Source organism: Arthrobacter sp. 131MFCol6.1, assembly GCF_000374925.1.
Lineage (GTDB): Bacteria > Actinomycetota > Actinomycetes > Actinomycetales > Micrococcaceae > Arthrobacter.
Map to the genome: position 1 here is coordinate 229,283 of NZ_KB895541.1, position 57,671 is coordinate 286,953.

At 65.6% G+C, this 57,671-nt stretch carries 48 protein-coding genes, 1 tRNA gene, 4 pseudogenes and 1 riboswitch (2 of these 54 running past the window's edge); of the genes and pseudogenes, 34 read left to right on the forward strand and 19 right to left on the reverse strand.

The features are described from left to right. The 3 genes from gltB to pyk all read left to right on the forward strand — a co-directional run. Positions 1-4,581, forward strand: partial view of a glutamate synthase large subunit gene (gltB, locus tag C566_RS0101090; protein ID WP_018772475.1) — the 3' portion only. 36 nt of this gene lie to the left of the window's left edge; only the last 4,581 of its 4,617 coding nucleotides appear in the window; the start codon falls outside the window, past its left edge; it ends in the stop codon at positions 4,579-4,581. Next, the gene (locus tag C566_RS0101095; RefSeq protein WP_026266264.1) at positions 4,574-6,031 is read left to right on the forward strand and encodes a glutamate synthase subunit beta; all 1,458 of its coding nucleotides are present in this window, start codon (positions 4,574-4,576) and stop codon (positions 6,029-6,031) included. Before gltB ends, C566_RS0101095 begins: the two co-directional genes overlap by 8 nt. 69 nt (positions 6,032-6,100) lie before the next feature. Then, the gene (gene pyk / locus C566_RS0101100; protein WP_043465656.1) at positions 6,101-7,603 is read left to right on the forward strand and encodes a pyruvate kinase; all 1,503 of its coding nucleotides are present in this window, start codon (positions 6,101-6,103) and stop codon (positions 7,601-7,603) included. Positions 7,604-7,725: 122 nt separating this feature from the next. On the opposite strand, the gene C566_RS0101105 is transcribed toward pyk, so the two are convergent. Continuing rightward, positions 7,726-8,331 carry an ANTAR domain-containing response regulator gene (locus C566_RS0101105; protein ID WP_018772478.1) on the reverse strand — a complete coding sequence of 202 codons (606 nt, stop codon included), beginning with the start codon at positions 8,329-8,331 and terminating at the stop codon, positions 7,726-7,728. Positions 8,332-8,536: 205 nt separating this feature from the next. On the opposite strand from C566_RS0101105, the gene C566_RS0101110 reads away from it, so the two are divergent. Continuing rightward, positions 8,537-8,618: transfer RNA gene (locus C566_RS0101110), tRNA-Leu, on the forward strand. 414 nt (positions 8,619-9,032) lie between these two features. Here the strand turns inward: C566_RS0101110 and C566_RS0101120 are convergent. Continuing rightward, complete coding sequence (locus C566_RS0101120) at positions 9,033-10,172, reverse strand: aminopeptidase P family protein (RefSeq protein WP_018772480.1); 1,140 nt, start codon at positions 10,170-10,172, stop codon at positions 9,033-9,035. A 236-nt stretch (positions 10,173-10,408) separates the two neighbouring features. Between C566_RS0101120 and C566_RS23275 the strand changes: the two are divergent. From C566_RS23275 to C566_RS0101140, 5 genes and pseudogenes are all read left to right on the forward strand, one after another. After that, positions 10,409-10,543 (forward strand): annotated as a pseudogene (locus C566_RS23275) (TM2 domain-containing protein); the annotation flags it as partial. Between the two features lie 47 nt (positions 10,544-10,590). Beyond that, the gene (locus tag C566_RS22240; RefSeq protein WP_018772481.1) at positions 10,591-11,061 is read left to right on the forward strand and encodes a hypothetical protein; all 471 of its coding nucleotides are present in this window, start codon (positions 10,591-10,593) and stop codon (positions 11,059-11,061) included. A 229-nt stretch (positions 11,062-11,290) separates the two neighbouring features. Next, complete coding sequence (locus C566_RS0101130) at positions 11,291-11,737, forward strand: hypothetical protein (RefSeq protein WP_018772482.1); 447 nt, start codon at positions 11,291-11,293, stop codon at positions 11,735-11,737. A 96-nt stretch (positions 11,738-11,833) separates the two neighbouring features. Beyond that, entirely contained in the window at positions 11,834-12,220 is a 387-nt protein-coding gene (locus C566_RS0101135) for an SHOCT domain-containing protein (RefSeq protein ID WP_018772483.1), read from the forward strand. Positions 12,221-12,693: 473 nt separating this feature from the next. Continuing rightward, positions 12,694-13,248, forward strand: coding sequence for an SRPBCC domain-containing protein (locus C566_RS0101140; protein ID WP_196802315.1), 555 nt, complete (start codon positions 12,694-12,696; stop codon positions 13,246-13,248). Between the two features lie 511 nt (positions 13,249-13,759). Here the strand turns inward: C566_RS0101140 and C566_RS0101150 are convergent. Next, the gene (locus C566_RS0101150) at positions 13,760-14,935 is read right to left on the reverse strand and encodes a glutamate--cysteine ligase (RefSeq protein WP_018772486.1); all 1,176 of its coding nucleotides are present in this window, start codon (positions 14,933-14,935) and stop codon (positions 13,760-13,762) included. 229 nt (positions 14,936-15,164) lie between these two features. Here C566_RS0101150 and C566_RS22560 point away from each other — a divergent pair, with 229 nt between their 5' ends. From C566_RS22560 to cls, 5 genes are all read left to right on the forward strand, one after another. Further along, positions 15,165-15,326, forward strand: coding sequence for a hypothetical protein (locus tag C566_RS22560; RefSeq protein ID WP_155846698.1), 162 nt, complete (start codon positions 15,165-15,167; stop codon positions 15,324-15,326). Between the two features lie 174 nt (positions 15,327-15,500). Next, positions 15,501-16,937 carry an APC family permease gene (locus C566_RS20395; RefSeq protein ID WP_018772488.1) on the forward strand — a complete coding sequence of 479 codons (1,437 nt, stop codon included), beginning with the start codon at positions 15,501-15,503 and terminating at the stop codon, positions 16,935-16,937. Then, positions 16,934-17,380 carry a hypothetical protein gene (locus tag C566_RS0101165; protein WP_018772489.1) on the forward strand — a complete coding sequence of 149 codons (447 nt, stop codon included), beginning with the start codon at positions 16,934-16,936 and terminating at the stop codon, positions 17,378-17,380. The genes C566_RS20395 and C566_RS0101165 overlap by 4 nt, the downstream gene beginning before the upstream one ends. 3 nt (positions 17,381-17,383) lie before the next feature. Continuing rightward, complete coding sequence (locus C566_RS0101170) at positions 17,384-18,730, forward strand: dipeptidase (protein ID WP_018772490.1); 1,347 nt, start codon at positions 17,384-17,386, stop codon at positions 18,728-18,730. A 299-nt stretch (positions 18,731-19,029) separates the two neighbouring features. Further along, the gene (gene cls, locus C566_RS0101175; RefSeq protein ID WP_018772491.1) at positions 19,030-20,496 is read left to right on the forward strand and encodes a cardiolipin synthase; all 1,467 of its coding nucleotides are present in this window, start codon (positions 19,030-19,032) and stop codon (positions 20,494-20,496) included. A gap of 206 nt (positions 20,497-20,702) precedes the next feature. Here cls and C566_RS22850 read toward each other — a convergent pair whose 3' ends face one another. From C566_RS22850 to C566_RS0101190, 3 genes are all read right to left on the reverse strand, one after another. Then, positions 20,703-21,389, reverse strand: coding sequence for a TM2 domain-containing protein (locus C566_RS22850; RefSeq protein WP_231386224.1), 687 nt, complete (start codon positions 21,387-21,389; stop codon positions 20,703-20,705). A gap of 414 nt (positions 21,390-21,803) precedes the next feature. Continuing rightward, positions 21,804-22,223, reverse strand: a complete 420-nt coding sequence (locus C566_RS0101185; RefSeq protein ID WP_018772493.1) for an SRPBCC family protein — start codon at positions 22,221-22,223, stop codon at positions 21,804-21,806. Between the two features lie 181 nt (positions 22,224-22,404). Further along, positions 22,405-22,827 carry a hypothetical protein gene (locus C566_RS0101190; protein ID WP_018772494.1) on the reverse strand — a complete coding sequence of 141 codons (423 nt, stop codon included), beginning with the start codon at positions 22,825-22,827 and terminating at the stop codon, positions 22,405-22,407. A 500-nt stretch (positions 22,828-23,327) separates the two neighbouring features. Here C566_RS0101190 and C566_RS20405 point away from each other — a divergent pair, with 500 nt between their 5' ends. The 5 genes and pseudogenes from C566_RS20405 (at position 23,328) to C566_RS0101210 (ending at position 29,113) form a co-directional block, all read left to right on the forward strand. Beyond that, the gene (locus C566_RS20405; RefSeq protein WP_018772495.1) at positions 23,328-24,209 is read left to right on the forward strand and encodes a response regulator; all 882 of its coding nucleotides are present in this window, start codon (positions 23,328-23,330) and stop codon (positions 24,207-24,209) included. A gap of 40 nt (positions 24,210-24,249) precedes the next feature. After that, positions 24,250-24,627: pseudogene (locus tag C566_RS22245) on the forward strand (helix-turn-helix domain-containing protein); the annotation flags it as partial. A gap of 126 nt (positions 24,628-24,753) precedes the next feature. Then, the gene (locus tag C566_RS0101200; RefSeq protein ID WP_018772496.1) at positions 24,754-25,959 is read left to right on the forward strand and encodes an IS110 family transposase; all 1,206 of its coding nucleotides are present in this window, start codon (positions 24,754-24,756) and stop codon (positions 25,957-25,959) included. 355 nt (positions 25,960-26,314) lie between these two features. Continuing rightward, positions 26,315-26,932, forward strand: coding sequence for a hypothetical protein (locus tag C566_RS0101205; protein ID WP_018772497.1), 618 nt, complete (start codon positions 26,315-26,317; stop codon positions 26,930-26,932). Positions 26,933-27,643: 711 nt separating this feature from the next. Continuing rightward, positions 27,644-29,113 carry a PepSY-associated TM helix domain-containing protein gene (locus C566_RS0101210; protein WP_018772498.1) on the forward strand — a complete coding sequence of 490 codons (1,470 nt, stop codon included), beginning with the start codon at positions 27,644-27,646 and terminating at the stop codon, positions 29,111-29,113. A 139-nt stretch (positions 29,114-29,252) separates the two neighbouring features. On the opposite strand, the gene C566_RS0101215 is transcribed toward C566_RS0101210, so the two are convergent. The 3 genes from C566_RS0101215 to C566_RS0101225 all read right to left on the reverse strand — a co-directional run bounded on the left by C566_RS0101215 (position 29,253) and on the right by C566_RS0101225 (position 31,370). Further along, the gene (locus tag C566_RS0101215; protein ID WP_018772499.1) at positions 29,253-29,828 is read right to left on the reverse strand and encodes a copper resistance CopC family protein; all 576 of its coding nucleotides are present in this window, start codon (positions 29,826-29,828) and stop codon (positions 29,253-29,255) included. A 78-nt stretch (positions 29,829-29,906) separates the two neighbouring features. Then, positions 29,907-30,641, reverse strand: a complete 735-nt coding sequence (locus C566_RS0101220) for a YcnI family copper-binding membrane protein (protein ID WP_018772500.1) — start codon at positions 30,639-30,641, stop codon at positions 29,907-29,909. Positions 30,642-30,779: 138 nt separating this feature from the next. Then, on the reverse strand, positions 30,780-31,370 hold the full coding sequence (locus tag C566_RS0101225) for a hypothetical protein (RefSeq protein WP_018772501.1): 591 nt from the start codon (positions 31,368-31,370) through the stop codon (positions 30,780-30,782). Between the two features lie 339 nt (positions 31,371-31,709). Here C566_RS0101225 and C566_RS0101230 point away from each other — a divergent pair, with 339 nt between their 5' ends. From C566_RS0101230 to C566_RS0101250, 5 genes are all read left to right on the forward strand, one after another. Next, the gene (locus tag C566_RS0101230; protein ID WP_155846699.1) at positions 31,710-32,570 is read left to right on the forward strand and encodes a hypothetical protein; all 861 of its coding nucleotides are present in this window, start codon (positions 31,710-31,712) and stop codon (positions 32,568-32,570) included. Positions 32,571-32,612: 42 nt separating this feature from the next. Continuing rightward, positions 32,613-32,703, forward strand: a riboswitch (Fluoride riboswitch). A gap of 21 nt (positions 32,704-32,724) precedes the next feature. Next, on the forward strand, positions 32,725-33,450 hold the full coding sequence (locus C566_RS20410) for a 2,3-bisphosphoglycerate-dependent phosphoglycerate mutase (RefSeq protein WP_018772503.1): 726 nt from the start codon (positions 32,725-32,727) through the stop codon (positions 33,448-33,450). 4 nt (positions 33,451-33,454) lie between these two features. Continuing rightward, a complete protein-coding gene (locus tag C566_RS0101240; protein ID WP_018772504.1) occupies positions 33,455-33,727 on the forward strand; it encodes a hypothetical protein in 273 nt (90 codons plus the stop codon). A gap of 89 nt (positions 33,728-33,816) precedes the next feature. Next, positions 33,817-34,803, forward strand: coding sequence for a hypothetical protein (locus tag C566_RS21940; RefSeq protein ID WP_051082206.1), 987 nt, complete (start codon positions 33,817-33,819; stop codon positions 34,801-34,803). 98 nt (positions 34,804-34,901) lie between these two features. After that, the gene (locus tag C566_RS0101250) at positions 34,902-36,752 is read left to right on the forward strand and encodes a hypothetical protein (RefSeq protein WP_026266265.1); all 1,851 of its coding nucleotides are present in this window, start codon (positions 34,902-34,904) and stop codon (positions 36,750-36,752) included. 54 nt (positions 36,753-36,806) lie between these two features. On the opposite strand, the gene C566_RS22250 is transcribed toward C566_RS0101250, so the two are convergent. Then, on the reverse strand, positions 36,807-37,064 hold the full coding sequence (locus C566_RS22250) for a hypothetical protein (RefSeq protein ID WP_231386225.1): 258 nt from the start codon (positions 37,062-37,064) through the stop codon (positions 36,807-36,809). 376 nt (positions 37,065-37,440) lie between these two features. Here C566_RS22250 and C566_RS0101265 point away from each other — a divergent pair, with 376 nt between their 5' ends. From C566_RS0101265 to C566_RS20435, 6 genes and pseudogenes are all read left to right on the forward strand, one after another. Further along, entirely contained in the window at positions 37,441-38,214 is a 774-nt protein-coding gene (locus tag C566_RS0101265) for an alpha/beta fold hydrolase (protein ID WP_018772507.1), read from the forward strand. Positions 38,215-38,480: 266 nt separating this feature from the next. Further along, positions 38,481-38,954: a hypothetical protein gene (locus C566_RS20420; protein WP_155846700.1), complete on the forward strand. Its 474-nt coding sequence runs from the start codon at positions 38,481-38,483 to the stop codon at positions 38,952-38,954. Between the two features lie 610 nt (positions 38,955-39,564). Continuing rightward, complete coding sequence (locus C566_RS20425; RefSeq protein WP_018772508.1) at positions 39,565-40,188, forward strand: NAD(P)H-binding protein; 624 nt, start codon at positions 39,565-39,567, stop codon at positions 40,186-40,188. 785 nt (positions 40,189-40,973) lie between these two features. Further along, on the forward strand, positions 40,974-41,411 hold the full coding sequence (locus tag C566_RS22565; RefSeq protein WP_155846701.1) for a hypothetical protein: 438 nt from the start codon (positions 40,974-40,976) through the stop codon (positions 41,409-41,411). 329 nt (positions 41,412-41,740) lie between these two features. Continuing rightward, positions 41,741-41,968 (forward strand): annotated as a pseudogene (locus tag C566_RS20430) (helix-turn-helix domain-containing protein); the annotation flags it as partial. A 602-nt stretch (positions 41,969-42,570) separates the two neighbouring features. Beyond that, positions 42,571-43,627 (forward strand): annotated as a pseudogene (locus C566_RS20435) (IS110 family transposase); the annotation flags it as partial. Positions 43,628-43,702: 75 nt separating this feature from the next. On the opposite strand, the gene C566_RS0101295 reads toward C566_RS20435, so the two are convergent. From C566_RS0101295 to C566_RS0101335, 9 genes are all read right to left on the reverse strand, one after another. Further along, positions 43,703-43,984, reverse strand: coding sequence for a winged helix-turn-helix transcriptional regulator (locus C566_RS0101295; RefSeq protein WP_018772512.1), 282 nt, complete (start codon positions 43,982-43,984; stop codon positions 43,703-43,705). After that, positions 43,981-44,385, reverse strand: coding sequence for a VOC family protein (locus C566_RS0101300; RefSeq protein WP_018772513.1), 405 nt, complete (start codon positions 44,383-44,385; stop codon positions 43,981-43,983). Before C566_RS0101300 ends, C566_RS0101295 begins: the two co-directional genes overlap by 4 nt. A gap of 564 nt (positions 44,386-44,949) precedes the next feature. After that, positions 44,950-46,035 carry a PEP/pyruvate-binding domain-containing protein gene (locus C566_RS0101305; protein WP_018772514.1) on the reverse strand — a complete coding sequence of 362 codons (1,086 nt, stop codon included), beginning with the start codon at positions 46,033-46,035 and terminating at the stop codon, positions 44,950-44,952. Between the two features lie 10 nt (positions 46,036-46,045). Continuing rightward, entirely contained in the window at positions 46,046-47,935 is a 1,890-nt protein-coding gene (locus tag C566_RS0101310; protein ID WP_018772515.1) for a PEP-utilizing enzyme, read from the reverse strand. Then, complete coding sequence (locus C566_RS20440; RefSeq protein WP_018772516.1) at positions 47,932-48,789, reverse strand: HAD-IIA family hydrolase; 858 nt, start codon at positions 48,787-48,789, stop codon at positions 47,932-47,934. The genes C566_RS0101310 and C566_RS20440 overlap by 4 nt, the downstream gene beginning before the upstream one ends. After that, a complete protein-coding gene (locus C566_RS0101320) occupies positions 48,786-50,303 on the reverse strand; it encodes a hypothetical protein (protein WP_018772517.1) in 1,518 nt (505 codons plus the stop codon). Before C566_RS0101320 ends, C566_RS20440 begins: the two co-directional genes overlap by 4 nt. Next, positions 50,300-51,652, reverse strand: coding sequence for an acetyl-CoA carboxylase biotin carboxylase subunit (locus C566_RS0101325; RefSeq protein WP_018772518.1), 1,353 nt, complete (start codon positions 51,650-51,652; stop codon positions 50,300-50,302). Before C566_RS0101325 ends, C566_RS0101320 begins: the two co-directional genes overlap by 4 nt. Further along, on the reverse strand, positions 51,649-52,194 hold the full coding sequence (accB, locus tag C566_RS0101330) for an acetyl-CoA carboxylase biotin carboxyl carrier protein (protein ID WP_018772519.1): 546 nt from the start codon (positions 52,192-52,194) through the stop codon (positions 51,649-51,651). The genes C566_RS0101325 and accB overlap by 4 nt, the downstream gene beginning before the upstream one ends. A 131-nt stretch (positions 52,195-52,325) precedes the next feature. Then, a complete protein-coding gene (locus tag C566_RS0101335) occupies positions 52,326-53,105 on the reverse strand; it encodes an IclR family transcriptional regulator (protein WP_018772520.1) in 780 nt (259 codons plus the stop codon). Between the two features lie 208 nt (positions 53,106-53,313). On the opposite strand from C566_RS0101335, the gene C566_RS0101340 reads away from it, so the two are divergent. The 4 genes in view from C566_RS0101340 to C566_RS0101355 are tightly spaced (at most 43 nt apart) and all read left to right on the forward strand, a layout consistent with a single transcriptional unit that may run on beyond the window. Next, positions 53,314-54,666 carry an MFS transporter gene (locus tag C566_RS0101340; RefSeq protein ID WP_018772521.1) on the forward strand — a complete coding sequence of 451 codons (1,353 nt, stop codon included), beginning with the start codon at positions 53,314-53,316 and terminating at the stop codon, positions 54,664-54,666. A 43-nt stretch (positions 54,667-54,709) separates the two neighbouring features. Beyond that, positions 54,710-56,698: an acetoacetate--CoA ligase gene (locus tag C566_RS0101345; RefSeq protein ID WP_018772522.1), complete on the forward strand. Its 1,989-nt coding sequence runs from the start codon at positions 54,710-54,712 to the stop codon at positions 56,696-56,698. Continuing rightward, a complete protein-coding gene (locus C566_RS0101350) occupies positions 56,695-57,591 on the forward strand; it encodes an amidohydrolase family protein (protein ID WP_269320004.1) in 897 nt (298 codons plus the stop codon). The genes C566_RS0101345 and C566_RS0101350 overlap by 4 nt, the downstream gene beginning before the upstream one ends. Positions 57,592-57,622: 31 nt before the next feature. Continuing rightward, a protein-coding gene (locus C566_RS0101355; RefSeq protein WP_018772524.1) for an SDR family oxidoreductase crosses the window boundary here: on the forward strand, positions 57,623-57,671 show its beginning. The gene runs 713 nt beyond the window's last position; only the first 49 of its 762 coding nucleotides appear in the window; its start codon is at positions 57,623-57,625; the stop codon falls past the right edge of the window.

The window sequence follows — 57,671 nt, forward strand, 5'->3', positions numbered from 1 at the left end:
CCGGACCAGCCCTCGGCTGCCGCGTCACCCTTCAGCCGCTTCGCGGCGATTCCGGCCGCTGCCGGACTCTACAACCCGGAGAACGAGAAGGACGCCTGCGGCCTGGCCATCATCGCCACGCTCCGCGGTGAGCCTGGCTACGACATCGTCGACGCCGCCCTGACCGCGCTGCGCAACCTCGAGCACCGCGGTGCCGTGGGCGCCGATGAAGGTACCGGCGACGGCGCCGGCCTCCTGATGCAGGTGCCGGACGAATTCTTCCGCGCAGTCACCGACTTCGAGCTCCCGGCCCCCGGCCAGTACATCGTGGGAACCGCGTTCCTGCCCGCCGAGCAGCGCGAATCCGACGCCGCCCGGGCCGGCATCGAAGGCCTCGCCGCGGACGAGGGCCTGACCGTCCTGGGCTGGCGCGAAGTCCCGATCGTGGCCGACCTGGTCGGGGCCATGGCCCGGGCCTGCATGCCGTACTTCTCGCAGCCTTTCTTCGCCTCCAGCACCGGGGAAACCCTCGAGCGCAACGAGCTCGATTCCCGCGCCTGGCGGATCCGCAAGCGCGCCCAGAACAAGTTCGGCGTCTACTTCCCGTCGCTGTCCTCCCGGACCATCGTCTACAAGGGCATGCTCACCACCGCGCAGCTCGAGCCGTTCTACCCGGACCTGTCGGACAAGCGCTTCAAGACCAAGCTCGCGATCGTCCACTCGCGCTTCTCCACCAACACGTTCCCGTCCTGGCCGCTGGCCCAGCCGTTCCGCACCATCGCGCACAACGGCGAGATCAACACGGTCAAGGGCAACCGCAACTGGATGCGTGCCCGGCAGTCCCAGCTCTCCAGCCCGTTGCTGGGGGACTCACCCGAAGAGCTGTTCCCGATCTGCACCCCGGGCGCCTCGGACTCGGCCTCCTTCGACGAGGTCGCCGAGCTGCTCTGGCTCTCCGGCCGGCCCATCACGCACTCGATCATGATGATGATCCCGGAGGCCTGGGAAAACCACGCCACCATGGATCCGGCCCGCCGCGCCTTCTACGAATACCACTCGATGCTCATGGAGCCGTGGGACGGCCCGGCGGCCGTCTCCTTCACGGACGGCAACCTGGTCGGTGCCACGCTGGACCGCAACGGGCTGCGCCCGGGCCGGTACTGGATCACCGAGGACGGCCTGATCGTCTTCGCCTCCGAAGTCGGCGTGATCGACGTCGAACCCTCCAAGGTGGTCAAGAAGGGCCGCGTCTCGCCGGGCAAGATGTTCCTGGTGGACACGGAGGCGGGCCGGATCATCGACGACGCCGAGGTCAAGGCCGAGGTCGCCGCCGCGAACCCCTGGGCCGAATGGGTCAAGGACAACCTGATCGACCTCAAGAACCTGCCCGAACGCGAGCACGTGGTGCACACCGCCGCGTCGGTCAACATCCGCCAGCGCACCTTCGGCTACACCACCGAGGAACTGAAGATCCTGCTGGGCCCGATGGCCCGCACCGGCGCCGAACCGCTCGGTGCCATGGGATCCGACACCCCGGTTGCCGTGCTGTCCAAGCGCCCGCGGCTGCTCTTCGACTACTTTGTGCAGTCCTTCGCGCAGGTCACCAACCCGCCGCTGGACGCCATCCGCGAAGAGCTCGTCACGTCCCTGATGTGCGCAATCGGCCCGAACGGCAACCTGCTGGACACCAACCAGGTCCGGCAGCCGCAGGTCTCGCTGCCGTTCCCCGTGATCAACAACGACCAGCTCGCCAAGATCGCGAACATCGAGAGCGCCGACGGCGGCAAGGTCGCCATGAAGGTCCGCGGGCTCTACCGCCCTGAAGGCGGTGAGAACTCGCTCCGGGCCCGGCTCACCGAAATCTGCGAACAGGTCTCCGGCGCCATCAACCGCGGCGTCCAGTATGTCGTGCTCTCGGACCGCGACTCGAACGCCCAGTGGGCCCCGATCCCGTCCCTGCTGCTTGTCAGCGCCGTTCACCACCACCTGCTGCGCAGCGCCAACCGGACCAAGACCGCCCTCGTGGTGGAGGCCGGCGACGTCCGCGAGACCCACCACGTCGCGGTTCTCATCGGCTACGGCGCCTCCGCCGTGAACCCGTACCTGGCCATGGAATCCGTGGAGCAGCTCATCGCCTCCGGCGACGTCGTGGGGGTCACCCCGCAGGACGGCGTCTACAACCTGATCAAGGGCCTCGGCAAGGGCGTCCTGAAGATCATGTCCAAGATGGGCATCTCCACCGTCGCCTCCTACACCGGCGCCCAGACCTTCGAAGCGCTCGGCCTCGGCCAGGACCTCGTGGACGAGTACTTCTCCGGCACGCACTCCCAGCTCGGCGGCGTCGGCCTCGACGTCATTGCCGCCGAAGTCCTGGCACGGCACCGGATGGCCTACCCCGAGAACGGCATCGAACTGCCGCACCAGCCCCTGCTCGGCGGCGGCGAATACCAGTGGCGCCGTGACGGCGAACCCCACCTGTTCAACCCCGAGACCGTCTTCCGGCTCCAGCACGCCACGCGTGAACGCCGCTACGACATCTTCAAGGCCTACACCCGCGGCGTTGACGACCAGTCCGAGAACCTCATGACCCTGCGCGGGCTGCTGAAGTTCAAGGCCGGTTCGCGTCCCGCGGTGCCGCTCGAGGAAGTGGAACCGGTTTCCAGCATCGTCAAGCGGTTCTCCACCGGCGCCATGAGCTACGGCTCCATCTCCAAGGAAGCCCACGAGACCCTCGCGATCGCCATGAACCGGCTGGGCGGCAAGTCCAACACCGGTGAAGGCGGCGAGGACGTGGACCGGCTGCTCGATCCCACCCGCCGTTCCGCGGTCAAGCAGATCGCCTCCGGCCGCTTCGGCGTCACCAGCCTGTACCTGTCCAATGCGGACGACATCCAGATCAAAATGGCCCAGGGTGCCAAGCCCGGCGAAGGCGGCCAGCTGATGGCGCAGAAGGTCTACCCCTGGGTAGCCCGCACGCGGCACTCGACCCCCGGCGTCGGCCTCATTTCGCCGCCCCCGCACCACGACATCTACTCCATCGAGGACCTCGCGCAGCTGATCTACGACGCCAAGCGCGCCAACCCCTCGGCCCGCGTGCACGTCAAGCTCGTCTCCGAGGTTGGGATCGGCACCGTAGCGGCCGGCGTCACCAAGGCCAAGGCCGACGTCGTGCTCGTTTCCGGGCACGACGGCGGTACCGGCGCCTCGCCGCTGAACTCGCTCAAGCACGCCGGTGTCCCGTGGGAACTCGGCCTCGCCGAGACGCAGCAGACACTCATGCTCAACGGACTGCGCGACCGTGTGGTGGTGCAGGTCGATGGCCAGCTCAAGACCGGCCGCGACGTCGTGATCGCCGCGCTGCTCGGCGGCGAGGAGTTTGGTTTCGCCACCGCCCCGCTGGTGGTCTCCGGCTGCATCATGATGCGCGTTTGCCACCTGGACACCTGCCCGGTGGGCGTCGCTACCCAGAACCCCGAGCTGCGCTCCCGGTTCAACGGCAAGCCCGAGTTCGTGGTGAACTTCTTCGAATTCCTTGCCGAGGAAGTCCGCGAAATCCTCGCCGAGCTGGGTTTCCGCAGCATCGAGGAGGCGATCGGCCACGCCGAAATGCTCGACTCCCGCGACGCGATCAACCACTGGAAGGCCGAAGGGCTGGACCTGGATCCGATCCTGCACGGGCTCGAGTTCGACAACGACGCGCCGCTGCGCAACCTCACCGGCCAGAACCACGAACTCGACAAGCACTTCGACCAGCGCCTGATCGCCATGGCGGCCGAAGCGCTGAGCGATCGCACGCCGGTGAAGATCTCCGTGAACGTCATCAACACGGACCGCTCCGTCGGCACCATGCTCGGGCACGTCGTGACGAAGACCTTCAGCACCGACGTCCTGGCCACGGACACCATTGACATCACGCTCAATGGCACCGCCGGCCAGTCACTCGGGGCGTTCCTGCCGGCCGGCATCACGCTGCGCATGTTCGGCGACTCCAACGACTACGTCGGCAAGGGACTTTCCGGCGGCCGCATCATCGTCCGGCCGGACCGCACCAACGTGTTCCCGGCCGAGCGCAACGTGATCGCCGGCAACGTCATCGGCTACGGCGCCACAAGCGGTGAGCTGTTCCTCCGCGGCCAGGTGGGCGAACGCTTCCTGGTCCGCAACTCCGGCGCCACCGCGGTGGTCGAAGGCATCGGCGACCACGGCTGCGAGTACATGACCGGCGGCCAGACGCTCATCATCGGCCGCACCGGACGCAACTTCGGCGCCGGCATGTCCGGGGGCACGGCCTACGTGCTGGACCTGCAGACCGAGCGCGTCAACAAGCAGGCCCTCGAGTCAGGCGAGCTGCAGCTGCGCGAGCTCGACGCCGAGGACCGCGACATCGTCCACGGGCTGCTCGTCAAGCACCACGAGGAAACCGAGTCGCTGCTCGCGGCGCGGCTCCTCGAGAACTTCGATGACACCGCAGCCCGCATAACCAAGGTGCTGCCGCGCGACTACGCGGCCGTCCTGCAAACCCGTCTTGACGCCATCGAAGAGGGCTTGGACCCCGACGGCGAAGAAGTTTGGTCTCGAATCCTGGAGGTGACCGGTGGCTGATCCACGCGGATTTCTGAAAGTACGTCAGCGTGAAACCCAGCCGCGCCGTCCCGTTCCGGTCCGCATCATGGACTGGAAAGAGGTCTACGAGGCCCAGGAAAAGGGTGTCCTGAAGGCCCAGGCCGGCCGCTGCATGGACTGCGGCGTCCCGTTCTGCCACCAGGGCTGCCCGCTGGGCAACCTCATTCCGGAATGGAACGACCTCGTCTGGCGGGACAAGGGCGAGGAAGCGATGGAGCGGCTGCACGCCACCAACAACTTCCCCGAGTTCACCGGACGGCTGTGCCCCGCCCCCTGCGAGGCGTCCTGCGTGCTGGGCATCAACCAGCCCGCCGTGACCATCAAGCAGGTCGAGGTATCGATCGTGGACCAGGCCTTCGAGAACGGCTGGGTCAACCCGCTGCCGCCGGCACGCCTGACGGGCAAGACGGTCGCCGTCGTCGGTTCCGGCCCCGCCGGGCTCGCCGTCGCCCAGCAGCTGACCCGGGTGGGCCACACGGTGGCCGTGTACGAGCGCGACGACAAGATCGGCGGCCTCCTGCGCTACGGGATCCCCGACTTCAAGATGGAAAAAGAGCAGGTGGACCGCCGGCTGGAGCAGATGAAGGCCGAAGGCACCCGGTTCCGCACCGGGGTGGCCGTCGGCGCCGACGTGACGTGGGAGCAGCTGCGCCGCCGGTACGACGCCGTCGTCATCGCCACCGGGGCCACCGTCCCGCGTGACCTGCCGATCCCGGGCCGCGACCTCGACGGCGTCCACTACGCCATGGACTACCTCGTCCCGGCCAACCGGGTGGTGGCGGGGGAGACCGTGGAGAACCAGATCAACGCCGCGGGCAAGCACGTCGTCATCCTCGGCGGCGGCGATACCGGCGCCGACTGCCTCGGCACCGCGCACCGGCACCAGGCCGCGTCCGTGACCACCCTGGCGATCGGCAAGCAGCCGCCCATCGAGCGGGCCGGCCACCAGCCGTGGCCGACGTTCCCCACCCTGTTCGAGGTCGCCAGCGCGCACGAGGAAGGCGGCGAACGTACCTACCTCGCCTCCACCGTGGAGTTCGTCGGGGAAAACGGCAAACTCACCGGCGTCAAGGTTGCGGAGACGGAATTCGTCGACGGCAAGCGCCTGCCGAAGGCCGGCACCGAGCGGATCATTCCGGCGGACCTCGTCTTCCTGTCCCTGGGCTTCACCGGCGCCGAGCCGGCAGGGATCACGGACCAGGTCCAGGCCGACTTTGACGGGCGCGGCAACGTGGCACGCGACGGTTACTACATGACCAACACTGAAGGCATCTTCGTCGCGGGCGACGCCGGCCGCGGCCAGTCGCTCATCGTTTGGGCCATCGCCGAAGGGCGCGCCTGCGCGGCCGCGGTGGACAAGTTCCTGATGGGCAGCACCATTCTGCCGGCACCCGTGGCGCCGACCGACCGTGCGATGGCTGTTCTGTAGTCCCACAGGACCTCCGGGATTCATCCGCACTTCAACTTAATCCATGCAACACACCAGTAGGGTAGGTATATGAGACGCGCTAAAATCGTGGCCACTTTCGGACCGGCAATCGCAAGCTTTGACAACACGCTGGCCGTGCTGGAAGCCGGCGTTGACGTGGCACGCATGAACATGAGCCACGGCGATTACTCCGTGCACGACAACACCTACGAGAACGTCCGCAAGGCTGCGGGACAGCTCGGCAAGGCCGTGGCCATCATGGCCGACCTGCAGGGCCCGAAGATCCGCCTCGGCCGCTTCGTCGACGGTCCTCACCTCCTGGAGGTCGGCGACACGTTCACGATCACCACCGAGGACGTTCCCGGCACCAAGGACATTTGCTCCACGACCCTCAAGAGCCTGACCGAGGACGTCAACCCCGGTGATGCCCTGCTGATCGACGACGGCAAGGTCGCCCTCCGCGCGATCGACGTCGACGACGTCAAGGTGGTCGCCCAGGTGATTGTCGGCGGCTGGGTCTCCAACAACAAGGGCATCAACCTGCCCGGCGTTGCTGTCAACGTGCCGGCGCTGAGCGAAAAGGATGAGGACGATCTGCGCTGGGCCATGCGCCGCGGCGTGGACATGGTTGCGCTGTCCTTCGTGCGGGATGCCTCGGACATCGTCCGCGTGCACGAGATCATGGACGAGGAAGGCCGCCGCGTGCCGGTCATCGCCAAGATCGAGAAGCCGCAGGCCGTGGAGCAGCTCCCCGAGATCATCGACGCCTTCGACGCCATCATGGTGGCCCGTGGCGATCTCGGTGTGGAACTTCCGCTCGAGGAAGTGCCGATCGTGCAGAAGCGCGCCATCGAACTGGCACGCCGCTGGGCCAAGCCGGTCATCGTGGCCACCCAGGTCCTCGAATCGATGATCGACAACCCGCGCCCTACGCGCGCCGAGGCCTCCGACTGCGCCAACGCGGTGCTCGACGGCGCCGACGCGGTCATGCTCTCCGGCGAGACCAGCGTGGGCAAGTACCCGATCGAGACCGTCAAGGTCATGGCCCGGATCATCGAATCCACCGAGGTCCACGGCCTGGAGCGCGTCCCGCCGCTGGGCACCAAGCCCAAGACCCGCGGTGGCGCCATCACCCGCGCCGCCGTCGAGATCGCCGACCAGCTGGAGGCCAAGTACATCTGTACCTTCACCCAGTCCGGTGACTCGGCACGCCGCCTGTCGCGCTTGCGTCCCATCCGCCCGGTCTTCGCCTTCACCCCGGTGGAGCACGTCTGGAACCAGCTCGCACTGACGTGGGGCATCCAGCCGGTCCTGGTCCCGATGGTGGGCCACACCGATGAGATGACGGCCCAGGTTGACCGCAGCCTGCTGGAACTCGACGTCGTCGAGGACGGCGACCTGGTGGTCATCGCCGCCGGTTCCCCTCCCGGAAAGGCCGGTTCGACGAACCTTCTGAAGGTCCACAAGGTGGGCGACCTCGCCGACATCGGCAGCCAGGGCGAAGCGGCCGTGGCCAAGGACAAGCTCGGCCCGTGGCCGGAAAAGAAGAAGAAGAACCGGGTCCAGGCCTAGTTCTGAAAGCTTGAATGCAAAAGGGAGGATCCCCGCCGGCTGGCGGGGATCCTCCCTTTTTGGTGCTTTGGTGCTTCGCGTGCGCGGCTTCCAGCCGCGGGGGCGGCCGGCGCCGTCGGACGCTAGTTGACCTGGTTGATGATGGTTTCGGCGACCTCGCGCATGCTGAGGCGGCGGTCCATCGAGGTCTTCTGGATCCAGCGGAAGGCTTCCGGTTCCGTCAGGCCCATCTTGGTGGTCAGGAGGCTCTTGGCGCGCTCCACGAGCTTGCGGGTGGCGAACTGCTCCTGCAGGTCGGTGACCTCGCTCTCCAGGGCCTTGATTTCCTCGTGGCGGGACAGCGCGATCTCCAAGGCCGGGATGAGGTCCGCCGGGGTGAACGGCTTGACCACATACGCCATGGCACCGGCGTCGCGGGCGCGCTCCACGAGCTCTTTCTGGCTGAACGCGGTGAGCAGGACCACGGGGGCGATCCGGGCCTTGACGATCTTTTCAGCGGCTGAGATGCCGTCCATGACCGGCATCTTGACGTCCATCAGGACCAGGTCGGGCTTGAGCTCCTCGGCGAGCTGCACGGCCTTTTCGCCGTTGTCTGCCTCGCCGACGACGTCGTAGCCTTCGCCCCGCAGGATCTCGATGATGTCCAGGCGGATGAGGGTCTCATCCTCGGCGACAACGACGCGGCGCGCCGGCTGGGAAGTGGGGGTTGACTCCGTCTGTTCTGACACGGGAACTCCTTGGAAAGGTACGGCGGGAACTCAACCATCATAGGTTTTGTCCGCCAATGTACTTGGACCGGTTTGGTTCGATGCGGCGTCACTGGCGCGATTCTGGAATTCAGCCTATCTGCATGTAGAGTAATTTCGCGCACTGGAAGCGATCGCGTTGCTCACAGCACTGTGGCAGGCTGATTGTTACACCGGTGTACTCCGCGCCCGAGTGGCGGAATTGGCAGACGCGCCGCACTCAAAATGCGGTATCGAAAGGTGTGTGGGTTCGAGTCCCACCTCGGGCACGTGTTATCCCTGTTCAGGGGCTTGTGAGCCTCTGACGGTGTACAAATCTCCTTATGGGCCCTACGTGGCCCATTCTTGTTGGCGTCCGTTGCGGTCTGGCGGCTCCTTCGCTTGGCGTGGACGGCTGTGTTGCTGTGTAGTCCTTCATGGCCGGAAGCGCCTGGAACTGCATGACTTGCTGAGTCTTGGGGATCAAGTCCTCATGTTCATCCCGGTCGGCAGCCGGAACGCCTGGGAAACTCTCGTTATGTCCTCGATGATGTTGTTGAGCATTGGGTAGGGGCCGGGCGAACCGATTGGGCTTGGTGACGACCAGGGTGCCGCCGGCCCGGCCAGCCGCCAGGGCTTCGTAGAGTCCCGGCCGTTTCCGCTCCTTCGGGTCACTCCGTGTTCACCAGTGACCCGTCTGCTGACTAGTGGACGATTCTCATCTCGTGCGAGGTCTGATTGAGTCGCCGTCCGCCGTCGGGAACGACCGTCACAATGTCTTCGATCCGAACGCCGAACCTGCCCGGCAGGTAGATCCCGGGTTCGATCGAGAAGCACATGCCGGGGTGGAGGAGTTCGGTCTCGCCCTCGACCATGTACGGCGGCTCGTGAGTCGTCAGCCCGATTCCGTGCCCGACGCGGTGAATGAAGTAGTCGCCGTAGCCGGCTTCAGTGATCACCGCCCGGGACACGCGATCGATCTCCTGGCACTCGACGCCTGGCCGCACGGCCTCGAACCCGGCCTGCTGTGCGAGCCTGACGACGTCGTGAACCTCGCGCTCCTCGGCGGTGGGTTCGCCGACGTGCACGGTCCGCGTCGTGTCTGATCCGTAGCCGTGTTTGAGGCCGCCGAAGTCGAGCACCACCATGTCTCCGTCCTCAATGATCCGCGGGCCGATCTCGTGGTGAGGGTTGGCTCCGTTCGGGCCCGAACCGACAACGGTGAAGTCCACCTGCGAATGACCGAATTGGCGAAGTAGGTCGGCGAGATCAGAACCGACGTCGGTCTCGCTGCGCCCAGCGAACCGCACGGTGACGATCTCCTCGTACGCCTGGTCTGCGGCCGCGCCGGCCGCCGCCAGCCTCTCGATCTCGTCGTCATCCTTGATCGCCCGAAGCATCGGCAGGGCCGTCGTCATCGAGACGTAGGACGACTTGGGCAGCCGATCCTGCAGGCCGAGGAGGTGCATGGCCCAGGCCGAGTCGGAGACGGCATAACGTCCGGTGCCGGCCATCAGCGTCGCAGATTCCGTGTAGGGGTCGCTCCCGTCGGTCCAGTCGGTAATCCGCAGATTCGAGGCGCCGCCGGCGGCTTCCGCGTCGGGCCGCTCGAGCCTCGGAACGATCATGGCGGGCTCCGCGTCGACGGGGATCACGAGCATGGTGATGCGTTCAGTGATGGCCACGGGTGCATACCCGGTGAGGTACAGCAGGTCCGGTCCGGGAGTGACCAGGATGCCGTCGAGCCCGGCATCCTGGGCGGCGCGGGCTGCTCGCCGCAACCGCCCGGCGAAGTCATCGGCAGTGAACGGAGCCGGCTCGGAAAGGCTGCGATGATCACTCATGATTCGCATTCTCGTGCGCGGGGCATTACTGGTCAACCCATCGTCCGGACAGCCGCTCCAGCTCTGGAATCACCAGTCGCGGGTGAGACGGTGGTCTGTCGCTGCGGACACGCAGCGTGACGAGACGCGCCAGCGGCGCCCCACTCGTGCCGGACATCCTCACGTGGCTGTTCAAGAATCGGAATGTGCCTCCGACCGAGCAGTACTGGCTTTTCTTCGAAGGTGAGCTGCTGCCGATGCGCTCCCTGCGAACCGCCTGGCTGCTGGCATTGTTCCTGGCCTTCACCGGCGCGGACCGGTTCTACCTCCGCCGGCCTGGCACGGGCACCCTGAAGGTGCTGACGCTCGGCGGGTTCGGAATCTGGTGGCTCTTTGACCTGTTCCGGATCACCAAGAATATGCCGCCGACTGTGCGTCCATGCCGTTGGCCGTCACCGACTCCCTGCGCCGCGGCCTGCGTATGGCCTCGAACGTCGTGGCCGTCGCCCTCGGCGGGTGTTCTGTCATCGGGGCTCCCGACACCGGGACCCTCACAGCCACCGTCACTGCCATGGATGCACTGCTGAACCAGGCGCCGCCGACACCGATGAAAGGGTGGATCACCGTCGCGGAGGCCTCCGGCACCAAACCCGCGGGCCCCGTCGAGACCGTCACCGGCAAGCTCCACATCGAGTACGCCTTCACTGGGCCCACCGTCGTCTACCTCCAACCTGCGAAAGGGCCTGGCCCTGCCCTGATCAACGCCGGTGCTGGGGCGACCGGCGTCACCCTGAACCCGGGGACCTACCACGCTCACGGTCAGCACTACCGGCAAGGCCTGGCACCTCAAGGCAGAGCAGTACCGGATCTCCGGGTAGCTCCGGGCCCGCTGACCAGCACGGCGTCCTGATTGAAGGACCGTGAGTCCAGGATGGCCGGGATCTGCTGCCCAGCCCACCGCCGGTACGAGGCCCAGCGGCGGGCGCCTATTTCATAGCGGGGCGCCCTGGGATTCCGGCTGCTGCCACTTCGGATCATCTTCCCCGGATGAGGTCCGGACCCACGGTGCGGGCAGACAATGGTCGGACTTGCGTGTGGCAGGTCTCCCTGCCGCAATCCATTTCGGAAAGGAGCCATCCGTGTCCAGACCACACCCGATCCTTGCAGGATCGATCGCAGCCGCGGCAGCCATCGTACTCCTCACCGGCTGCGGCCCCTCTAGCCCCGGCACGGCCGTCAGCAGCGCCAGAGCGGAGAAGAACGTTTCGCAGGCCTGCGCTGCTGCCAGCGCCTTCGCCGGAGCCCTGACAAATTTCAAACAGACACTAAAACCGGGCGCCACGATAGAACAGATCAAATCGGCGCGAGAACAGGTCGCGAAGTCCTACGACGATCTGGTCAAGGCCAGTCAGGACGTAGCCAAAGACGAGATGGACGCCGTTAAAACGGCCGAAAACAAGTTCGACGCGGCCGTCAGAGCCGTCCCGGATGACGCCACCCTGACCCAGGCGGCCGCGTCCCTGCGGGACGACGCCGCCAACGTCCAGGCCGCGGTCAGTGACCTCCAGACGGCGACCAAATGCTGACCTTGAGGGTTCTCCGATAGGCAAGCAGCCAGCCTCAGTCCTGCCCCGGCTGCATTCCCGTACAACACCGCTCCGACCGAGAGCAGGGAAGTTGACATGACTTTCTGGGAAAACTTTTGGGATATTTTCTGGTGGTTCTTCCTCGTATACGCGTTCATCGCCTTCCTCTGGGCGTTGTTCGCCGTCATAGGCGACTTGTTCCGCGACGACGACCTGAGCGGCTGGTGGAAAGTCGTCTGGATCCTCTTCCTGGTCTTCGTGCCCTTGTTGGGTGTGCTGGTGTACGTGATTGCCCGCGGTAAGGGCATGACGGGGCGGTCCATGGAACGGGCGCGGGCGAACCGGGAGGCCTCGGATGCGTACATCCGCAGCGTCGCTGCAGCGAGTCCGAGCGACGAGATATCCAAAGCCACGGCTCTCCGCGACTCCGGAACTATCAGCGCTGATGAATTTGAAAGAATCAAGACCAAGGCCCTGGTCTGAGAGCGTCGTCGACCCGGTACCGCTTGGCAGCAAATGCAATGACCATGGACGCGGTGGTGCCCTACTCCTCGACTAGGGTGCGGTGTCCTTCTGCGCAACGCCAGGCTGACGCTCCATGCCTATTCGGCGGCCCGGTGGCCGGTTCCCCGCCGTCGAGGGCGTGCCCGCAGGCGGCTCGGACCGGCCGAGGATGCGAGGCATAAACCTGTCAATGGACTCTCTGGCTGCGCACAGGAAGCCGGGCTAATATCCGGCTATCACTCCGTTTTGAATAGGAATCCCTTGTCCGAAGAATCAGTAGGGAACGTCGTGCCCGTGATGCACGAACTGCCGGCCGCGGAGGGCTGCCGTGTCATGGCCGTCCAGAACGCGGCGCTGCCCTTTGCCGGCCCTATCGGCCATGGAGCCTGCCCATGCCTGGACTGTCGCGTCGGTGGTCCGATCTTGCGGCCGTTGCCTTGGGCTGCGGGCTGATGTCTACAGACCAGGTGCCCACAACCCGGCGCCCTCCCGGCCAGGGACAAGGTAAGTCCAGGCACTCCGTCGGTGCCGAGACACTGATCAACGCCCGATGCTCAACCGTCTGGGACGTCATCACCGATGCACAGAACTACACCGTGTGGGAATCCGGCATCACCCGCATCAGGGGCGAGCTGCGCAGCGGTGGCACCATCAGAATCCGCACGCACACCGGAGGGAACCGCAGCTTCCGGCTGCGCGTCCGGCAGATGCCCGGCGAGGAGATGACCTGGACGCAGGGCCTGCCGCTGGGCTTGCTCACCGGCGTGCGCACCTTCACGCTTGAACCCCTGGGCGGCATGACACTCCTGCGCGTAAATGAGGAGTTCACAGGGCCGCTTTGCGGGATCCTGCTCTGGGAGTTCGTGTCAGACACTCAGCAGACTTTCAACGATTACGTTGACGCCGTCAGGAAACGCGCCGAAATCCTCGGCCGACACCCTCACATCACGGGTCATGGGCACCAGCCAAGCGGCGCGCAGCGTCCAAGAGAGCCCGACGCCGCTTGAACGACCTCCGGGCCATGCTTCGCGACGGCCTGACGTTGCGATACCGGTTCTCAGTCGGGACACCGTCACGGCCGGTCGGGGAGTGTATCTGCTGGATGACCACGAGATCGTGAGGCGGGGCCTGTGCCAACGGCTGGGGTTTGATGGTCTGAGCCATTGCCGGGGAATCGGGTTCCGCGCGTGTGGCGGTCCGGCGGTGCAACCGCCAGATCAGCAAGGAGAAGATGCTGGCGGAGAAAAACTGTGAAGAATTTGGAGACGAACTGCGGGCAAGGGACGCCGGGCGGCTTGCCGACGCACTTACCTCGGCCGGGACCGGCCTGCGGGGACTCCGCCAGCTGCAAAGCCGGACCTAAGAATCCGGGATCCTCCAATGGCATTCCGGGCTCCGGCAAGCTGGTGATTTGCCATCTCCCGGGGAGAACCCAAGGAGGGGCACGCTCGCAGGGACCGCACCCGTTTGGGCGTCCGCTGGTGCGGCCGGCTGTGCCTTCCTGTCTTGTGGGGTCAGTCAGCTAGTTTGCAAGCGCCGGGACCGGCGATGAGGGGCCGGGGCGGTCCCGTGGGTGTGTCCGATGGCCTCGAGCACCACGGCGGGCAGGCTCTGGGTGCTCATCATGATCTCGCGCTGCCGGCGTGCACCTGTGCCGGAGGCCAGGATCCGGGCCGCTTCCGAGGTCACTTGCTCCTCGTCCCCGCTGTCGGCCAGGGCTGGCCGGATATGGGAGAGGAGGACCTGGACAGCTTCGGCGGCCGGGCATGGAATGTTCAGCAGGGGGTGCAGGAGGGTGTCGTCGACTCCTGATTGACTTGCCCTCCACGCCGCCAGACGCAGTTGCCCGGCGGACAGCCGGGGCGCTGAAATCCCGGCACGCCATTCCCGGGCGGCACGTTCAACGAGTGCCCGCACTATCGCGGCAATCGCGGCCGCGTGCGAGGCCTCCATGCAGACGTCGGCTATGCGTACCTCCACCGTCGGATGGTTCCGGGAGAGGCGCGCGTCGAAGTACATCATGCCTTCGTCGAGGAGTACGCCCGTTGTCAGCAGGGATTGCACGTACTTGTGATAAGCCCGTTCTGATCCGAACCTTTCGCTGGGCCCGGCGGTCGGCCAGCGGTTCCAAGCCTGGTAGCGGAAGCTTGCGTATCCGGTGTCGGCGCCCTGCCAGAAAGGGGAGTTCGCGCTCAGCGCCAGCAGCACGGGCAACCAGACCCGGATTCGGTCCAGGACTGCCACCCCTTCCTCACCGTCGGTGATTCCGACATGAATATGGAAGCCGCAGGTGAGTTGCTCCCGGAGCGTCAACCCGAACCGGTTTGCCATGTTCAGGAATCGGGGCTGCGGTACGAGGGTAGGAGTGGTCGGGACGGGACTGGTGGCCACGGCGACCGCTCGTGCACCCACCGAACGGGCCGCCTCGTCGGCAAGCCGCCGGCCCTCTCGGACGCCCGCAATCACTTCCTGAAGCGTGGAACAGACAGGGCCAACGGCCTCAAGCTGCTCTTGCTGGACCTCCAAAGCCAAGAATGGGCCGCCACTGGTTTCAGGGCGCTGCGGGGCCTTGGCCAAGCACGCTTCCGCGGTGGGAACGGGCTGCCCCGTCGTGGCATCGACGAGCAGGAATTCCTCCTCGACGCCGAAGGTCCTTTGAACTCCGCCGCCAGAACGGTTGGGTGGTCTCGTCATTGAAGAATTCAAGGCAGCTCCTAACAGGAAGGCTTCCAGCCCTGCTACTGCAGGGCGGCTGCCAATGAAGCTATACAGCCTCCTCCACGAGCCATGATCCCCGGCCCGCTCGCGCTGCTGATTTCCCCAGAATATCCCCGATAAAAGCACGCCGGAAGGAAAAGCCAATAAGACCGTCATTCAGAGGCTCGCGGGTACCGACGTGAGGTGAGGACCGTGTCATGGACCTTTGTCCAGCCCTTTGACCGTCAACACCCTGGTGCCCGCGCCGGCACGCGTCAATGAACTCGCCACCGTCGCCGCGCTGGTGGTCATTCTTGCCTTGGCCCTGACCATCGATCTGCTCTGGAAGCGCACCCAAGGCCGCCGAAGTAGCACCACTGACACCTGACGTAAAGAGGAGATGGGGCCTATTCCCGGCGAATTTGGAGGTTCATGCTGTAGGCACCGAGCGCATTTTGTGATAAGGGGGCAGCGGCATGTTCCAAGAGTCAACTAGCCCCAGGCGGATTAGTTCCGCCTGGCCCGTGGTCTCCACCACGGAGCATCACGGGATGTGGCTCCCGTGAGCGAACAGGCAGTGTCCCGGCCGAAGGCGCCACCGGCCGTGTGGATCTCCTGGGTGGCGCTGGCGCTGATGACCACGAGTTCGGTGGCCAGTTTGCGCGCGGCCCCGACCATGGCCGTCTACGGCCTCGCTTCAGTCTTCCTCTACGTGGTTCCGGCGATCGTCTTCCTGCTGCCCACGTCCCTCGTGTCCGCTGAACTGGCGTCCGGATGGAAGGGCGGCATCTACAACTGGGTATCGTCCGGAATCTCCAAACCGATGGGCTTTCTGGCCGTGTGGTGCCAGTTCGCGATGACGATCTTCTACTATCCGACCCTGTTGGGGTTCGTCGCAAGTACGCTCGCCTACGTCATCAACCCGGCGCTTGCCAGCAGCGGAGTGTGGACGGCATTGGTGATCGTGGTCGCCTACTGGTCCGGCGTATACGTTTCATCCCGCGGCACCAAGGGCGTAGCCGGCTTGGCCAGCGGTGGCCTGATCATTGGCACCCTGATCCCCGGCGCCCTCCTCGTGATCCTGGGCGCCGTCTACCTCGGCCAGGGAAATCCGTCCGCCGCACCGATGACCGCGGCGAACTTCTTCCCCGAATGGGCGGGCCTGGCCAGCCTCGTGCTGATCGTGAACAACTTCCTGTCCTACAGCGGCATGGAAATGAACGCGGTGCACGTGTCCTCCCTGAAGGACCCGGGCAAGGAGTACCCCAAGTCGATGTTCCTGGCCATGGGACTCGTACTGCTCATCTTCATCCTGCCGGCGCTGGCCATCAGCTGGATCGTCCCGGCCGATGAGCTCTCTCTCACCGCCGGTGTCATGCAGGCCTTCGACGCGGTGCTGGCTTCCTTCAACCTGCAGGCGCTGACGCCGATCCTCGGAATCATGCTGGTCGCAGCCGCCCTCGGCGGCATGCTGACCTGGCTGGCCGGTCCGTCCAAGGGCCTGCTGCTCATCTCACGGGAGGAGGGTTACCTCCCGCCCTTCCTGCAGAAGCTGAACAAGAACGGCGTTCAGCAGAACCTCCTGGTCGTCCAGGGGCTCATCACCACCGTGATCGCGCTCGGCTACGCGCTGATCCCGGATGTCTCCAGCGCGTACTGGATCTTCTCGGTGATCACCACGCAGGTCTACCTGATCATGTACCTGCTGATGTTCGTGGCCGCGGTCCGGCTCCGCCGCAACGACCCGGAACACGCGCGTGGCTTCCGGGCGCCAATGTTGGTCGGGCTGTGCGGCGTCGGATTTACCGCCTCCCTGGCCGCCCTGCTCGTCGGGTTCGTCCCGCCGTCGCAGTTTGGCAACGGCAATCCGGCCGTCTATTTCCTGATCGTCGCCGGCGGCGCACTGGGACTGGGCCTGCTCGTGCCATTTCTCTTTTACAAGTTCCGCAAGCCCTCGTGGAAGCTGCCCGCCCAAGAATCGGAGGAGCCTAAGTCATGAGCACGAATCAGGAGTCCTCGACCAAGCGCAGCCGCTCGGTCGTCTACATCGTTGCGATGGTCCTGCTCGTGGTGTTCGCCGTCGTCGCGCTGCTGTCGTTCAGGTCGGCGAGGGAAACCCAACAATCCCTGGCGAAGGCCGACCAGCTGATCGCCGAGATCAATGCGGCAGGGGGGACTGCACCCTCGCGCGAACAGATAGCCCGGGTGCTCGGTGACGATGGCGGCGCCGTCTGCGCGAACCCTAACAACGCCCTGAGCCGGGCCACCTTCCACAGCCAGCTGACAAACGGCGCAACCGGGCCCGGCAACAGGCCGGTGATCGCGAACGACCGCGTCGCCAAAGGCGAGCTCGCAATTATCAAGATCTACTGCCCGGATCAGCTGGCTGAATTCCAGCAGTTCATCGACAACCTGAAAACGTACAATCCGGGTGGTGGGTGAGCCGTGGATCTGCGCTCCCGCATTGCCGATCTGATGCGTCCGGCACAGGGCGAGCTCGCCGAATTCGTGGCTATCCGGTCGGTCGCGGACCCCCGGCAGTTCCCTGTCGAGGAGTGCGCCAAGGCTGCCCAGTGGGTGCTCGACAAATTCGCTGAGCTCGGATTTTCAGATGCCCACCTCGAGCGAACCCCGGACGGCTCGGACGCTGTGATCGGCTCCAGACCAGGACCCGATCCGGATGCGCCCACCGTGCTCCTCTACGCCCACTACGACGTCCAGCCACCCCTCAATGACGCCGCCTGGCGAACCCCGCCCTTCGAACTCACTGAAGCCGGCGGGCGCTGGTACGGGCGCGGCGCCGCCGACTGCAAGGGCAACATCCTCGCCCACCTCCTCGCCCTTAGAGCGCTCGGCAACGACATACCGGTAAACCTGAAGCTGGTAGTCGAGGGGTCGGAGGAACAGGGCACGGGCGGGCTGGAAGCGTTCGTCGCGAGCCACCCTGACCTGCTCCGTGCCGACACCATCCTGGTCTGCGACACCGGCAACGCCGCCGTGGGCCACCCCGCCGCGACCGTGACCCTCCGAGGGATGGTCAATGTGGTGGTGACCGTGGAGGCGTTGACATCAGAACTGCACTCCGGCATGTTCGGCGGTCCGGCCCCCGATGCCCTCGCCGCCCTGATCGCCATGCTGGCGTCACTGCGGGACGGGCAAGGCAACACGACGATCACGGGCTTGGGTAAGACCCAGACCTGGACCGGCGCGCCCTATCCGCCCGAGCAGTTCCGCACCGACGCCGGCGTCCTTGAGGGAGTCTCCTTGCTGGGGGCCGGCAGCGTGTCCGACATGCTCTGGGCGCGGCCAGCCGTCACCGTGCTCGGCATCGACTGCCCACCAGTGACGGGTTCAACGGCGGCGATCGTGCCGCGCGCGGCCGCCCGTCTGAACCTGCGTGTCCCGCCCGGCATGGCCGCCGCCGACGCCCACACGGCGCTGGTGAGCCACCTCAAAGCCAACGCACCCTGGGGAGTCCACGTCGAGATCGAACTCGAGGCCATCGGGTCACCTTTCCAGGCGGCAGTCGGCGGCCCGGCCTTTGAAGCCATGAGTGCCGCGATGTCGCAGGCCTACGGGCGGCCGATGACAACCCTGGGGCAAGGGGGATCGATCCCGCTGTGCAACGTGTTCGCTGACACCTACCCGGACGCGGAGATCATCCTGCTCGGCGTCGAGGAACCCCTCGCCCTCATCCATGCACCGAACGAGAGCGTCGATCCAAACGAGATCAGCGCCATGGCCGAATCCCTGGCACTGTTCCTCCGACGCTACGCCGCCCTGCAGGGCTAAGTTTGCCACGGGAACCCGCCGCGCAATCAGTTAGTTCCCTCGCTGCAACGGAGGTCGAGGTTTCAGGCATATCAGGGATTTCACCCGCAGCGGGTGAGGCCCCTGCCTGGCCTGATGCCAACAATGGTCATACCCGCCACAGGCAGGGCCGAGGGACAGGGCCGTCGCGGAAACGAGAACGCATCTTTGAGAGCAGGAAAAAAATGAGTTTCCGGGAGAACTATTGGGATATTTTGACGGAACCAAGAAACGGGTGCTGGTCTGACGGCGTTCGCGCCTTGAAGGACGGTTAGGCAGCAGTGCGCGGATTCTTCCAGGACGCTGAAACGTTTGCCTTGCTCCTGCTGGCGGCCCACATATTACTCGTGGCCGTCGCAGCTGTCCTGGTGTCGATGAATCGCCGTCCGTCCTCTGCTATTGCCTGGGTGCTGGCAATAATTTTCATACCGATCCTTGGTGCCGTCGCGTTTTTCTTTGTCGGGTACTCGAAACTGCCCAAGGCGCGGCGGGACAAACAGCGCGAAGTCAACGCTCTGGTCCTGGCGCGGACCGAAGGCAGCCCGCTCATTAGCCGCGGCCTTGACTGGCCGGAATGGCTGCATTCGGCGGTGGTGTTGAACAGCAACCTGGGGGCGCTTCCGATGGTCACGGGCAACAGTGCGACCCTGTTGGGCGACTACAACGGAGCTCTCGATGCCATGATCGCTGACATTGATTCGGCCACAAGTTATGTGCACGTAGAGTTTTACATCCTGGTGTTGGACGCAACCACGGAGCCGTATTTTCAGGCGCTGGCCCGGGCAAGACAACGCGGCGTTGACGTCCGGGTCCTGTCCGATCATCTGGCTGGCCTGAAGTTCCCCGGCCGGAAAGAGACCTTGGAGTTCCTCCAGGAGATAGGGGCGGAATATCGCCCCATGCTGCCGGTGCGGCCGTGGCGTGGCGAATGGCAGAGGCCGGACCTGCGCAATCACCGGAAGATCTGCGTTGTCGATGGCCGCGTGGGATTCACTGGGTCCCAGAACGTCATCGACGCGAGCTACGACACGAAGGGCAACCTGAAGCGCGGGCTCCAGTGGCACGAGCTGATGATGCGCGTAGAGGGCCCCGTGGTCCGGGAACTGGATGCGGTCTTCGCGACAGACTGGTACAGCGAAACGGGTGTGATACTGCCACTGGATTCAAGCCCCACCGGCGTCAGCCATCATTCTGCGCTCGTCGACGCACAGGTCCTGCCCAGCGGTCCCAGCTTCGACAACGACAACAATTTGAAGCTCTACGCGACACTCATCCACAAAGCCGAGCGTCGCGTCAGCATCACCAGCCCTTACTTTGTCCCGGACGAATCCATCCTGATGGCTATTGTCACGGCAGCCGCGCGGGGGCTAAGCGTCGAGCTCTTTGTTTCCGAGGTCGGAGACCAGAGCATGGTCTACCATGCGCAGCGTTCCTACTACGAGGCACTGCTCCGCGCCGGCGTCAAGATCTACCTCTACCGGGCGCCCAAGGTGCTGCACTCCAAGCACTTCACCATCGACGAGGAGGTTGCGGTGATCGGGTCCAGCAACATGGATGTCCGTTCTTTCAGCCTCAACATGGAGGTATCCGTACTTGTGCACGGCCGCGGTTTTGTGGACGCAATTCGCGGGATCGAAGACGGGTACCGCGTGGAAAGCCGTGAGCTGCAGCTCGAGGACTGGATCCGGCGGCCCATAGCCCAAAAAGTATTCGACAACCTGGCACGCCTGACCGCCTCCCTCCAATAGGGAACAGGTTCAGACCCGACGGCGCCGCACGCACCGCAGCCGTGGCGGGGGAAGCCATAGACGCGGTCAGGCTCAGTCGATGACAGTCGCTGACCATAGGGAGTCCGTTCCAGTATGGAATTGAACGCCGGATCGATGATGGCGGTCCGGTCCGGGTCCTTTCCCTTGACGGGGCCCGGTGGCGTATGGCGGCCCGTACCGTGCCGCTACCCGGGGAGCCGGTATTCCTCGGCCGTGAGGTGCCAGACGGTGCCGGTGGTGCTGACTATCAGTGTGTAGGTCCCCGGGGCCAGGGTGACGCCGATCGCCCCGGCACTGGCCTTGACCAGGGACAGCACGGTGAGCGCAGGTCCTTTCGAGGGTTGGAGGTAGGCGACGGCCGGCCCGGCGAAGGTGTATTCGATGTGCAGTCTGCCGGTGAGGGTCACGAGCGGCCCCGGGGGTTTCGTGCCGGAGGCCTCGGCCACGGTGATCCACTCTTTCACCGGGGGCGGCGGGGCCGGGTGGAGCAAGGCGTTTACTGCGGTGACGGTGGCGGTGACCGTCCCGGCGACGGGGGCGGCGCTGACGCAGACCACCGCACCGGCGAGGGCGACGACCAGGATAGTCGAGGTCAGGCGCAGGTCGCGGCGCAAGGAGTTGGTCCCGGCCAACGGCATGCATGCACCGTCGGCGGCGTATTCATTGGTGATCCGGAACAGGTCAATGAGCCACCAGATGCCGGCCCCGCCGAGCGTCAACAGCTTCAGGGTGCCGGTGACGGGCTTGTGGAGGTAGAACCGGTCGGCGCCGGTGAAGCCCAAAAGCAATGCCAGCAACCACGCGGTGCGCAGGGAACGCATCGGAGGGAGATCACCGTCGAAGACAAGCCCGTATTGCTCGGTCAGGGGCACATTCCGATTCTGGAGCAGCCACGCCCGGATGTCCACGGTCATCCGGTGCGCACTTGCGACGTGCCCCGGGCAACGCCGAGCCGACAGTCTGGCCATCTCCGCTCGCACATACCCGGGCACGGACGACCCCGAAAGCGCGTAAATCCCTACCTCCTGGGACAAAACACCACGCCACTGGGCGACAGAAGCATGCCGTAGAAGAAGCGCTCGTCGGCTCCAATCAGATTGACATTCTCAGAAGATGGCTCAAGCAGGGCGGAATGGCGTCCAAAAGGTGCCAGGCCTGGACGTGCGGTCACAACAAACGAGGTGCGTGGCGGTCTCTTGGCGCCGGTCGTTGACCGGGACGACGCCGAAGAACTTTACGACAGCTAGGTTCCCCGGACTGCCTGAGAGCAGGCGGCCATGTGCTGCCTAGCCGAGGAGCTCGGCGCGGTTCTTGACGGCGTTGACGAAATCGTTGAGGTCCTGTTCCGTGAAACTGAAGGGAGACCGGATGAGCCCGCGCAGCGGTCCTTTAGTCTCGTCCCAAACCCGCAGCCGTGTCATTCCGTCGTGACGCGACAGCGCAAAGGTCCGCACGATCTTCCCCAGCCCGAGTGACACGGCCCTTGTCCACGTCATGACCTCACCGGGGATCTGCTCCACGTGCACGCGAAAGCTTCGCCCGCCACCTGTCCGGGTGCGGAATCTGATGGTTGCTCCGGTCCGGACCGCACCGGAAACCGCTGTGATGCCGGAATCCCAGACTGTGAAATTCCGGGCATCGGTGATGATGTCCCGGACGGTGGGCCCGCACGCACTGATCAGATGCTGCGACTCGATGAGCGCCATAGGCCAAAGAGTACCCCGCCCCGGTGAACGGGCGGGTGCCCGGATACGCCTCCCGGGACCGGCAGCGATGAGGCTACGGCCGGAGATGTCGTTAGCCAAGGAAGGCGCAGGCGCTGACCCTCGCCACTCTCCTTACCGTTCCGTCATACCTTGGCCTCCGTGCGCCCTGTGCGGGAAGGATTCAGAGGTTGTGCGCCACCAATTCAAACCCGATTACCACGAGGCTCAAGACCACTTCGGCGAACATGATGGCCGTCTTGTACCGGAGCGGTATTTCAAGGCGCCGGATGGCTAGGAAACCGGCAATGCCGAGCGAAGCGACGAGGACGACAATCGCCCACGCGAGGGCCACTGCCGTCGTCCAGAGCCCGAGGCCAGCCCCGGCGAGTAGCAGCAGCGGAACCACCAGGACGCCCAGGCCGCTGGCGCTGACCGCTGTCATACGGCGGAGTTGTTCACGGGTGGGAAGCTGCGAATGAACAGTCAGGTGGCTCAGGAGATCGGCGACGAGAATTCCCAGCAGGGAACCGATGACGACGATGCTGAGAGTCGCAGCCGCGGCCCCGGGCGTTGTCTCGTCAGCGTGGCTCCGAAGCGCCAGCACGACAGCCAGACTCGTGAAGATGATGTAGATGCGCTCTTACAGGAGCGCCGCGCGCTGACGGGCCGAGGGCGAAGGAGCCACACCCGGTTCGATAGCGTTCATGAGAGGGGCCTTCCGGTCAGCGTTGCCAGGAGTCAATGAATTCGGGCCCCGCGGTATCTGGCCGGATCCATGCCATCCCATACTGCTCCTGAGGAACCCGTGGGGACCAGATCGCGGTGTCCGGACGCTGCTACCGGACTCCCAGTCACCCGCAGCGTCGGGGATCCCCGCACGCCCGCTATAGCCAGGACGGGACGCGTGGCCCGGGGGCGTTGGGGCCCTTTTGTTGGAACGCCATTGGGTCTAGCGTGAAGGGCATCAGGCCCGCGCCGGCCTAATGCGCGGGCAGGGAACGCCTGGCGGGGGCCTGGCGGGATTGTCTTCGCGGCGCGGAGGTGGCCTCAATAATCAAATACAGCGCCTTTTGGGGGTCTCACGGGCGTGGGAACGGAACAGCAATGATGACGGACGCGGACGTTCTTCCGCTGCACCCGTTGACCGGCCGGGGTGTGTATCTGCTGGACGACCACGAGGTCATCCGACGGGGCTTGCGCCAAGTGTTGGTATCCGAGGGGTTGAGCATTGCCGGGGAATCAGGGTCCGCCCGCGAAGCGATCCGGCGCGTCCCGGCCCTTCGCCCGGAACTGGTGATTTTGGACGATGAACTTCCCGACGGATCCGGCGCCGAGGTATGCCGGGCCCTCGCCGCGGCCGGATCGGACATCCGGTGCGTGCTGATGACGGGAGAGGCCGACGAAGCCGTCCTGATCGACTCGATTCTGGCCGGCGCCTGGGGGTGCCTGTCCAAGCAGGATGACAGCAGCGAACAGCTCCGACTCATCTCACGGGCCTTGGCCGGGCACACCGCATACAGCGGACGGTTCCGGCCGGCGCTCCTGGCTCCGGTCGCGGCGCCCGACCGCCAGGATGAGAAACTCCGGAAGCTCACCAGACAGGAAATGAATGTCGCCGTTCATCTGGGCAAGGGGCTGACGAACCGCCAGATCAGCCAGGAGATGGTGCTGGCCGAAAAAACGGTAAAGAACCTGGTTTCGTCCCTGCTGACAAAACTCGGTATGGCGGGCAGGACCCAGGTCGCGGTATTCATGTCCCGGGTGCTGAATTACCCGGAAGACCCCGGTCACGGCGACTACCGGTTGTGTCCGTTCCCGGATTTGGTCGCCGAGGTCAGGGCAGCACTGCTGAACTGCACCAGCGAGACCCGCGCCGTGCCGCTCTCGGAGGCCGAGCGGGCATCCGACGCACTGCGGCTTGCCGGCGCCCTTGCGGCGGCGCGCCCCGGCCTGACAAGACGACGCCCGGCGCTCACTCGGGTTTAGCCGCCCCGAACAGCGGCGGCCTGATGGGGGTAGGCCGCCAGGCGGCGGCCGGACCAAAATGACACCCACGAAGGCCGAGCAGGCGCGGACGATGTACGACGAGAAGGTCTACACCGTGGAGCAGATCGCAGAGGCGTTCGGACTTTCCCGCGGCACGATCTACCGCCATCTCGGCCGAAGACGCCGGACACGAGCGACCCCGGCCCTCCGTATCCTAGCTTCGCCCCGGCGGCGCCGGGGCAGGTTCCCGGACCTCGCTGCGCTCGGGCTGCATAAGCGTTTTTCTTGTCTTTTTTGCTGCTGTCCTTATGGTGTTGTCGGGTGGTTCCGTGGCCGTTGTAGGGTCGTGGCTACCCAGGGGAGACGGGTATGGCTTTGTTGCTGTGGCCGGACGACTCGTGTCGTGACGGCTCCGTAGGATTGGCCACCCGCCGCCCCGCGATGACCCGACCGCTGATTGAGAGACGCGACATGATCGCCGGATAAGGACACGACGGCGCGGTTATCTGCCGGGTTCCACCCATCCGACAGACTGGAGGCTGTTTTGGCGAAATTGTGGGCCGGTATCGACGCCGGCAAAGCCCATCATCACTGCGTCGTGATCGACACCGACGGAAACCGTCTGCTCTCACAGAAAATCCCCAACGACGAACCAGCACTGCTCGATCTCATCGCCACCGTCCTCAAACTCGCCGACGGGGATCCGGTCATCTGGGCAACGGACCTGAACCACGGCGGCCCCGCGCTGCTGATCGCCATCCTCGTCGGCCACGGCCAGAACATCCTCTACATTCCGGGCAGGATCGTCCACCACGCCTCCAGGCTCTACCGCGGGGAAGGCAAAACGGACGCGAAAGATGCTGCTGTGATAGCGGACCAGGCCAGGATGCGCCGGGATCTGCAGCCCCTGCGGGCGGGGGATGAGATCAGCACGGGGCTGCGGATCCTCACCGCCCGCCGGGCCGATAAGTCCGCGGACCGGGTCCGGGCGATCAACCGCCTGCAGGCCCAACTGCTCGAATACTTTCCCGCGCTGGAGCGGGCCTTCGACTACAGCCGCTCCAAAGCCGCCCTGCTGCTGCTCACTAAACACCGGACTCCCGACGGGATCCGCCGCACCGGACAGGCCAGGCTGCACGCCTGGTTGAAGAAACGCGGCACCCGCTCCTCCGCAGCGGTCGCCCAGGCCGCCGTGGACGCCGCGAAATCCCAGCACACCACCGTCCCGGCCCAGCACATGGGGGAGGGAATCGTCGCCGCCCTCGCCCGGGAAATCCTTGCCCTGAACGAGGAGCTGGCCGACCTCGATGCGCTGATCAGCGAGAAAGTCACCGAACACCGGGACACCCGGGTGCTGCTGAGCATGCCCGGCTTCGGACCCGTCCTCGCCGCGGAATTCCTTGGCGCCACCGGCGGAGACCTCACCGTCTTTCAAACCGCGGACCGGTTCGCCGGCGTCGCCGGCCTCGCTCCCGCACCCAGGGATTCCGGCCGGATCACCGGCAACCACCACCGTCCCCGGCGCTACGACCGGCGGCTCCTGCGCGTGTTTTACCTCTCCGGGCTTTCGGCCCTGAAAAGCTGCGCCGCCTCCCGGGCCTACTACGACCGCAAACGCGCCGAGGGCAAAACCCACATCCAGGCCATGCTCTCCCTGGCCCGCCGCCGCCTGAATGTTCTCTGGGCCATGCTCCGTGACGGGACCACCTACACTCCGGTCCCGGCCCGGGCGGCCAGAATGGCTGCCTGAGCTGTCGTGGCTGGGGAAGCCTCATCTGGGTCCCCGGGAAGCGGGCCCTGCGCTGCCGGAGGGTCTGTTTTTCTCCGCATCCGCCGTGCCGGCCGGGTCCGGTGGTCTGAGAGAGCACCGCTGGGGGAGTTCCCGCAGGGTGCCTCATTGCGTGGGCGGAAGGCTGCACGGCCCGTGGTGCGGGTACCTCGGGAGGGCCGGGTTGTGCCGGGGGGCGCGGGGGACGACGGTGACCGCGGGGCCGGCGTAATGTGCGTGAATTCCTGCCCTCAGGGGTTTCGACGCTGCGTAGGTTGGGGGATAATCGTCGCGGACCGGCACCACGCCGGCTTCCGGAGAGGGCGGGGAGGGACCGATGACGGCACGCGGGCTGCGCTTTGTGCGTGGCTGGGCCGCGGCCGTCGCGGCGACCTTCATCGCGGCCTTGTCCCATGTGCTTTCCGGCGGCCCTGCACCTGAAACCTCTGTCCTGGTGCTGTCTCTTGCGTTGTCGGGGCTCGTCTGCACTGCGCTGGCCGGCCGTGTGCTGTCATTGTGGCGGCTCTGCACCGCCGTCGTGGTGAGTCAGGGTCTGTTCCATGGACTGTTCAGCCTGGGCTCCGCTTCGTCTGCCGCCGGTACCGCTTTTCCCGCGCCGGGGCACGCCGGGCACACGGTGGCTTTCGCTTCCGGTTCCCGGCTGCCCGGGGCCATGGCGATGGATCAGGCCTCGCCGCTGATGTGGGCCGGGCATGCGCTGGCGGCCCTGGCCACGATCGTGGTGCTGCGGCACGGCGAAGTCACGGCGGTGCGTCTGATCAGGGCGCTTGGCCTGCGGGTGGTCGCTTTCCTCCCGTTCTTCCTGCCGCTGGCCGTTGAATCCGGTGCCCCCGTCATTCCCGCGGACTGGCCGGTCAGGCCGCTGCGCAATCTGGGCGCCCCATTGCTGGTCATGCGCCATCGTGGACCGCCGCGGCTTCCCGTCGTGTCTTAGGCGCACCGCGCCTTCACACCCATGAAGCCCACCGGGCCCTTTCGCGGGGCCGCGGGACGGGAAGCCGCCGAGGCACGGGTTTCCTTGCACTTCTCGTGAGGAACCCGGGACGAGGCGGATCTTCATTTCCCTCTGTCGTCCTGCTGTGCCTTGTTTGGGCGTGGCCGGCGCACCGGCAGCTTCCGCCCATGACCAGCCCGTTTTCGTCAACCCCTGCCACCGGCGAACGCCTGTGCGCGGCGCCGTCGAGCGGCGCACTGAAATTCAATGCGCCACTGCTGACACTCGGCCACGAAATCCGTGGTGTCGATGCGGCGCCGGGGAACGGGGCGCCAGGGCGATCCTGTCCTGGCCCGGGAAACACTGCCCCGGCCGCCGGGGGACGCCCGGAGGACCAGTCTCAGGGGTTCTTCTGGCGGCCCTTCCACGACGGCGCCGACTCCGGTGCCGAGGTGTATCCGATTCCGGGTTGATCTTCGCCCCGTAACGAGGGCTGGATCCGCTGAGCCCATGGACTACCCCGGTCGGCTTCATCGGCGACGACCTTTTCACCTGACACGACCAGCACTGTCAACGGGCAGCCGCATCCGCACCGGCCCCCCGCCCCTTCCGGGGAGGGCGGCCGGCGCCGGGTGGTGCCTGCCCGTACCCACTTCACTCTCTTCGTGACGGCCGCGCGGCCGTCACGAACCACCTTTTGAGGAAAATTTCATGACAAGCACCATCACCACCGAACCCGCCGGGCCGGCCGGCCCGGCCGCACCCGAAACCACGAGGAACGCACGGGGCCCGCTGCGGGCACTGATCATGCGGCTGCACTTCTACGCCGGAGTCTTCGTTGGCCCGTTCCTGATCATCGCCGCCCTCTCCGGTGCGCTTTACGCCCTGACCCCGGCGTTGGAGGAAGGGATCTACGACAAGGAACTCCACGTCCCCGTCTCCCAGACCTCCGTTCCACTCGCTGAACAGATCCGCGCCGCACAGCAGATCGTCGGGGCCAAGGAACCCTCCGCCGTCCGCCCCGCCCCGAAACCCGGGGACACGACGAGGATCATGTTCGCCGATCCGGCCCTGGGCGAATCCGAGTCCCGGGCGATCTTCATCAACCCGGCCAACGCCGAGGTCCGCGGTGACCTGACCGTCTACGGCACCAGCGGAGTCCTGCCCTTCCGGACCTGGATCGATGACCTGCACCGGACCCTGCACCTGGGCACCGCGGGCCGCTACTACAGCGAACTCGCCGCGTCCTGGCTCTGGGTCATCGCCCTCGCCGGACTCGCACTCTGGCTGACCAAACCCCGCCACAAGAACACCGCAGCAACCACCAACCCGGCGACGCGGACCGCTGCGGCACGGGCGGGCCGGTTCGGCCGCGCCGGAATCGCGAAAATCCACGGCATCGGGGGCGTCGTGCTTATCCTCGGGTTCCTGTTCCTCTCCGCGACGGGCCTGACCTGGTCCCAGTTCGCCGGGGACAACATCGCCAACCTGAGGACATCCCTGGACTGGACCACCCCGAAACTGTCCACCGCCCTTAGCTCCGCGGCCGCCGCACCGGCGGCTGGCGGGGAACACGACCACAGCCACGCCGGGACCGGAACCGGGACCGACCCGGCCATGTACGACCACGTCCTCGCCGCGGCACGGACGGAACCGGTCATCGATGCCGGAAAGGTAGAAATCAAGCCGCCCGTGAAGCAGGGCAAAGCCTGGACCGTGACCGAAATCGACCGGTCCTGGCCCACCCAGGCAGACGCGGTCGCCGCCGACCCCGCCACCATGACGGTGAGCGGGAAGCTCGTCTTCAACGACTTCAACCTCGCCGCGAAACTCACCCGCTGGGGCATCGACGCGCACATGGGCGTCCTCTTCGGACTCGCCAACCAGATCGTTCTCGCCGTGATCGCGCTCGGCCTGGCCGGAAGCGTCATCGGTGGCTACCTCATGTGGTGGAAGCGCCGTCCCACCCGCGGCACGTCCTGGGCGGCCGGCCGGCCCCCGGCCCGCCGCTTCCTTCGCACCGCCCCGTGGCCGTTGACCGCGGCCGTCGCCGTCGTTGCCCTCGCCGTCGGGATAGCCGTCCCCCTGCTGGGCATCAGCCTGGTGGCGTTCCTGGCCTTCGATACCGTTCTGGGCGTCGTCAAGAACCGCCGCCAGCGGGCCGGAACCGGCGCGCACTAATCCGAGGAACTGATCAGAGGCGGGGCCGCCGTGGCCGGGACATGGTCCCGGCCACGGCAACCCGCGTCGTTTGGGGGGGCGCAACCTCACCCTGTCCGGCGCGTTCGGGCGGGACAGAGTGAGGCGATGTCGTGCCTGTCTAGCGGCCCGATTCCGGGCCGCGAAGCCGGCGCTTGATGAAGATACCCGCCACAACCAACGCAATCACCAGGACGGCCGCTACCGCTCCCGCCGTGATCAGTTCTGTCTGGAGGCCAGTGCCGGTGCCTGCCGCAGACGGGGCCGGCGCCGGCGCCGGCGTCGCCGGGGCGGTCTTGTTCGCGGCGCCGGCGGTGAACGTGAAGGTTCCTTCGATGGGATGGCCGTCGGAGGAAACGACCCGCCAGATGACCGTGTATTTGCCGTCCGGGGCGTCGGCTTTGACGGCCTGGGTGACGTGGTTGTCGACGATGGTCACGGGCCCGTCGGCCTGATCGGTGCCGGTCGCATCTTCGACGCGGACGATGGATCCGATGGCAATCGGGGTGTGGTCGAAGGTCAGGCCGATCTTCGCGGGAACGGTGCTGACCACGGAGCCGTTGGCCGGGTCGGTGGCCTCGAGGACATCATGGGCCTGTGCCGCCGCGGCGGGAACCATCAGGAGCGCTGCCGTGACCAGGACCAGCAGGTACCGCGTGAGCCGGCCTCCCGGACCGGATCGGAATGTCGATCTCATGGGCGCGTCCTTTCAGGGTGTCGGCACCCGGGGCTGTGGCGGGACGTTGCCCGTCCCGCCACAGCCCCGGGATTGGTGCTACTTGGCTGCTGTGCGGCTGCGCCGGCCGGCGAGGACCAGTCCCAGCGCGGTTGCGCCGAGAACGAAGCCGGCGGCGCCCAGGACGATCCCCCACACGGCTGCCGAATCGCTGGACGTCTCCGAGGTCTGGCTCGCGGCCGCCGGGGACGCCGCAGCCGGAGAAGCGGAGGGGGCGGTTCCGTCTTCGGCGGTGGTGGTGAAGGACGGGGCCGGGTGCTGGGGCTCGGGCTGGCCCTCAGCGCTTTGTTCGTCCCAATTCACGACGGTCCCGTCGGTGTAGGTCTGGGCCGCCTTCAGGGTCACGGTCGTCCCCGCCGCGGGGAGTTTGCCCACGGAGAGTGAGAACGCCTGGTATTCGTTCTGCCCGAGCTGGTGTGCTGCGTCGGCGGTCCAGACCACGGAGCTCGGGGCCTTGGTCACGGTCGTACCGGACACGGTGACCGGCTTGGGCAGGTCGCTGGTGATGACCTGGGTGCTCCAGCCCTCGACGGGTTTGACCGAGACCGAGGTGAACGGGGTATCGGTGGGCAGCTTGACCTCGAGTTTGCTGGTCTTCGCGGTCGGGGATTCGTTCGGGACATTGAACGTCAGGTGCGTGTAGCCGTTGGCGCCGGTGTCATCGGGGTTCACGGTGACGTGGGCGGAGGCGGCCGCGGCGCTTAGGGCGATCATCCCCGCCGCCGCGGTGACGGCGGTCAGGGTCTTGAGGGGACGACGGATTGAGGTTTTCATTAACATGCCTTCCAAAAATGGGTGCGCCAAGGGGCCGCTCGTGCGGCGGCGCAAGGGAGGGGAAACACGACGGATCCACGGCAACGGAGTTTCCTGGGCAGGATCCGGCCGGGTCAGCGGCGTGAGGTCAGGTGCCGCTCAGAGAGCGGGCTGAATGAGCGGCGGCCCGCGCAGGGCCGGCAGCCTGAGGTTTCTCCACCGGGAAGGAATGACGATGCGGTGCGGGGCTGAAAGGTGCGGCCAGTCAGGAATGACCACCGCCGCCAGGATCCGGACCAGGGGGCGCAGCCAAGCTGCCAACGCCCACGCAGCCGCCTCTCCCCGGGCCAGAACCAGTGCGGTGGCCAGCGTCGCTGCGACGTGCAGGATCAGCATCAGCGACCCGGGAGCAGCAGCGTGCTCCGGCATCAGGGCCATCGCCGAAAGAGGCACCGGCCCGGTGCCGTGCACATGCCCGCGGGCAACGGGAATGAATCCTGCCGATACGGACAGGGCATTGAAGGCCTCGTGCAGGACCAGCTGGCCGGCGCCGAGAAGCCCGGCCATGACCGGTGCGGTGATCCTGATTTTGGCCAGGATCATCACGGGTGCCAGCACCAGGGCCACGAGGCCGGCGAAGATGGCCGGCTCGGGCAGGGAACCGCCGGCCAGCACGTGGGCTCCGGCGGCCAGAGCGAACATGGCGGCGGTAAAGGCAACGGCGCGGGGGAAGCGGAACGGCGCGCTCATGCCAATCGCCACCCTTCCATCCAATGTTGCCGCTCTCCACTCTAGAGAAAGCGGAGGCGTGCAGGGTAATCGCGCCCCAGTGACTATGTCCGTCTGCTAGTAGGACGGTCCGAACGGTACCTAGGACTTTGAATGGCTGCTGATTCACCTGCTGCGCCCATCGGTGCCTGGCCCGCGGCTGCAAGAGGAATGCCGCCCTGACGTGGTGCCGGACGAAGCCGGCGGGTTTAGCCTTGTTCTAACGGTGATGGATCCCACCGGGACCGGCTGGCGTGCCGGTTCGGACCGCCGAGGTGGCTGATGGGTCCTGCCCCGAAGGCGAAGGGCAGGGCATGCGCTATGACTGGACATCGGAACGGGCCCGGTACCCCGGAGATGCGCGAACGGGATAGGCTCACCGGCGCCTTGCTGCCCGTTGGCCCGTTGGAACTGTCGGCGGAGGAAGTGCGGCAGCTCTGGTCGTTCATCCACGGGGACATCATGGACGGGAGCATGCGCCGTCTTCTGCGTGCCTCCCTCGGGTTGTGTCCCCGGCACACCTGGGCCTACGTGGTCGTGGAGATTGAACTCTGGCAGGCCGGCGCCGGCGCCCGGGGCGGCCACCAGCCCTTCGACGTCACGGTCCTCTACGAAGACCTCCTCGAACACGTCGCCGACGGGCTCGACCGGAAAGGCTCGCTGCTGCACCGCCACCCGGACGATGTGCTCCTGCCGGTGGGGCCGTGCCGGATCTGTGAGGATATGGCTTCCCCGTCCCTGACCGGTCTGCGGATGGGCTACGCGAACTCCAACACCGAGGCCCTCACGATTGAAGCGAACGGGCTGGCACACACCACAGCGTGGTGCAGGGAAACATTCCCGCTGTGGCGGGGCAGGGTCTGCCCCGCCTGTGATCCTGACACACCGGAAGGAGACGGTGATCCGGTGCTGTCGTGCCGTTTCCACCTGGCGTCGCGGCGTCCGTTGCCGGAACCGCTGCGGCATGCGGTGGCCTCGCGCTTGCGGGAGATCAGGGCACGAATGAGGCACCTGACCGAATCCATGACGGACTATGGCGCCCCGGTCGGAGATGAGGAGAACGCGTCCTGGATTGAGGCTGTTGGCTTTTTCGCCGGCTGGGGCCTGCCCCTGTACTTGGCAGCGGCCGCCACCGAAACTGAGTCCGAACCGGACGTCCAAGGTGCGGAGCCCGCGGAATGACTCCGTCATATGGTGGCGGCTGTCGCTGCTGTGCCTGTAGTCTCTGTTCACGGTGATGGATCCCGCCGGAACAGCCCGCGCCTAAGGTGAGGGGCGTTCGAACCGCCTCCTGGCTAATGGTTCCTACCTTTGCTGATACGAAGGTAGGTTACCCATGCCCGCACCCGGCACGCTCCTCCTGCTCCGCCACGGCCAAAGTGTCCTGAACGCCCAGGACCGGTTCACCGGCCTGCTGGACCCGCCCCTGAGTGCCACTGGTGAAGACGAAGCAGCCCGCGCTGGAGCGCTGCTGGCTTCCGCTTCCTTTTTCCCGGCCGTCGTTTACACCTCCACCCTCTCCCGCACCCGGGACACCGCACGCATTGTCCTGGACGTGCTGGGAGGCCCCGACGTGCCGGTCATACCTGCCTGGGAGTTGAACGAGCGCAGTTACGGTTCCCTCACCGGAGGATTGCGGCAGGAACTGCTGAGCGAGCTCGGGGCGGAGGTTTTCCACTTCTGGCGGCGCTCCTATTACGGGGCGCCCCCGCCGATGCCATCATCCCGGCTGACCGCACTAAGGCGCAGTCCAGCCTTCGCCGGGCTGCCTCCTGAAACGGTCAAGGCCACCGAATCCCTCTGCGGGGTGGTCAAACGGGTCCGGATCTTCTGGCACCAGCACCTCCGGCGCAGGCTTCGGGCGGGGGAAGACGTGTTGGTGGTCGGACACGGGAACTCGTTGCGGGCACTGTGTCGCGTCCTGGACCGGCTTTCCGATGCCGAGGTCGAGGCTCTGAAGCGCGCCTATTTGCGGCCGTCAGCCCGCAGCACCGCGACGACAACGCCCCGCAGCAGCCCAGCCCCAGCCACACAGCCCCGACCAAGCCGGGACCGAAAGTGAAGAAGTGAGCACCATAACCCAAGCCCTCCAAGACAGGACCTTTCTGGAACCGGACGCCGGCTGGTCGGCCGACCAGCTTCCAGACAGGCCTGGCACCGTCCTGCAGTATCTCAACGCCCGCGATGAGCGGATCATCGCCGTGCTGTGCGACACCGGCCTCTGGCGGGTCACCGCCGTCACCGGGCGCGGTGCCGTGCACCAGCTCTCCTGGACCCCGGCGGCCCTGGCCGCCGATCTGTGGCGGGTGACCTACTACGATGTCGTCCCGGAGCCCTGACCAGCGGTAACACGGCGACAATCGCCACGCCAGGCACTACGATCTGCTATGGGGCAGCCGGGGACCGGCTCGAAAACTTGGGGGAACAATTGAAAACACCTGCCGTCCGCCTCGGCATCGCCGGAGCATTCGCCGCGCTCTTGATGGCCGGCCTCGCTGTCCCGGCCCATGCCGATGAAATATCCCAACCTGCCCCGCCCGTCACGACCTACCCCACGGCGCCGGCCGGGCCTGCGGCCGCGGACGCGGAGCTGAAGCCGCTGACGAACGACACCGAGCCGGTCGTTACCGGGACCTTCATCACCGGCTCTGTGATGAAGGTGACGGCCGGCACCTGGTCGGAACCGTCCGACCCGCTGACGTTCACCTACAGCTGGTTTTCCCCGGACGGGAAGGTGCTGGCCAGCGGCCCGAGGTTCACGCCCGGCGTGTCCGACGTCGGCGCGACCGTCACAGTCCTCGTGACGGCCACAGCACCGGGTTACGACACCGCCGAGGTGCGGGTCACGGCACCCAAGCCCGTGACCTTGCGTGACCCGGCCCAGACCAGGCCGCCTTACATCCAAGGGACGCCGACCGTGGGGAAAGCCCTGACCGTCGTCCCCGGCCTCTGGGCACGTAATGAAATGAACGTGGTGCGCGAATCCTACCTATGGATGCGCGACGGCGTGACGATCCCCGGGGCCACTGGCCGCCACTACACGCCTGTGGCTGCCGACTTGGGCAGGAAGATCGACATCTGGGTCACCTCGACGCTGAATGACAGGATCCTGAAGACCCAGGGGGCCTTCTCTTCGGCGAAGGTGGCTGCCGGGACTCTGACTTCGTCCACGCCGACGATCGTCGGCACCGTCAAAGCCGGAAATGTCCTGACCGTGAAGCGGGGCACGTGGACCCGGGGCACGTCCTTCAAATACCGCTGGCTGCGCAACGGCGTCCCGATCTCAGGCGCCTGGTATTCGACCTACAAGGTCCGGACCGCCGACAGGGGCACCAAGCTCACCGTCAGCGTCACCGGTTCCAAGGCCGGCTACAAGACCATCACCACGACCAGCAGCGAGTATCCCGCCAGCTGACCCGGGCCGCGCCGTTCAACGGCAGCGTCCAAAGGGGGCTTCCAGACATTACGATCATCTGCGGGGCCGGGGGACCGGTCCGAAGACTGGGGGAAGAATTGAACAAGAAGACTGTCCGCCTCGCCGCGGGCGGGGCACTCGCCCTGTTGCTGGCCGGGCTGGCCGTTCCTGCGCAGGCCGATACCGGGGTGTGCGGCCCGGTGGTTGACTGGGTCAAATACTGCACCGCAGCGGACGGCTCCGCCTACCCGGTGTTGATCAATGAGGCGGCGACCGGTCCCCGCCCGGTCGCCGCCGGCGCGCTGCTGGTCGGCAACACGCTCACCGTCTTCGACGGCGCCTGGCAACCGGCTGACGCAACACTTACACACCAATGGGTCCGCAACGATGTTCCCATCCTCGGTGCCACGGGGGCCACGTACACGCTCACAAGGGCGGACGCCGGCAAGTACGTCCGGGTCACGACCACCGCGACGGCGCCCGGCTACGCGACGTCAACCATGTGGTCCCTCAAGGGCGTGCCTGTTTCGAATGCCTCCGGCCCCATCAAGTCACTCCAGCCGGCCGTCACTTTCAGGGTCGAGCCCGCGACCACGTACCCGGCCCTGCCGAGCCCCATCATGGTTGCCCGCACGGGCAGATGGATCGACTGGGGTCTTGCCCGGGACGTCCAGTTCAACTACCAGTGGCTGCGCGACGGCGAGCCCATCCCGGGTGCCACCGGCCGAACGTTCGACCGCACAGGCTGGGGACCGACGGGGTCGCTCAGCGTCCGGGTCAACGCCTACGCCGCCGGCTACGATCCGGTCACCGTCATCGGACACGCCGGATCCGGCTCATTCTCCCCGGCGACTCCCGGCGCCGTGGTCACCGGCGGAACCGGCCTCGGGGAAGTCCTGACCGGCACCGACGATGTACCTTGGCATGACAGCATCCTGGGCCCGAACCGGTACCCGCATGCCTACCAGTGGCTGCGAGACGGTGTCGCGGTTCCCGACGCGACCGGCCGGACCTACACCATCACGGCCGAGGACCAGGGCCACACCCTGGTCCTGTTCACTGACACCGATAAATACGACGCCTACTCCAACGCGGTGGCAGTACCGGCGGCCGCAGGAGTCGAGCTGAAGCAGTTGACGAACGTCGCCAAGCCCGTCCTGACCGGCGAAGCTCTGATCGGGCGGGCCATGTCCGTGACGCCCGGCACTTGGTCCGCGCCGTCCGAAACCCTGACCGTCACCTATAACTGGCTGTCCCCGGACGGAAAAGTGTCCGGCACCGGCTCGACCTACAGCCCCGACGCGAACGACGTCGATACCACGGTCACCGTCCTCGTGACCGCCTTAGCACCCGGCTACGCCACCGCCCGGGTCAGGGTCACCGCTCCGAAGCCCGTGACGCTTCCTGAACCGACCCAAAAGGTGCCACCGGCTATTAGCCGAGGAACGTTGAGGGTGGGGGGAATTCTCTACGTCGGATTCGGCGTCTGGGCCGATTCTCGTCCGGGACTCGCCCAGTCCTACCAGTGGTTGCGTAACGGCGTCCCGATCAACGGCGCCACCAACGCCGGGTACCAACTGAAGCATGCGGACTTCGCAACGAATATCTCCGTCAAGGTCACTTCCACGCTGGAGGGCCGGACCTTGAAGACCCAGACCATCAAGGCCGCGCAGAATATAGGGCCCGCCACCCTGAGGGCCTCGACGCCCACGATCGCCGGCACAGCCAAGGCGGGAAGGATCGTGACGGCGAAGCCGGGGCTCTGGACGCACGGAACCAAATTCACGTACCGATGGCTGCGCAACGGGAGCCCGATCTCCGGGGCGACGGCTTCGACCTACAAAGTCCGGACTGCTGATCGGGACAAGAAGATTTCTGTGCAGGTCACGGGCACCCGGTACGGGTACACGACCGTGACCACGGGCAGTGGGGTCCTATTCGCCCGCTAATTGAGGGCCGCCGGCCTGCGGTAACGGCGCCCCTCCAGAGCAGGGACGAGCCGCTCAGGCTGCCGCCCGGGCTACGATCCTGCTTGCCAGATCGCGGTCTGCTCCGCCGATCTGTTCCACCGTTGCGCGCGCCTCAGTGTCATCCACCCAGTCGAACACCGAACCTCCGGCATCCCGCACGGCCACGGTGAGTTCCCCGTAGCGCCCGCCGAGGACCTGGTCCCGGCCTGTGAGGGCCCGGATGCCGCGGCGCAGCTGCGCGAGGTCGTCCTTGAACTGGCCGTCCAAGGTGGCCGGCGGGTTCCGGCGCACGAAGGTGCGGACCAGGTCGGTGCCGAGGAGGTGGTTGTCCTTGGCGTAGCCGAGCCGGTCCAGGGAGATCGCGAACCGGCCGGCCGGGTCGGATTCGCCGCCCGGTAACAGTTTTGGAAAGCATCGACGCTCTCGCTTACACCCACCCGCGGATGGCCTCCGTTCCGGTCACCCATCATCTGGAAGAACTGCCGCCAAGCACCAGCCACGACCAGGTTCCGATTGGGAACGCACCGCGAGACATGATCGGCCGGACGATCGAACGGGACTGAGATGTGCCACCTTAGGGCTATGGCGGCTCCCTGCCGTCATAACGGCCAATTCCGTTAGCCGGCCCCGTTGTTGGTAGCCGCGGCGGGGACTAGGATCTGGTCCCATGGAGCCTACCCGCGTACTCCTCCTTCCCGGCAGCGTGCTCCCGGCGGAGCTTGCCTACGGTGCCCTGCTAGCCTCTCTAGGTCCCGGTGTCGATGCGGTCGCCAAGGATCTGGAGGTGTATGCGGGGCCCCAACCGCCCACCGGTTACACCCTGGATACCGAGATCGACGGCGTGACCCGGTTTGCCGATGAGAAAGGCTGGGACGCCTTCCACTTTGCAGGCTACTCCGGCGGCGGCGCCGCCGCCCTAGCCTTTACGGCCAGATATCCCGAACGTGTTCAGAGCCTGGCCCTGTTGGAGCCGGCCTGGGCCGGAAGCTGGGACTGGAGCCCGGAACACCGACGGGTCTGGGAACGATACCGACAGCTGCGGACGCTACCCCCGGACGAATTCATGGCGGGCTTCATGCGGCTCGGACTCAGGGACGGGGTGGACGTGCCGCCCCCTCCCGGCGGTGATCCGGCACCCTGGATGACGAAACGACCTGCCGGGATCGCCGCGTTCCTGGACACCTTTGAAACCTACGATTTGAACCGCTCCGCCCTGGCGGCCTATACGCGTCCTGTCTACTTCGCCCTGGGCGCGCTCAGCAACCCGCATGACTATGGTGAAATCGCGCAGCGACTGGCCGAGGTCTTTCCGGATTTCCGGCTGGACGTCTTTGCAGAGCGGCATCACTTCGATCCGCCGCACCGGGTCGAGCCGGACCGGCTTGCCGCGTCGTTGCTCGCCCTGTGGAAGCGGGCCGAAGCGCAGTTCCCGGACGCCTGAGGCAGCACTGGGCCGGTCCGTCGCGTGAGCCCCGCGTGTCGGTGGGCCACGCGGCGCGGCGCCAAACCAGCGACCGGGCGTCGTAGGTCGAAGTTAACAGTCACATGCACCAGGTCGCTCCACGGCGTTTCGCAACGGGCGTCCGTAAAGAAGCGACGCATCGCCCCGTAAGCCGGCCGAGCACGGGCGCCACCGCGCCGCTGCACGCCCGATGCCTGAACCGGACGTGGCGGCACGGTGTGCACGGATCCAAGGAGACCGGCAAGATGACGGCCGTGAAGTCCACCCGGCGCAGCACCGAACTCCTGGGCCTGCAGGCGCTCATGGTCCTGCTCACCCTCGGTCTCTACGCCGTGACGCTGACCATCATCCCGCTGCTCATGGAGAAAGGCGCCGACCACACCGTGGCCGCGCTCGGCCTCGGACTCGTCGACGCCGGACAGGACGGCGGCCGGTTGCCCTTCGCCGACATCCCCGCCACGGCACGCATCGTCATCATCAGCGGAACCGCCACCAGGGACGTCCTTCTGCTCGCGCTCCTGCCAGGACCGGTGCCCCTGGTCATTGCCGCCGGCATGCTCGCCGGTGCCGGCCGCGGCTGCAGACCACCATCGTCGCCGACCGCTGGGGCGGGATCCGTCTCGGCACCCTGCAGGGCGTCTTCGCCGCGCCCCCGTTGCTCCGGAGCGGGGGCAGTGGCATTCTTTGGCGCAAGAAATGGGCAAAGGCGAAGGTGTTGACAGTGTCAACACCTTGGGCGTCGGATTGGGTCCTACAACTGTGGGACTGGCCCGGATTCCGTATGTTTCCGTGGGTTCTCAGTGTTTGCAAGGCCGGGAATGCAGTTCGAGTCCCACCTCGGGCACGTGCTTTTCCTGTTCAGGGGCTTGTGGGCCTCTGAATGTGTACAAATCTCCTTTTATGGGCCCCTGCGGGGGCCCATTTTTGTTGGTGGTCGTTGCCTCCTCTCGTGTTTGGGTAAGGGTGTCGCTGGTTACACGTTCATGGCGGGGAGGGCCGTTAAATGCATGACGTGACGCTGGCTGGGGGAGTGGGTTGCCTTGGCTGGCTTGCACTCATTGATGTCTCTACTGTTCATGGCTACTTACCCGGGTAAGCGCATGACCGTGCTCGACTTGTTGGCGGGTTCTGCCCGGCGTGACTGCAGACCCCGGCCAACCGGCTGAACCAGCCGCTGCAAGCGGCGGCTTAAACCCCGGCGTTGCTCCGACTCCTTGACTTTGCCCCGGCAACGCCGCCGAATCTGATAACGCAAAGGGTGCCTGGCTGCCGGACGTGGGACAGAATGGGTCTATGACCCGAATCGCAATCATCGGCGGCCACTGAAAAGTGGCTAGGGAACTCTCCAAAGCCCTGGCTGCGGACGGGCAGGAGGTCACCGCCATCTTCCGCAACCCCGAACACGCGTCCGAAGTCGCGGCGACCGGCGCCACCCCAGTCGTCCTGGACGTGGAAAATGCGACGACGGCGGAAATCGCGGAGGCGCTCTCGGGTCACGACGCCGTCGTATGGTCGGCCGGTGCCGGCGGCGGAAACCCCGGGAGGACCTACGCCGTGGACCGTGACGCCGCGATCCGCTCGATGGACGCTGCTGCCCAGTCCGGCGTCGGCCGCTACGTTATGGTGTCCTATCTTGGAGCCGGACCGGACCACGGAGTGCCCCGGGACAACCCCTTCTTCCACTACGCGGAGGCCAAGGCCGCCGCTGACTCCTACCTGCGCGGCACCAGCCTGGACTGGACCATCCTCGGCCCCGGCGCGCTCACGGACAAGCCGGGCAGCGGCCTGATAGACATCCACGTCAACGAGCCCTGGCAGGCTGCCGAAACCGCCCGCGCCAACGTCGCCCCCGTCGCCGCGGCCGTCCTGGAGCTGCCCGCCGCAATCGGCCGGACTATCGGGTTCCGCGACGGCAGCCAGCCCATCGCTGCAGCCCTGCAGGCGGTGGCCTAGCCCGTTCGGGGAAAGTGGGCACAAGGAGCAGCTGGCACTCATTATGGAATGCTGCTCGCCACGGTGGTCGCTGAAAAGCATCACCGTCATCCACCACAACCTCATGGTGTCCGCGGAGAACGGCGCCTCGGGCAGCTAGCGCACGGTTCAAGGGTGGATTGGCGGCAGTTCACCACTGAGGGCAGCATACTTGACGCCCCATCCGTGGCGAACCGCAGCATTTCACCTCCTCAAAGCTGATGTGCTGGGTCGCCGCTGATGGCTCGGCAACCCAGATTCCGAGCGCGCACGTGGTGATGCAGAGGATCAGGAATTTGACCACGTCGGGCGGGCAGTGTGCACAATCACGGCAGACGCCCCCCAGCTCAAGAGGCAGCATCGCGGCGGCGTTGGCCGCTGTCAGTCGCGTCTTGGGTGCTTCATGAAGGGAATGTGAAGAAGCCGATCGTGCATCCGGTATTTTGAAGGGTTTCCAGCAGCCCGGGTGCACCTTTGGACATATCGCTGGAATCACATCATGGGTCCACTGGAGGGCGGACGAGTGGTTGTTCCGAATGTCGCGAAGAAACGCTTGACCGTGCTCCAGGCGACATGCATCGGGGTCGGGTCGATGATTGGTAGCTGATGGCGGAACTCACTATTTACTGTTTCGTCCCATTAGCTGCAAATCTTGCCAAAATCCCGAGCAAATGGTGAGCTTCAAACATTGCCATGGCCGAGATGCTCTGGGATACTTTCCTTGCCGTAACCGCATCAAGGTTTAGGTATCTAACATTGGGGGAATATTGTTCAAAATCTATCAGCTCGATTCCAAAGATCCGCTCCTCGGGCGCCGATACGTTGCCGATGAGGATCGAAATATCAAACTGCAACGGGTCGCTGGACTGGCCTACCGCCCCGGCGGTGCCTTCAAGTTGACCGCAGGTGAGGCAGTGATTCCTTTTGAAGTCGACGACAAAGATTTGATAGATCCAACCACGGGTCAGGAGTACATACTCCGAAGCTTTGACACGTTCGGTGTGAGTCCCACGGCCAAACTGCTCGGGAAAATTGAATCATACGATTTCTCGGATGCGGCAACAAAACAAAGTCTACTTCTGGCTGCAGCTGAGGCGCTAATCATATTCGGTTGGAATTATGACGGACCCTCCCGGGAGGACGGCTATATCCGTGTCGATGTAGACGGGCGGATTCTGACTCTGCGGGATATTCCTCACGAATAACGAAGGTCATCCATTATTAAATTCGAAGTCGCGAAGCCCACAATCTTGTTGCGGCAACAGTGTCGAGAGAGTTGACGAGCTGCTGCCGGCTGGCCGCGAAGCCTCATTCGGGGCGCGCTGTCTTGGAATGCAACAGCTTTCCAAGACACTGACCCACGACCGGATGAGCCGGTCAAGCGGCTGAGAAAGTGGGGCTCGCCGATGTCTCGCTAACTCGTCTCACCATGAATCGTCTCGGCGAGGGGCATTCCGGGGCCTTTCCGAGTCAGAATGGCTGAGTGAGACAACTGGGATATACGCGCGTCAGTACGTCCAGCCAGGACGCCCAGCTCGTCGAGCGCGTCAACGCCGGCATCGCAGTCGCCAGGCAGAACGGAGCACGCTTCGGCCGGCCGGTGTCCGACCCGGCCGTCATCGCGGAGAAGCTGGCGATCGCTCAGGACGCCCGCGCGAAGGGACGCACCGCGGAAGACGCCGCCCGCCTCGTCGGCTGGAGCCGCGCAACGCTCTACCGCCACCAGCAAGCTTTCGCTGCACGCGAGAGCACCAAACAATAGGTTCTCCTGAAGGGCGGGTGACGGGCGCCATCGTTATCCAGCCTCGTCCAGGTAGCGCCCGAGTTAGGCCCTCGGACCTCGCTGCGCTCGGGCTGTACAAGCGTCTTTTCTGTTTTTTGCTGCTGTCCTGTGGATCGTACGTGTCCGCTCCACCGGCTCAACCGTCCTGCGGACGGCAGCGCAGCGGATGGACTGTGTCGGCGCTGCGCTTATTTCCTCCCACAATCCATCCGCTGCTTGCCCTTCGGGTTGCGCCAGCTCCGTCGGGCACAGCTACGCGAAGCTCCGCCAGCAGCCAAAAAACAACTGTGAGTCTTTACGTGGCTGGTCTGGGACTAGCTGGCAATGTTGATGCCGGTCGTTCTTCCTGGTGCGTGACTCGAAAAAACAATTGCCCCTCGAGGGTGCGTTTCCCCCGATTTGTCCGCCCTGGGTGGAGCGGCCGGCGCTGACCTGTTCCACGTCGGTGGCTTGATTAGAAGCTTGCCCAGCCTCTGAGGTTGTGGCTCATCACAGTTTTGCCTCGGGGTGACTCTTCCCAGGTCCGGCGCCGGTCGTGCTGCGGCCATTCTTGCCCGTTCGAAAGGAAGGAGGGTGGTGCGTTGACTATCGTTTCGCAGACCCGCCCGTTCGTCATCGGCGTGGACTGTCACGCCCGCACCCACACTTACGCCATCATCGAGGCCAGCACTAAGCGACAGGTCGCGTGCTTGCAGTTCCCGACCACCTCGGCAGGGATTTCACGCGCACTCGCCTGGGTAGGTCGAAGGACAGACGGCGATATGGGGTGTCTGTGGGCTGTTGGGGGTATCGGCTCATATGGGGCCCGTCTGGCCAGGGCAGTATCGGACGCCGGCTATGACGTTGCCGAAGCTCCACGGATGAACGCCCGAGGGCGCCGGGGGCTGGGCAAATCCGACCCGCTGGACGCCGCCGCCATCGGAGCCGCTGTCCTGGGCTTGGAGGAGTCCCAGCTTCGAGCCCCGCGCCGGGATGAAGGAACCCGTGCCGGGCTCAGGATCCTGAGTGCGGCACGGGATCGGCTGACGCGGGAACGAACAATGAACGTAAATGCACTCATCGCCCTCCTCCGGGCACATGACCTTGGAGTCGACGCCCGTAAGCCTCTGGTTCCCGCCCAGATCGCCACGATCACTAGATGGGGGAACGGCAGGAGCAGATCGAACTAGCGATCGCGCGAGAGGAAGCGGTTCGGTTGGCGCGCCGCGCTCTCGAAGTGACCACTCTGCTGGGGGCTAATCAGAAGCGCATGACTGAGCTGATTCAGCAAAGTCCGCCGCCCCGCTGCTGGAGATGGTGGGCGCTGGCGCCGTTTCAGTCGCTGCCGTCCTGACGGCCTGGTCGCATCCAGGAAGGGTTCGAAGCGAAGCTGCTTTCGCGTCACTGGCAGGGGTAAATCCCTTGCCGGCTTCAAGCGGTACTACTGTCCGTCACCGGCTCAACAGGGGCGGTGACAGGCGCCTCAATCGTGCCTTGCACACCATCACCATGACCCGGATGGTTCACCATCCCGGAACGCGGGAGTACGTCGCCAAACGCACCTAAGAAGCCCGCGGCTATCGCGAAATCCGAAGATCCCTCAAGCTCTACCTTGCCCGAACCCTCTACCGTCAGCTCAACACCCTTTCCGCCTCTATGGATCCAGCCCGCCCCAGTGTTGCAGGGGCAGAGCCCAGCCACCTCGTCGGAGCGTATCGCGATTCCGCGCCATGCCTAGGCCTCATCGCTGCCCCAGCGTCCTAGCGCGATGATCGCCTCACGCAAGGCAAGCCCGCGGTCGGTCAGCGCATAGGCCCGGGTGTTGTGCCGGAGGGGCAGACGGGACAATACCCCGGCCCCCTCGAGCTCGCGCAGGCGGGTCGCGAGAATGTTCGTCGGCACTCCGAGGTCGCGCTGCAGATCGCCGTAGCGCTGCGGCCCGTCGAGCAGCCGCTCCACGATGAGCAGGGCCCACCGTGCTCCCACGACATCGAGGGCCGCGGCGAGGTCGCTCACTCGGTCGGATCGGCGTCCGGTTTCATCCAAAACGGCGAATAGTGGTAGCCGTCAGGGTCGTCGAATTGGCGCTGGTACATGAAGGGGTAGTCGTCGGTTTCACCGATCCGCCCGCCGGCGGCGCCGGCGCGTTCGGTGAGCTCGTCGACCGCCTGACGGCTGCCGAGGTCGAACGAGACTGTGACCTTCGAGGGCGTATCGGGTCCGCCGACCAGCTCCTCGGCGCCGCCGACGCTCGCGTACATCTCGCGGCTGCCGAGCATGACGTACTGCTCGGGCGCGATCGCGAAGCATGACACGTTGTGATCGGACATTTCTGGGTTGAGGGTCCAGCCCAGGGCGGTGTAGAAGGCGGTCGCGCGCTCGACGCTCTCGACCGGGCAGGTGATGAAAAGGCTCATGCGGCTCATACTTGCAAAATGCAAGTATGACGTCAAGATCTCGGCCGCACGGTCCGCAACCTGCAGGCGTGTAGGAGCACGTTCAGAAGGTACGGGCGAGTAATAGGGACCAGACCGTGCGTAAAGCATTGGCGCAGAGAGGGATCCCTCCGCGTGCATTTGAGGACGCCAACGATGGGCCCTGGTGAGACTTCTGCCGTGCTCGTCGGATAAATGAGGGTCTCGAAGCGGCTGGCGTGGATTACGGCGATAAGTGGCGTCGTCTTCGCAGGGCTAAAGGTCACCCTTGATTCCCGGCAGTTGTCAGGCCTTCCTGAGAGCCTTAGGTAGCAAGGCGCCGATAGGGAGTCCAGTGTATGCAGGGCTGGAATACGCTGCGCATCCCCACGTTGGGCGCAGCACGTCCCCTCGTCAGAGAGAGTTTCCGACACAGCCCACGTCCCCATATATCGGTATGGGCGACTGTCTCCGAGCTGTACCCATCCGCAGCACCGCATATGGAGCTGGCCGCGCTGCTGCGCGGCCAGCTCCTGGCATTTGATACCGAAGCCCGTACCGTCAGGCTCAGTGCTGGTGTGAGGCGTCGTGCGCGTGGGCAGGCGGAGCGGTAGCACCGGAGATGCTGCCGGTGATCCAGGACATCATGCCCGCCGTTGCGTCGAACGCCGGTTTGCGGTCGGCATTGGACCAGACGGTCTCCGGACGGCACTGGAGCAGGATCAGGTTGCTGCCCTCGGGGAGCTCTTCGTCCACCGCGAATTCAATGTCCTGAGGTGCCTGATGGATGCGCTCCAGCTTCTTGCCGAGCGTAGCCAGCGCCACCACCTCGTCATCCTGCAGGCACAACACATCGCGGCGTTCGGCAGGGACGTCCACCGGCGCGTCACCGCGGCGGTACTCGATGATCTTGTTGCCCACCACCCGGTCCGCGATGCCGAGGCCGACCTTGTCCACCACAAAGCGGTCCGGTGTCACTTCACCGCCCACCACTGACAAGCCCAGGCCCCAGCTGGCTTCCATCACGATCTTGGACCGGTCGCCGCTGGTGGGGCTAAGTGTGAACATCACGCCCGCGGCGCGGGCGCGCACGGTCTTCTGGATCACCACGGCCATCTCGATGGCATGCGGATCGATCTCCTTCTCGGCGAGGTAGGAGAGGACCCGGCCGGCAAAGACGCTGACATAGCATTTGTGCACGTATTCGAGCACGGCATCCGCGCCGACGATGTCCACCCACGTTTCGAACTCGCCGGCAAAGCTGGCGCCCACCGAGTCTTCCGCGGTGGCGCTGGACCGTACGGCGACGGCGATGTTGTCCACGCCGGTGTCCTCGCAGAGCTTGGCGTACGCTGCACGTATCGCGTTCGCTACCGAGTCGGGTAGGGGCATCCGGGTGAACCGTTCGCTAATGGCGCGGTCGGCGTCGTCGAACGCTGACTGCTCCCTGCTGGTACCCAGGCCGTCGAGCACCCCGCGGGTGAATTCCTGCAGGCCCCCTGTCTGGAGGTAGGCACGGTAGGCGGCCGCGGTCACTGCAAAGCCGGGGGCAACGGGCAGCCCGGCGGCGGTCATTTGGGCCAGGCCCGCGGCCTTGCCGCCCACTTCCCGGACGTCCTGGCAGGCGGGGTCGTTGAATTCTCGGGTAAACACGGTCAAACTCCTAGCGGACCGCTGCGGCGGTGTCAGTTGCACGGGTGGTGTCGGGGGCCGGTTCGAGGACGACGACGGTGCCCGCCTTGCCGTCGATCCGGACCCTTTGGCCGGTGGTCAGGCGGGCGGTGGCAAAGCCGGTTCCCACCACGGCGGGAATGCCGTATTCGCGGCAGACGATGGCGGCGTGGCACATCATGCCGCCGATGTCGGTAATGACTCCGGTGGCCACTGCGAAGGCCGCCGCCCAGGACGGAGCGGTAATCGGAGCCACCAGGATTTCACCCGGCTGCAGGAGCGGCAGGTCTTTTTCGGAACGCAACACCCGGACGGGGCCCTCGACAATGCCGAGGGAGCCCGGGATGCCGTTGAGCTTGTCAGTGGCGCCGTCGGAGGCCCCGAGCCAGTCCTGCACGCGTTCGGTGGTCACGCCGTAGTTCATCACGGCGAACGGGTCCGTGACCTGCTGCGGCGGGATGCCGTAGGCGGGCGGGGCACTGGCGGCCTGGAGCGCCGCAACAATCGGGCGGCGGCGGGCGATTTCGGCCTGCCAGCGCTTCTTGCCACGTGCCGGGACGCCGATCGCCCAGGAGTCCACGACATCGAACAGTGCGGTGTCCAGCTCGAAGCGGTTCAGGTAGAACATGTCCTCGGCAGTGTCGAGGAAGCCGGCATCCACCAGGAAACGGGCCAGGTCCCACGCCTTTTCCCAGAAAACCTTGTGGGACCAGTGCTCCACGTAGATGTTGTGCTCTTCGATGTAGGGGAAGACCTTCCGGGCGAGGCCGAGCAGTTCGTCGAACTGCCGTGCCTCATCGCCGGTGAGGAGGGCGCGGTATTCGTCCACGATCTCGTCCCGTTCGTCGCGGAGCCGCTCGATGGGCCGGGAGATGTCTTCGCCCGCGGCGATCTTGACCGCATACCGGGAGATGCCTTGCAGGGGGATGGAGAGGTCGCTTGCCCAGGTTTCCTGGTCGTGGGTGAAACCGTACTCGGCAAAGTAGTTGAACCAGGGGTCCTTGGCCTCTTCGAACGCGGCCAGCCAGGTCCGGCCGTTGGTTGTTTCGGCCAGAGCGGCCAGGATGGCTTCCGGGCCGCTGTCGCCGGTGATGATGCTGTTCAGGTCGAGTTCGTGGGAGAGCGCGGCGAGCTTGCGCAGTTCGTCGTCCGGGCGGAAGGCGAGGACATCGACGCCGGCCACCATGCGGGAGATGGACTGCTCGCTGATGAGCGGGAAGGCCTGCTTGCAGAACTGGAAGAAGGTGATGTAGCCGCCGTAGCCCAGGTTCAGGAATTCGAAGTGGTACTGCCAGATGGAGAAGAATTCATCGATCAGCCGGTGGTAGTTCTCGATGACAGCCATGGCCGAGGACCGGCCGCGCGCTTCGGTGACAACCTCGGCGGGGTCGTATTCGGTCAGGCGGGGGAACTCGATGGTGCGCAGGGAATCGATGGCGCCTTCCATCTTGGTCTTCCACTTGCCGTACAGCTCGTCCCAGTTGGCGTAGTAGTAGCCGGCGCGTTCCTGGAAAATGGCCACGCGCTCCTGGATCCGCGCGGGGTCCTCAACGCCCAGCGGCGAGATGTAGACATACCCGTTGACCACGCGGACGTCCAGGCCCAGCGACACCGGCAGGGCGAAGATGCGGGTGCTGAACGTTCCGACGCCCAGGTACACGGCTTCGGCGCCGATGCTGTCGAAGGGGTGGCAGCCGCGGGACCAGTGCATGGTGTCAGCGAACCAGAACTGGGCGTTCTCGTGCTCGGTGGTTTCCTCCGAGGGGACCAGGTAGTACGGGTACATCGACTCCCAGCCTTCCCCTCCGGCCGGGGCCTGGGATTCGTTGAAGAAGGGGAAACGTGCTGTGCTGCCCGGGGTGGTTCCTGCGGTGTCGGTCATGATGTGGCTCCTTGCGACAGTGAAAGGGAGGGTGTGAGGAATTCAAGCAGTTCGGCGACGTCGGCCAGGGCGAGATCCGGCCTGGCGGCGCCTTCGAGCGTGGCGAGCAGTCCGGGAGATGTTGCTCCGGAGAGCACCAGGGCGCTGTTGGCACCCATGGACCTGGCCAGGTCGATTTCGACGGTGGCGTCGCCCACCACGGTGACCTCGGCGGCGGGAAGGCCCAGCCGGCGCAGCAGGGTTTCGCCCAGGGCGGCAGAGGGTTTTCCGACGACCTGCGGAACGGCGCCGGCAGCCCAGCCGACGGCGTTGGCAATGGCTGCCGAGACGCACACGGATTTGCCGAGGCCGCCATGGAACCAGGGCACGTCCACGGTGGTGTAGAGCGGGGCACCGGCGTCGACGGCCAGGCTGGCCGCGTTGATCTGTTCAGTGCTGTACCCGTTTGCGGCCCCGACCACCACGACGTCGGCCAGTTCCGGTTGCGCGGGATCGGCCAGATTGACGCCCAGGCTGCGCAATGGGGCGGTCAGACCCTCCGCTCCGAGCGCCAGCACCCGGGCCCCAGGGTGGCGGTGGGCAATATAGTCGGCGGCTGCGCTGCCAGCGGTAGCGAAATCCTCGTCGCGGATATCGATTCCCTGAGAGCGGAGATGGGCGGCGTATTCGGCCGGGGTCTTCTCCGAGGCGTTGGTGCAGACAACGACGGCGTGTCCGGCAGCGTACAGCGCTGCCACCAGCCCCGCGGCGCCCGGCATGGCCTCCCCGCCGGCACCGCCGGCGCGCTTTGTGCGCATCAGGCAACCGTCGACATCCAGTACCCAGCCGTGGGAATGTTCAATGGCGTTGCTCATGCCGTGACCTCCTGTGCGGCGCTGCCGCCTGTTGTACCAACTACTGCGGCACCAACGTTGTCGGAAGGGCCGCGTTGAATGGAAAATTTCGTGGTGCCGTCGGTGATGGACACCGAGGTGGAGGGCCGGTCATTCACTGCTGCGAGCAGCCGCTGCAGCGTTGACGTGGCCGAATACTTCTTCGCGGCGTACATGGTGTCCACCTGCTCGGCCGGCATGACCGCCCGGAGCAGCAGTTCCTCGTCGCTGATGGTGGCGCCGAAGCGCCGCCGCAAGTCCGCGATGGTCACGTCGCCGCCGTCGTTGATGGGCTGTTGTCCGCGCTTGGTGGCCATGGCACGGTCCATCAGCTCAGGGTTCACCGCCCCGGGCAACGGGCCGAAATCGCCGCGCAGCAGGTCGATGACCTCATCGGAAAGCTGCTTGTACCGTTCACCCGTGATGACGTTCAGAGTGGCCTGGGTGACGATGTATTGGGCAAAAGGTGTCATCACGATCGGCCAGCCAAGGTCCTCGCGGACCTGGACGGATTCCTCGATCACCTGGTCGAACAGGTCAGCGCGCCGGATTTCACCGAGCTGCCGCCGGGTGGTGGACTGCACCCCGCCGGGAATGGTGTGCCGGTAATAGGCCTCGTCGTACTCATTGGGGCTGCCGGCGGGCAGGTTCTTGATCCGCCCCTGGCGCTGCAGGTAGGCCGACGCTTTGGCCATGGCGTCCAGGTCCACGTTGACGTTGTGGCCGCGGGCCCGAAGGTTATGGACCAGGCGCTGGGCTTCCGGGTGCGAACTCCCGTTGGCGAGCGGGGGCAGGGCGCAGTGGATAGTGTCGATGCCCAAGTCTGCCGCGTCCAGGACGGTGATGGGGGACAGGCCAGTGGTGCTGTGCGAGTGGATCTCATTCAGACGGGTGGAAGTCAGGCTGGACTGCAGCAGCGGGACCAGGCTCTTCACCCGGTCCGGCGTCAGCAGCCCTGCCGGGTCCTTCAGGTAGACGCTGTCGATGGCGTCGCAGTCGTCGAGTTCCTTGGCCTTGGTGGCGAAGTATTCGTCCGTGTGGACGGGGCTCGTGGTGTAGCAGATCCCGCCGATGACTTCTTCGAAGCCGACGCGCTTGGCCATCTCGGCAGTACGCTTGGCACCGTCCATGTCATGCATGGGATCGATTACCCAGAGCCGCTTGACGCCGTTGCGGACCAGCAGCCGGAAGGCAAGTTCGAACACGGCGTCCGGGGTGCGGTGGAACGAGATGAACCGTTTGCCCGTTGTGAGGAAGCCTAGCTGCGTGTTGGGCATCAGGTCGCGAGCGGCCCGCAACCGTTCCCAGGGATCCTCCTGGTGGTACCGCACGGCGGTGGCCATGAGGGTGCTGGAGACCAGTTCGATGGCATGGTAGCCCACCTGGTCCAGCAGGGGAGCAACGCCCTGGACCATGCGTGTGGTGACTCCGGTGGCACCCCAGATGCTTTGGTTGCCGTCCCGCAGGGAGACGTCGACGAGTTTGACGTCGGTCATGAGTTCACCTTTTCCGTCAGCAGTTCATTGAGCCAGTGGGTGGTGACCGTGTTGTGCTGGAAGACTGGATGGGCCAGAATCCGGGACAGCAGCGGCAAGGAGGTGGTAACGCCTTCGATTTCGAAGGCTGCCAGGGCCTGTTCCATCCGTTCGATGGCGGCGGCGCGGTCCGGTGCCCAGGCGATCTGCTTGGCCATCAGCGCGTCGTAGAACGGCGGGAAGCGGTAGCCCTCATAGATATGCGTGTCGAGCCTGAGTCCGCCGGCGGCAGAAGGGCGCCAGCGCGTGACGGTTCCCGGTGAGGGCCGCAAGTCGTTTTCCGGGTCCTGAGCTGTGATGCGGCATTCGATGGCATTTCCGGTCAGGGTGATGTCTGACTGGGTGAAGGACAGTGGCTCACCCAGGGCCGCGAGCAGCTGTTCTCGGACCAGGTCGACGCCGGTGATCGCCTCGGTGACAGGGTGCTCCACCTGCACCCGCGGATTTACTTCCAGGAAGGCCAGCGAATCACGCTGTACGTCGTAGAGGAACTCCACGGTTCCCAGGCCAACATAATCCAGGGCCTCGGCGATCCGGAGGGCACTCTGGTAGAGGAGTGCGCGGGTGGCCTCGGGGAGGGCGGTGCAGGGTGCTTCCTCCACGACCTTCTGGTAGCGGTATTGCACCGAACATTCCCGCTCGCCGAGGTGGACGCGGTGGCCGTGGCGGTCTCCGAGGATCTGGACCTCCACGTGCTTGGCGTCCTGGACGAACCGTTCAAGGAACACTGTGCCGTCCCCGAAGGAGGCTTCCGCCTCGGAGGATGCCAGCTGCCAGGCCTCGGCCAGTTCCATTGTGCTTTCCACGAGTTTCATGCCGCGGCCGCCGCCGCCGTGGGCTGCCTTGATGAGTACCGGGTAGCCGATGCGTTCGGCCAGCTGCTGGACTTCCTCGGCCGTTTGGGCGGTGCCGCCTGCAGAGACGGGGACGTCCACGGATTCGGCCAGCCGCCGGGCCGTCAGCTTGTCTCCCAGCGCTCGCAGGGCTTCGGGTGACGGACCCACGAAGGTCAGCCCGTTCTCGGCACATATTTCGGCGAAGGCCGGTCGTTCGGAGAGGAAGCCGTAGCCAGGGTGGATCGCGGTGCAGCCGGTTGAGATGGCGGCCTGGACGACGGCGTTCATGTTCAGGTAGCTGTCTGCGGGCCGGGGCCCTCCAATGGTGACCACGCGGCCGGCCCGCCGGGCACCCAGGGTGTCTTTGTCCGCGGAGGAGACGCCGAGGACGGTGTCGTAGCCGAGCCGGTCGCAGGCCTCAATGATGCGGACAGCTATCTCTCCGCGGTTTGCCACGAAGATGCGGTGCTTCATGAGGTGGCCCGGATGGCGAACAGCGGCTGCTCGAATTCCACCAGGTCGCCGTCCTTCACGAAGACGGCAGCCACCTCGCCTGCTGCACCTGCGGTCACGGAGTTCATGAGCTTCATGACTTCGACAATGCACAGCACGGCATCGGCGGACACCGCATCGCCCACCTGGACGAACGAGGGCTCGCCCGGTTTGGGTGCCCCATAGTACGTGCCGAGCATCGGCGAGGTGACCAGGATGTGTCCGGCCGGAAGCGCGTCAGGGCTCATGGCGGGGGAGTGTCCGTTTGATGTGACGACGGCGGGAGCTGGCGCCGCAGGCGAAGGTGCGGCTGCCGGCTCTGCTGGCTGCGCGGCCACCGGCGGCGTTGCAGCGGGGGCCGCGACCGCGACGGCGGCAGCAGGGGACTGGATTGCGCCCTCCGGAATATGGCCGCCCCTGCGTACGTGCAGCCGCAGTTCACCTTTCTCATACAAAAAATCTGTGAACTCGGTCTTGTCCAGCTGCTCGATAATCGCAGCCAGTTCCTCCAGGTCAATGTCCATGTGCGGAATGTCCTTCTGTAACGCCTGTCCTCGTTGATCAGGCCCGAATGTGGTGTGTGCCACTTATTCAAAGCGTAGGAAGGCGTCCCGGTATGCGCAACGGAATCTGAAGAGATTCCGCTGTGCGCAATTTATCCCCGCATTGCGGCTCCTTCCAACAGGCCCTTCTCTGTCATCGCTGCGGCCTCGTGGAGCGACCGCACGTGGTCGGCAACCATCGACTTCTGGAACCGTGCGGTGGGGATGGCTGTGGTGTAGGCGGCGATGGGCTTTCCGGAGGGGTCCCTGATGCACACGCCAAGGCCGCTGACCCCCTGCTCCGTTTCCTCGAAATTCGTTGCATAGCCTGCCTTGCGGACTGTCGCGAGCTGCCGCTTGAGAGCAGACATGGCATGGATCCGGGCTGTGGGCCACGGCGTCAGGCCGCCGCGGTAGATTTTCTCCAGCTCGACGTTGCCGAGTTCGGCGAGGATGGCCTTGCCCCCGGCGGAGCAGTAGGCCGGCATGAGGTCGCCCATCCTGGCTTTGACGTGGAGTGCCTCTTCTGACTCGATGCCATCAATGAAGCGGATGTGGGGCCCGGTCAGAATCATGAGCTGGACGGTGTCGTTGATGTCGCTATAGAGCTTCTGCAAGGCCGGGCGGCCTACCTGACGCAGCTGGTTCACGGAGAAATTGGCCTCGCCATGGGGAGTCAGCTGTGGGCCTGCCCGGTAGCGCCGCTCCCGGTCCTGGATGGCAAAGTCCCTTGCGACCAGCGAGCCAAGGAGTCGGTGGGCCGTGGATGGTGCCACGCCGAGGCGCTCCCCGGCTGCCTTGACGCTGATGGATTCGCCGCCGCGCAGGATGATCAGCAGCTGGAGCGCCCGGTCAACGGATTCGAGCTTGGAAGGACTTTCTGTATTTTGCATAGCAGAATGGTGACACGGTTCTCTGGCGCCTGACTAGCCCACGGATTCCGCCTGCCCGGCTGCCAAAGAGCTGCAACTTCGGGCCGCAGCCGGGCCAGCGGATGATTTCGCTAGGAGAAATCTCCAACATTTTTATGGACGCGTCCAGGGCGTGTGACTAGGCTCACTGCATACCTCTCCCACATCTTTAGGCAGCAAGAAAGAAGACATGGACGTCTTGACCCAGATCCGCCAGTCACCGATGACACGATTCCAGGTAATGGCCGTAGTGATCGCTCTGACACTGATCCTCATTGACGGATTCGACGTAGCCGTGATGGCCTATGCAGCGCCCAGCCTCTCCAGGGCTTGGGGGCTGGACCCGGTCACCCTCGGCTTCCTGCTCAGCGCCAGCCTGTTCGGGATGGCCGCGGGTTCGATCTTCCTGACTCCGCTCGCGGACAAGATCGGCCGCCGGAAGCTGGCCCTGATCTCGCTGGTCATCATCAGCGTTGGTATGGTGCTCTCCGTTTTCGCCGTTGATGCCATGCAGCTGATGGCTTTCCGGGTCATCACCGGACTTGGTGTGGGCGGCATGATGGCCAACCTGAACGTCCTGGTGTCGGAATACTCCTCGGACAAGCGTCGGGGCACCATCATCGGCATCTACGCCGCCGGTTATCCGATCGGTGCCACTATAGGCGGACTGGTAGCTGCCCCGTTGATTCCGGTCTACGGCTGGCATTCAGTGTTCATCGTGGGGGCGGCACTGACGGTCCTGATGCTGGCGATCTCCTGGCGCTTCCTTCCGGAGTCCCTCGACTACCTGCTGACCCGTCGCCCGTCAGGTGCCCTGCCCAAGGTCAACGGAATCCTCGCGAAGATCGGCCGGCCGGCTTTGGCCAAACTGCCAGCCCTTCCGGCTGCCGTCCGCCACCAGAGCGCGGTGGGCGAGATCCTGAGCCGGCCCACCCGTTTCCGGACGCTGGCTTTGTGGATCGGCTACGCCTGCCTCGTCGCGGCCTACTACTTCGCGAACACCTGGACTCCAAAGATCGTTGCGGCAGCCTCCGGCAATGACTCCCTCGGGGTGACCATCGGTGTGATCGCCAACGCGGGCGGCATCCTCGGCTGCTTCATCTTCAGCGCACTCGCCATCAAGTACCGCAGCCGGCCCCTGCTCGTCTGGGCCCTGGTTCTGGCCGCCGTCGCCTACCTGCTCTTCGGCGTGGTCTTCACCCACGTCAACGTCGCCCTCGGCGTCGCACTGTTCCTCGGGATCCTCACCACCGCCGCGATTGCCGGCTTCTACGCTGTGGCACCCGATGTTTACACCGCGAGGGCACGGGCCACCGGTATCGGCTGGATGATCGGGCTGGGCCGCTTGGTCTCCATCGTGGCCCCCATCCTGGTGGGTTACCTGATCTCCGGCGGCTGGCAGCCGGAGCGCATCTTCTTCCTGTTCGCAATCCCGCTGGCGACCTCCGCCCTGTGCATCGTTTCCCTCGGCATGTCGCTCAAGCGCACCCAGCCGCCGGCCCTGGCGGACACCGCCCTGGCTCCCACTTCGCCTGCCGCGTAAGCGGAACCCATACTCTCCCTGTCAAGACATCGAAGGAAAATCCATGCGTTCAGTTGAAACCGGCGCCCTGCTGCGAGCCGCCCCCAAGCGTGAAGAATGGTCCGGCTCCCGGATGGGCCGCTTCCTGGCCGCCGTCGAGCAGAAGACCGGCCGGACCTTCGCCGGTTACGAGGACGCGTGGCAGTGGTCCGTGGACAACCTCGAAGAGTTCTGGGCCGAGGTCTGGGACCATTTCGAGATCATCTCCCACACCCCCTACGAGGCAGTCCTGGGCGACCGCAAGATGCCGGGGGCGGAGTGGTTCCCGGGTTCCACGATCAACTACACAGAACACATAGTGCGTGCAGTCCGCAGCCGCCAGGACGACATCATGGTTAAGTCCCGGAGCCAGACTGCCGGCCGTTCCGAATGGACCGGCGGCCGGCTGCTGGAGGAGATCGGGCGCATCCAGCAGGGGCTGGTCCGCCAGGGCATCATGGCGGGGGACCGCGTGGCCGGCTATCTGCCGAACATTCCGCAGACCCTCGCGGCCTACCTGGCCACGACGGCGCTGGGCGCCATCTGGTGCTCCGTGCCGCCCGAAATGGGCCCCAAATCCGTGGTCGACCGGATCAGCCAGCTCGAACCCAAACTGATCATCGCCGTCGACGGCTACCGGTGGGGAAAGAAGGACCTGTCCCGGGCGGATGACCTGGTGCGGATCCGGATGGAACTGCCGGACACCCAGGTGGTGCTGCTCCCGTATCTCGACCAGGACTGCCAGGTGCCGGCCAACACCATTGCCTACCGCGACTTCACCGCTGAGAGCGCCGGCATCCGCTTCGAGGCCGTGCCGTTCTCCCACCCGCTGACCGTCCTGTTCTCCTCCGGAACCACGGGCAAACCCAAGGCGATCGTCCACTCGCACGGCGGCCTGCTGCTGGAACACTTCAAGGCCATGGGGCTGCACTTCGACATGGGCCCGAAGGACACCGCGTTCTGGTTCACCACCACCGGCTGGATGGTGTGGACCCTGGGCATCTCCACCCTACTGACCGGCGCCGCCGTCGTCCTCATGGACGGGGACCCCAACTGGCCAACGCTCGACGGCGAATGGTCCCAGTGGGCGGTACTGGCCGAGACCGAAGCCACCTACCTGGGCACGGGTTCTGCCTATCTCGCCGCCTGCGCCCACGCCGGACTTACGCCGGGTGCCACCTGGGACCTCAGCCGGCTCCGCGAGATCCAGTGCTCCGGCTCGCCGCTCGCGGCCGACGTCGCGGCCTGGGTGTACGACGACGTCAGCCCGGACTTGGTGCTTGCCCCCACTTCCGGGGGTACTGATATCTGTGCCGCGTTCCTGGGCGCCAGCCCGCTGACCGGAGTCTATGCAGGTGAAATGTCCTGCCGGCCCCTGGGCGTGTCGGTGGAGTCCTGGGACCGGGACGGACATCCGTTGCACGGCATAGCCGGCGAGCTTGTAGCCACGAAGCCCATGCCCTCCATGCCTGTCTTCTTCTGGGGCGACACGGACAACGAGCGTTACACCGACAGCTACTTCAGCGCGTATCCGGGTGTCTGGCGGCACGGTGACTGGCTCATCGAGACCGAACGCGGGACCTGGGTGATTTCGGGCCGGTCGGACGCCACCCTGAACCGGGGCGGCGTACGCCTGGGAACGGCCGAGTTCTACGCCGTTCTCGATGGCCTGCCACAGGTCAACGACAGCATGGTGCTGCACTTTGAGGACCCGGCAGGGGGAATGGGCCGCCTGGCGCTGCTCGTTGAAGCCCAGGAAGGTGCCGATACCGCACAGCTGGAGGCGGCGGTCCGCCGGGCGCTCCGAACGGAACTGTCACCCCGCCACGTCCCCGACGACGTCGTCTTCGTTCCCAGCATTCCCCGCAACCCCTCAGGAAAGCGGCTGGAAATCCCGCTCAAGCGGGTCATCCAGGGCGCCGTGCTGGGCGAGGCCATGGACCCGGGCGTGCTCGTCAAACCGGAAGATGTTGGCGAGACAGTGCGGCTCATCCAGAAGGCGTTCGCCGCGTGACTACTACCAGAAACGTGAATCCGATGAATATTTCCGACCTCGTTGCCATCGACATGCATGTCCATATTGAAGCCGACGGCCATGGCCACACCGACATGCCGGAAGACTTCCGCGAAGCTGCCCGCAAGCACTTCGGCACCTCGCACGAACCGTTGAACGTCGACAGCGTGGCCGCCCATTACCGCGAGCGCAATATGGCCGCCGTCGTCTTCACGGTGGATCATGAATCCCAGACCGGCCATCCGCCGATCTCCAACCGCGAGATTGCCCGCCAGGCTGCGGAGCATTCGGATGTGCTCATTCCCTTTGCCAGCATCAACCCTGCCCGCGGTGAGGAGGGTGTGCGGGAAGCGAAGATCCTGGTGGAGGAATTTGGTGTCAAGGGGTTCAAGTTCCACCCCAACCTGCAGGGATTCTTCCCGAACGATCCCATGGCCTACCCCCTCTATGAGGCAATTCAGGAACTGGGGGTTCCTGCGCTCTTCCATACGGGGCAGAGCGGGATCGGTTCGGGCATGCCGGGCTCAGGCGGGATCAGGCTGAAATACTCCAACCCGCTCGTGCTCGATGACGTGGCCGTGGACTTCCCGGACTTGAAGATCATCATGGCCCACCCGTCGTTTCCCTGGCAGGACGAGGCGCTGGCGGTCGCGGCGCGCCACACTAACGTCTACATCGACCTCTCCGGCTGGTCCCCGAAGTACTTCCCGCCGCAGCTGGTGCAGTACGCGAACTCACTGCTGCGAACCAAGGTCCTTTTCGGCTCCGACTACCCCATGATTCCGCCGGACCGCTGGATCGCCGACTTTGAGAAACTGGCCATCAAACCGGAAGTCCGTCCGCTGATCATGCGCGAAAACGCCATCCGGCTGCTTGGCCTGGGCGTAGCCTGAGCCTGACCCAACCACCGACTAGGAAACATCAATGTCACAACGCGTACTCATCACCGCCGGAGCCAGCGGGATCGGCCTTG

Coding starts and splice junctions, on each gene's coding strand:
- C566_RS0101120 (WP_018772480.1), bottom strand. CDS start 10,172: ATGAGTGATCATCGCAGCCTTTCCGAGCCGGCTCCGTTCACTGCCGAT.
- C566_RS0101205 (WP_018772497.1), top strand. CDS start 26,315: ATGACGGCACGCGGGCTGCGCTTTGTGCGTGGCTGGGCCGCGGCCGTC.
- C566_RS20405 (WP_018772495.1), top strand. CDS start 23,328: ATGATGACGGACGCGGACGTTCTTCCGCTGCACCCGTTGACCGGCCGG.
- C566_RS0101265 (WP_018772507.1), top strand. CDS start 37,441: ATGGAGCCTACCCGCGTACTCCTCCTTCCCGGCAGCGTGCTCCCGGCG.
- C566_RS0101135 (WP_018772483.1), top strand. CDS start 11,834: ATGACTTTCTGGGAAAACTTTTGGGATATTTTCTGGTGGTTCTTCCTC.
- C566_RS20440 (WP_018772516.1), bottom strand. CDS start 48,789: ATGAGCAACGCCATTGAACATTCCCACGGCTGGGTACTGGATGTCGAC.
- C566_RS0101320 (WP_018772517.1), bottom strand. CDS start 50,303: ATGACCGACGTCAAACTCGTCGACGTCTCCCTGCGGGACGGCAACCAA.
- C566_RS0101215 (WP_018772499.1), bottom strand. CDS start 29,828: ATGAGATCGACATTCCGATCCGGTCCGGGAGGCCGGCTCACGCGGTAC.
- C566_RS0101140 (WP_196802315.1), top strand. CDS start 12,694: ATGTCTACAGACCAGGTGCCCACAACCCGGCGCCCTCCCGGCCAGGGA.
- C566_RS20410 (WP_018772503.1), top strand. CDS start 32,725: ATGCCCGCACCCGGCACGCTCCTCCTGCTCCGCCACGGCCAAAGTGTC.
- accB (WP_018772519.1), bottom strand. CDS start 52,194: ATGGACATTGACCTGGAGGAACTGGCTGCGATTATCGAGCAGCTGGAC.
- C566_RS0101185 (WP_018772493.1), bottom strand. CDS start 22,223: ATGGCGCTCATCGAGTCGCAGCATCTGATCAGTGCGTGCGGGCCCACC.
- C566_RS0101325 (WP_018772518.1), bottom strand. CDS start 51,652: ATGAAGCACCGCATCTTCGTGGCAAACCGCGGAGAGATAGCTGTCCGC.
- C566_RS0101225 (WP_018772501.1), bottom strand. CDS start 31,370: ATGAGCGCGCCGTTCCGCTTCCCCCGCGCCGTTGCCTTTACCGCCGCC.
- C566_RS0101310 (WP_018772515.1), bottom strand. CDS start 47,935: ATGACCGACACCGCAGGAACCACCCCGGGCAGCACAGCACGTTTCCCC.
- C566_RS0101220 (WP_018772500.1), bottom strand. CDS start 30,641: ATGAAAACCTCAATCCGTCGTCCCCTCAAGACCCTGACCGCCGTCACC.
- C566_RS0101165 (WP_018772489.1), top strand. CDS start 16,934: ATGAGCACGAATCAGGAGTCCTCGACCAAGCGCAGCCGCTCGGTCGTC.
- C566_RS0101150 (WP_018772486.1), bottom strand. CDS start 14,935: ATGACGAGACCACCCAACCGTTCTGGCGGCGGAGTTCAAAGGACCTTC.
- C566_RS0101210 (WP_018772498.1), top strand. CDS start 27,644: ATGACAAGCACCATCACCACCGAACCCGCCGGGCCGGCCGGCCCGGCC.
- C566_RS0101230 (WP_155846699.1), top strand. CDS start 31,710: ATGACTGGACATCGGAACGGGCCCGGTACCCCGGAGATGCGCGAACGG.
- C566_RS0101300 (WP_018772513.1), bottom strand. CDS start 44,385: ATGAGCCTTTTCATCACCTGCCCGGTCGAGAGCGTCGAGCGCGCGACC.
- C566_RS0101340 (WP_018772521.1), top strand. CDS start 53,314: ATGGACGTCTTGACCCAGATCCGCCAGTCACCGATGACACGATTCCAG.
- C566_RS0101335 (WP_018772520.1), bottom strand. CDS start 53,105: ATGCAAAATACAGAAAGTCCTTCCAAGCTCGAATCCGTTGACCGGGCG.
- C566_RS0101345 (WP_018772522.1), top strand. CDS start 54,710: ATGCGTTCAGTTGAAACCGGCGCCCTGCTGCGAGCCGCCCCCAAGCGT.
- pyk (WP_043465656.1), top strand. CDS start 6,101: ATGAGACGCGCTAAAATCGTGGCCACTTTCGGACCGGCAATCGCAAGC.
- C566_RS20420 (WP_155846700.1), top strand. CDS start 38,481: ATGACGGCCGTGAAGTCCACCCGGCGCAGCACCGAACTCCTGGGCCTG.
- C566_RS22240 (WP_018772481.1), top strand. CDS start 10,591: ATGCCGTTGGCCGTCACCGACTCCCTGCGCCGCGGCCTGCGTATGGCC.